The sequence below is a fragment of the Pseudomonas sp. Choline-02u-1 genome (genome assembly GCF_002836515.1).
Classification (GTDB): Bacteria; Pseudomonadota; Gammaproteobacteria; order Pseudomonadales; family Pseudomonadaceae; genus Aquipseudomonas.
Window position 1 is genome coordinate 227714 of the sequence record NZ_PJBC01000061.1, and the last position, 57013, is coordinate 284726.

The 57013-nt window shown below is 59.6% G+C and carries 50 protein-coding genes (2 of these 50 cut by a window edge); 26 read left to right on the plus strand and 24 right to left on the minus strand.

Annotated elements, in window-relative coordinates; all coding sequences use genetic code 11:
- The 5 genes from CXF97_RS18785 to CXF97_RS18805 form a co-directional block, all read left to right on the plus strand.
- A protein-coding gene (locus tag CXF97_RS18785) for an efflux RND transporter periplasmic adaptor subunit (protein ID WP_054916987.1) crosses the window boundary here: on the plus strand, positions 1-513 show its 3' end. Its footprint begins 969 nt before the window's first position; the window shows 513 of its 1482 coding nt (coding positions 970-1482); its start codon lies off the left edge, out of view; its stop codon occupies positions 511-513.
- The gene (locus CXF97_RS18790; RefSeq protein WP_062386182.1) at positions 510-3668 is read left to right on the plus strand and encodes an efflux RND transporter permease subunit; all 3159 of its coding nucleotides are present in this window, start codon (positions 510-512) and stop codon (positions 3666-3668) included. The genes CXF97_RS18785 and CXF97_RS18790 overlap by 4 nt, the downstream gene beginning before the upstream one ends.
- On the plus strand, positions 3665-4015 hold the full coding sequence (locus CXF97_RS18795; RefSeq protein WP_062386181.1) for a copper-binding protein: 351 nt from the start codon (positions 3665-3667) through the stop codon (positions 4013-4015). Before CXF97_RS18790 ends, CXF97_RS18795 begins: the two co-directional genes overlap by 4 nt.
- 157 nt (positions 4016-4172) lie before the next feature.
- Positions 4173-4718, plus strand: a complete 546-nt coding sequence (locus tag CXF97_RS18800; protein ID WP_062386180.1) for an arsinothricin resistance N-acetyltransferase ArsN1 family B — start codon at positions 4173-4175, stop codon at positions 4716-4718.
- A 120-nt stretch (positions 4719-4838) separates the two neighbouring features.
- Positions 4839-5231, plus strand: coding sequence for a hypothetical protein (locus CXF97_RS18805; protein WP_062386179.1), 393 nt, complete (start codon positions 4839-4841; stop codon positions 5229-5231).
- Positions 5232-5555: 324 nt separating this feature from the next.
- On the opposite strand, the gene CXF97_RS18810 is transcribed toward CXF97_RS18805, so the two are convergent.
- Together CXF97_RS18810 and CXF97_RS18815 are read right to left on the minus strand one after the other, a co-directional pair.
- Positions 5556-6662: a fimbrial protein gene (locus CXF97_RS18810; protein WP_101159752.1), complete on the minus strand. Its 1107-nt coding sequence runs from the start codon at positions 6660-6662 to the stop codon at positions 5556-5558.
- 15 nt (positions 6663-6677) lie between these two features.
- Positions 6678-6986, minus strand: coding sequence for a FimD/PapC C-terminal domain-containing protein (locus CXF97_RS18815; protein ID WP_157830914.1), 309 nt, complete (start codon positions 6984-6986; stop codon positions 6678-6680).
- 10 nt (positions 6987-6996) lie between these two features.
- Between CXF97_RS18815 and CXF97_RS18820 the strand changes: the two genes are divergently transcribed.
- From CXF97_RS18820 to CXF97_RS18830, 3 genes are all read left to right on the plus strand, one after another.
- Positions 6997-10635, plus strand: a complete 3639-nt coding sequence (locus CXF97_RS18820) for a transporter substrate-binding domain-containing protein (RefSeq protein ID WP_101159753.1) — start codon at positions 6997-6999, stop codon at positions 10633-10635.
- 99 nt (positions 10636-10734) lie between these two features.
- Entirely contained in the window at positions 10735-11661 is a 927-nt protein-coding gene (locus tag CXF97_RS18825) for a LysR family transcriptional regulator (RefSeq protein WP_101159754.1), read from the plus strand.
- Between the two features lie 104 nt (positions 11662-11765).
- Complete coding sequence (locus tag CXF97_RS18830) at positions 11766-12392, plus strand: glutathione S-transferase family protein (protein WP_101159755.1); 627 nt, start codon at positions 11766-11768, stop codon at positions 12390-12392.
- Positions 12393-12402: 10 nt separating this feature from the next.
- Here CXF97_RS18830 and CXF97_RS18835 read toward each other — a convergent pair whose 3' ends face one another.
- The 8 genes from CXF97_RS18835 to CXF97_RS18870 are packed head-to-tail and all read right to left on the minus strand — an operon-like array spanning position 12403 to position 21412.
- Positions 12403-13533 carry a glycosyltransferase family 4 protein gene (locus CXF97_RS18835; RefSeq protein WP_101159756.1) on the minus strand — a complete coding sequence of 377 codons (1131 nt, stop codon included), beginning with the start codon at positions 13531-13533 and terminating at the stop codon, positions 12403-12405.
- On the minus strand, positions 13534-14664 hold the full coding sequence (locus CXF97_RS18840; protein ID WP_101159757.1) for a glycosyltransferase family 1 protein: 1131 nt from the start codon (positions 14662-14664) through the stop codon (positions 13534-13536). It abuts the gene before it with no gap.
- Positions 14648-16024: a glycosyltransferase family 1 protein gene (locus tag CXF97_RS18845; RefSeq protein ID WP_101159758.1), complete on the minus strand. Its 1377-nt coding sequence runs from the start codon at positions 16022-16024 to the stop codon at positions 14648-14650. Before CXF97_RS18845 ends, CXF97_RS18840 begins: the two co-directional genes overlap by 17 nt.
- The gene (locus tag CXF97_RS18850; protein WP_101159759.1) at positions 16021-17286 is read right to left on the minus strand and encodes an ABC transporter ATP-binding protein; all 1266 of its coding nucleotides are present in this window, start codon (positions 17284-17286) and stop codon (positions 16021-16023) included. Before CXF97_RS18850 ends, CXF97_RS18845 begins: the two co-directional genes overlap by 4 nt.
- Positions 17286-18083: an ABC transporter permease gene (locus CXF97_RS18855; RefSeq protein WP_101159760.1), complete on the minus strand. Its 798-nt coding sequence runs from the start codon at positions 18081-18083 to the stop codon at positions 17286-17288. Before CXF97_RS18855 ends, CXF97_RS18850 begins: the two co-directional genes overlap by 1 nt.
- Positions 18084-19526: a mannose-1-phosphate guanylyltransferase/mannose-6-phosphate isomerase gene (locus CXF97_RS18860; protein WP_101159761.1), complete on the minus strand. Its 1443-nt coding sequence runs from the start codon at positions 19524-19526 to the stop codon at positions 18084-18086.
- 3 nt (positions 19527-19529) lie between these two features.
- The gene (gene gmd, locus CXF97_RS18865; RefSeq protein WP_101159762.1) at positions 19530-20501 is read right to left on the minus strand and encodes a GDP-mannose 4,6-dehydratase; all 972 of its coding nucleotides are present in this window, start codon (positions 20499-20501) and stop codon (positions 19530-19532) included.
- A complete protein-coding gene (locus tag CXF97_RS18870) occupies positions 20498-21412 on the minus strand; it encodes a GDP-mannose 4,6-dehydratase (protein ID WP_101159763.1) in 915 nt (304 codons plus the stop codon). The genes gmd and CXF97_RS18870 overlap by 4 nt, the downstream gene beginning before the upstream one ends.
- 401 nt (positions 21413-21813) lie before the next feature.
- On the opposite strand from CXF97_RS18870, the gene CXF97_RS18875 reads away from it, so the two are divergent.
- From CXF97_RS18875 to CXF97_RS18900, 6 genes are all read left to right on the plus strand, one after another.
- Entirely contained in the window at positions 21814-23409 is a 1596-nt protein-coding gene (locus CXF97_RS18875) for a glycosyltransferase (protein WP_101159764.1), read from the plus strand.
- Positions 23403-24707: a glycosyltransferase gene (locus tag CXF97_RS18880; protein WP_101159766.1), complete on the plus strand. Its 1305-nt coding sequence runs from the start codon at positions 23403-23405 to the stop codon at positions 24705-24707. The genes CXF97_RS18875 and CXF97_RS18880 overlap by 7 nt, the downstream gene beginning before the upstream one ends.
- Positions 24704-25579: a class I SAM-dependent methyltransferase gene (locus CXF97_RS18885; RefSeq protein WP_101159767.1), complete on the plus strand. Its 876-nt coding sequence runs from the start codon at positions 24704-24706 to the stop codon at positions 25577-25579. The genes CXF97_RS18880 and CXF97_RS18885 overlap by 4 nt, the downstream gene beginning before the upstream one ends.
- 100 nt (positions 25580-25679) lie before the next feature.
- Positions 25680-26519 (plus strand): class I SAM-dependent methyltransferase, encoded by an 840-nt coding sequence (locus tag CXF97_RS18890; protein WP_101159774.1) that lies wholly within the window; start codon positions 25680-25682, stop codon positions 26517-26519.
- Positions 26520-26654: 135 nt separating this feature from the next.
- Positions 26655-27839, plus strand: coding sequence for a DUF3142 domain-containing protein (locus tag CXF97_RS18895; protein WP_101159776.1), 1185 nt, complete (start codon positions 26655-26657; stop codon positions 27837-27839).
- A complete protein-coding gene (locus tag CXF97_RS18900; RefSeq protein WP_101159778.1) occupies positions 27826-29961 on the plus strand; it encodes a hypothetical protein in 2136 nt (711 codons plus the stop codon). The genes CXF97_RS18895 and CXF97_RS18900 overlap by 14 nt, the downstream gene beginning before the upstream one ends.
- On the opposite strand, the gene CXF97_RS18905 is transcribed toward CXF97_RS18900, so the two are convergent.
- Positions 29958-30587, minus strand: a complete 630-nt coding sequence (locus CXF97_RS18905) for a LysE family translocator (protein WP_101159780.1) — start codon at positions 30585-30587, stop codon at positions 29958-29960. The two genes, CXF97_RS18900 and CXF97_RS18905, sit on opposite strands and share 4 nt — an antisense overlap.
- A gap of 145 nt (positions 30588-30732) precedes the next feature.
- Between CXF97_RS18905 and CXF97_RS18910 the strand changes: the two genes are divergently transcribed.
- Positions 30733-31206, plus strand: a complete 474-nt coding sequence (locus CXF97_RS18910) for an Lrp/AsnC family transcriptional regulator (protein WP_101159782.1) — start codon at positions 30733-30735, stop codon at positions 31204-31206.
- Between the two features lie 100 nt (positions 31207-31306).
- On the opposite strand, the gene lpdA is transcribed toward CXF97_RS18910, so the two are convergent.
- The gene (gene lpdA / locus CXF97_RS18915) at positions 31307-32707 is read right to left on the minus strand and encodes a dihydrolipoyl dehydrogenase (protein WP_101159784.1); all 1401 of its coding nucleotides are present in this window, start codon (positions 32705-32707) and stop codon (positions 31307-31309) included.
- Positions 32708-32909: 202 nt separating this feature from the next.
- Between lpdA and hflK (CXF97_RS18920) the strand changes: the two genes are divergently transcribed.
- The 5 genes from hflK (CXF97_RS18920) (at position 32910) to cfaB (ending at position 40232) form a co-directional block, all read left to right on the plus strand.
- Positions 32910-34871, plus strand: a complete 1962-nt coding sequence (hflK, locus tag CXF97_RS18920; RefSeq protein WP_101159785.1) for a protease modulator HflK — start codon at positions 32910-32912, stop codon at positions 34869-34871.
- Positions 34868-35914, plus strand: a complete 1047-nt coding sequence (hflC, locus tag CXF97_RS18925) for a protease modulator HflC (protein WP_101159786.1) — start codon at positions 34868-34870, stop codon at positions 35912-35914. Before hflK (CXF97_RS18920) ends, hflC begins: the two co-directional genes overlap by 4 nt.
- Positions 35911-36960, plus strand: a complete 1050-nt coding sequence (gene hflK / locus CXF97_RS18930; RefSeq protein WP_101159791.1) for a protease modulator HflK — start codon at positions 35911-35913, stop codon at positions 36958-36960. The genes hflC and hflK (CXF97_RS18930) overlap by 4 nt, the downstream gene beginning before the upstream one ends.
- On the plus strand, positions 36957-38867 hold the full coding sequence (locus tag CXF97_RS18935) for a heavy metal translocating P-type ATPase (protein WP_101159792.1): 1911 nt from the start codon (positions 36957-36959) through the stop codon (positions 38865-38867). Before hflK (CXF97_RS18930) ends, CXF97_RS18935 begins: the two co-directional genes overlap by 4 nt.
- 177 nt (positions 38868-39044) lie before the next feature.
- Positions 39045-40232 carry a C17 cyclopropane fatty acid synthase CfaB gene (cfaB, locus tag CXF97_RS18940; protein ID WP_101159793.1) on the plus strand — a complete coding sequence of 396 codons (1188 nt, stop codon included), beginning with the start codon at positions 39045-39047 and terminating at the stop codon, positions 40230-40232.
- An 11-nt stretch (positions 40233-40243) separates the two neighbouring features.
- Here the strand turns inward: cfaB and cls are convergent, their stop codons facing one another.
- The gene (cls, locus tag CXF97_RS18945) at positions 40244-41683 is read right to left on the minus strand and encodes a cardiolipin synthase (RefSeq protein ID WP_101159794.1); all 1440 of its coding nucleotides are present in this window, start codon (positions 41681-41683) and stop codon (positions 40244-40246) included.
- A 131-nt stretch (positions 41684-41814) separates the two neighbouring features.
- On the opposite strand from cls, the gene CXF97_RS18950 reads away from it, so the two are divergent.
- Positions 41815-42333, plus strand: coding sequence for a DUF3617 domain-containing protein (locus CXF97_RS18950; protein WP_101159795.1), 519 nt, complete (start codon positions 41815-41817; stop codon positions 42331-42333).
- Positions 42334-42412: 79 nt separating this feature from the next.
- Here CXF97_RS18950 and CXF97_RS18955 read toward each other — a convergent pair whose 3' ends face one another.
- From CXF97_RS18955 to CXF97_RS18975, 5 genes are all read right to left on the minus strand, one after another.
- A complete protein-coding gene (locus CXF97_RS18955) occupies positions 42413-43288 on the minus strand; it encodes a metal ABC transporter substrate-binding protein (RefSeq protein WP_101159800.1) in 876 nt (291 codons plus the stop codon).
- A gap of 11 nt (positions 43289-43299) precedes the next feature.
- Complete coding sequence (locus CXF97_RS18960) at positions 43300-44169, minus strand: metal ABC transporter permease (RefSeq protein WP_101159801.1); 870 nt, start codon at positions 44167-44169, stop codon at positions 43300-43302.
- The gene (locus CXF97_RS18965) at positions 44169-44837 is read right to left on the minus strand and encodes a metal ABC transporter ATP-binding protein (RefSeq protein ID WP_101159804.1); all 669 of its coding nucleotides are present in this window, start codon (positions 44835-44837) and stop codon (positions 44169-44171) included. Before CXF97_RS18965 ends, CXF97_RS18960 begins: the two co-directional genes overlap by 1 nt.
- Positions 44834-45730 carry a GTP cyclohydrolase FolE2 gene (gene folE2 / locus CXF97_RS18970; protein ID WP_101159805.1) on the minus strand — a complete coding sequence of 299 codons (897 nt, stop codon included), beginning with the start codon at positions 45728-45730 and terminating at the stop codon, positions 44834-44836. The genes CXF97_RS18965 and folE2 overlap by 4 nt, the downstream gene beginning before the upstream one ends.
- An 83-nt stretch (positions 45731-45813) precedes the next feature.
- The gene (locus CXF97_RS18975; protein ID WP_101159806.1) at positions 45814-46191 is read right to left on the minus strand and encodes a glutamine synthetase; all 378 of its coding nucleotides are present in this window, start codon (positions 46189-46191) and stop codon (positions 45814-45816) included.
- A gap of 175 nt (positions 46192-46366) precedes the next feature.
- Here CXF97_RS18975 and zigA point away from each other — a divergent pair, with 175 nt between their 5' ends.
- Both zigA and CXF97_RS18985 read left to right on the plus strand, forming a co-directional pair.
- Positions 46367-47572, plus strand: a complete 1206-nt coding sequence (gene zigA / locus CXF97_RS18980; protein ID WP_101159807.1) for a zinc metallochaperone GTPase ZigA — start codon at positions 46367-46369, stop codon at positions 47570-47572.
- Complete coding sequence (locus tag CXF97_RS18985) at positions 47572-48222, plus strand: DUF1826 domain-containing protein (RefSeq protein WP_101159808.1); 651 nt, start codon at positions 47572-47574, stop codon at positions 48220-48222. Before zigA ends, CXF97_RS18985 begins: the two co-directional genes overlap by 1 nt.
- A 4-nt stretch (positions 48223-48226) precedes the next feature.
- Here CXF97_RS18985 and CXF97_RS18990 read toward each other — a convergent pair whose 3' ends face one another.
- Complete coding sequence (locus tag CXF97_RS18990; RefSeq protein WP_101159809.1) at positions 48227-48583, minus strand: NADH:ubiquinone oxidoreductase; 357 nt, start codon at positions 48581-48583, stop codon at positions 48227-48229.
- Positions 48584-48624: 41 nt separating this feature from the next.
- Between CXF97_RS18990 and CXF97_RS18995 the strand changes: the two genes are divergently transcribed.
- Complete coding sequence (locus CXF97_RS18995; RefSeq protein ID WP_101159811.1) at positions 48625-49584, plus strand: GTP-binding protein; 960 nt, start codon at positions 48625-48627, stop codon at positions 49582-49584.
- Positions 49585-49651: 67 nt separating this feature from the next.
- On the opposite strand, the gene CXF97_RS19000 is transcribed toward CXF97_RS18995, so the two are convergent.
- On the minus strand, positions 49652-50065 hold the full coding sequence (locus CXF97_RS19000) for a DUF3301 domain-containing protein (protein ID WP_101159812.1): 414 nt from the start codon (positions 50063-50065) through the stop codon (positions 49652-49654).
- A 117-nt stretch (positions 50066-50182) separates the two neighbouring features.
- Here CXF97_RS19000 and pdxY point away from each other — a divergent pair, with 117 nt between their 5' ends.
- The gene (gene pdxY / locus CXF97_RS19005) at positions 50183-51055 is read left to right on the plus strand and encodes a pyridoxal kinase PdxY (protein ID WP_101159821.1); all 873 of its coding nucleotides are present in this window, start codon (positions 50183-50185) and stop codon (positions 51053-51055) included.
- A 103-nt stretch (positions 51056-51158) separates the two neighbouring features.
- Here the strand turns inward: pdxY and CXF97_RS19010 are convergent, their stop codons facing one another.
- Positions 51159-51641: an acyl-CoA thioesterase gene (locus CXF97_RS19010; protein ID WP_016772447.1), complete on the minus strand. Its 483-nt coding sequence runs from the start codon at positions 51639-51641 to the stop codon at positions 51159-51161.
- A gap of 278 nt (positions 51642-51919) precedes the next feature.
- Between CXF97_RS19010 and CXF97_RS19015 the strand changes: the two genes are divergently transcribed.
- Complete coding sequence (locus CXF97_RS19015) at positions 51920-53683, plus strand: cation:proton antiporter (protein ID WP_101159826.1); 1764 nt, start codon at positions 51920-51922, stop codon at positions 53681-53683.
- Between the two features lie 22 nt (positions 53684-53705).
- On the opposite strand, the gene CXF97_RS19020 is transcribed toward CXF97_RS19015, so the two are convergent.
- The 3 genes from CXF97_RS19020 to uvrD all read right to left on the minus strand — a co-directional run.
- On the minus strand, positions 53706-54113 hold the full coding sequence (locus CXF97_RS19020) for an SMI1/KNR4 family protein (protein ID WP_003187120.1): 408 nt from the start codon (positions 54111-54113) through the stop codon (positions 53706-53708).
- 136 nt (positions 54114-54249) lie between these two features.
- Positions 54250-55125, minus strand: coding sequence for a Tim44 domain-containing protein (locus tag CXF97_RS19025; protein WP_101159827.1), 876 nt, complete (start codon positions 55123-55125; stop codon positions 54250-54252).
- Between the two features lie 300 nt (positions 55126-55425).
- A protein-coding gene (gene uvrD / locus CXF97_RS19030; protein ID WP_101159828.1) for a DNA helicase II crosses the window boundary here: on the minus strand, positions 55426-57013 show its 3' portion. 596 nt of this gene lie beyond the right edge of the window; 1588 of the gene's 2184 nt are visible here — the last part of the coding sequence; the start codon falls outside the window, past its right edge — the gene reads right to left on this strand; it ends in the stop codon at positions 55426-55428.

A 57013-nucleotide genomic window follows, 5' to 3' on the forward strand; every position in this document is an offset into this window, starting at 1 on the left:
TTGAGCAGCTCAACTGAGCAGGGTGTGGTGTGGGTGCCGAGCGAGGCCGTCATTCGCACCGGTCGACGTGCCTTGGTGATGCTAGCCGAAGATGCTGGCCGATATCGCCCCGTTGAAGTGCAGCTCGGGCAGGAAAGCAGTGGCAAGACAGTAATTGTTAAAGGTCTGGATGAAGGTCAGAAGGTAGTTACCTCGGGCCAATTTCTGCTCGATTCGGAGGCCAGTTTAAAGGGTATCGTGGCCAGTTCAGCAGACGTACCACCCCGTATCGCAGCAGCCTCAGGTCTGCATGAGGCGGACGGGCAGATCGTCGAAATCGACGATAAAGAAGTCACACTCGCCCACGGCCCCTTCAAGACACTGGGCATGCCGGGCATGACGATGACGTTTCCACTTGCCAATCCTACCCTGATTCAGGGTCTGAAAACGGGCGACAAGGTTCGGGTCGCGGTGAGCCAAACCGACGATGGATTGCGTGTCGAACGTCTAGATAAAACGGGAGGTCAGCCATGATCGCTGCCCTCATCCGTTGGTCTGTTGCCAACCGCTTTTTGGTGCTGTTGGCGACACTTTTCGTCACAGCTTGGGGCATCTGGTCAGTTCAGAACACACCAATCGATGCACTACCGGATCTCTCCGATGTACAGGTGATCATCCGTACCCCTTATCCGGGACAAGCACCGCAGATTGTCGAGAATCAGGTCACCTATCCGCTGGCCACCACCATGCTTTCAGTACCTGGAGCCAAGACCGTGCGCGGGTATTCCTTCTTCGGCGACAGCTTTGTTTACGTGCTGTTCGAAGATGGTACCGACTTGTACTGGGCTCGCTCTCGGGTGCTGGAGTATTTGAGTCAAATACAAAGCCGGTTGCCAGCCAGCGCAAAGCCCGCACTGGGGCCGGACGCAACGGGAGTGGGCTGGATCTATCAGTACGCACTGGTGGATCGCACTGGTGGGCACGATCTCGCGCAACTTCGTGCGCTTCAAGATTGGTTCCTGAAGTTTGAACTCAAGACGCTGCCCAATGTTGCGGAAGTGGCCACCGTGGGCGGCATGGTCAAGCAATACCAAGTACAGCTCGATCCGCTCAAGATGGCCAATCTCGGGATCACTCAGGCACAGGTGACTGAAGCCATCGGCAAGGCCAATCAGGAAACCGGTGGTGCTGTGCTGGAAATGGCCGAAACCGAGTTTATCGTGCGAGCTTCGGGTTATCTAAAGACGCTCAACGATTTTCGGACGATCCCGCTGAAGTTGGAATCAGGCGGTGTGCCTGTAAGCCTTGGCGATGTCGCCACGATTCAGCTTGGGCCGGAAATGAGACGAGGCATCACTGAACTTGACGGGGAAGGCGAGACCGTCGGTGGCGTAGTGATTTTGCGCAGCGGTAAGAATGCTCGCGAGACCATTACGGCGGTGAAGAGCAAACTGGATGAGTTGAAAAGCAGTCTCCCAGCAGGCGTAGAAATCGTAACAACCTACGATCGCAGCAAGCTGATCGACCGCGCAATAGACAACCTCAGTTACAAGCTGCTGGAAGAGTTCATCGTCGTTGCCCTGGTGTGCGGGATCTTCCTCTGGCACCTGCGCTCATCCTTGGTGGCAATCATTTCGCTACCTGTGGGGGTGTTGATTGCATTCATTGTCATGCGGTACCAGGGCATCAACGCCAACATCATGTCCTTGGGTGGGATCGCTATCGCTATCGGTGCCATGGTCGATGCCGCAGTGGTGATGATTGAAAATGCACACAAGAAAATAGAATTCTGGCACACCTCTCATCCTGGGCAGGAGTTGAAGGGTGAGCAGCATTGGCATGTGATGACCGATGCAGCGGCCGAGGTCGGCCCCGCGCTTTTCTTTTGTCTGTTGATCATCACGCTGTCGTTCATTCCGGTGTTCACATTGGAGGCTCAGGAAGGAAGATTGTTTGGCCCACTGGCGTTTACCAAGACCTACGCCATGGCGGCAGCGGCGGGATTGTCGGTGACGTTGGTGCCGGTGCTGATGGGTTATTGGATTCGGGGACGAATTCCGAGTGAGCAACATAACCCTTTAAACCGCTGGTTGATACGGATCTACCAACCCGCGTTGGACGCAGTTCTGCGCCGTCCGAAAACTACTCTGCTGGTGGCGCTGTTGGTATTTGTCAGTGCGCTATGGCCAATGTTTCGCTTGGGTGGGGAGTTCCTTCCACCACTGGACGAAGGGGATCTGCTCTACATGCCTTCAGCCCTGCCGGGGTTGTCGGTGCAGAAGGCTGCACAACTGCTGCAACAGACCGATCGCCTAATCAAAACAGTCCCTGAAGTTGAACACGTTTTCGGCAAGGCCGGTCGTGCTGAGACCGCTACTGATCCAGCGCCGTTGGAAATGTTTGAAACCACGATTCAGTTCAAACCGCATGAGCAATGGCGCCCAGGCATGACCCAGGAAAAATTGGTGGAGGAGCTGGACCGCGTGGTACGCGTGCCTGGCTTGACCAATATTTGGATACCCCCGATTCGCAACCGCATCGACATGCTGGCCACAGGGATCAAAAGTCCCATCGGGGTGAAAGTTGCCGGCACTAACCTGACGGAAATCGATTCGGTCACCCAGGCGGTTGAAAAGGCAGCCAAAAATGTGCCCGGTGTCAGCTCCGCGTTGGCCGAGCGCCTGACCGGTGGCCGCTACATCGATGTGGATATCGATCGTAATGCAGCCGCCCGCTACGGCATGAATATCGCTGATGTGCAGTCCATCGTGGCTGGTGCTATCGGAGGCGAAAATATCGGGGAGACCATTGAGGGGCTCGCACGTTTTCCGATCAGCGTCCGTTATCCGCGAGAGTGGCGTGACTCACCGGGAGCCTTGGAACAATTGCCCATTTACACATCGTCAGGCATCCAGATCACCCTCGGTACTGTGGCAAAAATAAAAATCACTGACGGTCCACCAATGCTCAAGAGCGAGAACGCGCGGCCTTCGGGCTGGGTATACATCGATGTGCGTGGTCGGGACATTGCCTCCGTGGTCGCCGATCTTCGTCAGGTCGTCAATCAACAGGTCAAGTTGCAGCCTGGTATGAGCCTGAGCTACTCGGGGCAGTTCGAGTTTCTCGAAAGAGCTAACGCACGACTAAAGCTGGTCGTACCGGCCACGCTATTGATCATCTTCGTGCTGCTTTACCTGACATTCGCTCGATTCGATGAGGCCCTGTTGATCATGGCCACACTCCCTTTTGCTCTCACCGGAGGGGCATGGTTCCTCTATTTGCTCGGTTTCAATCTGTCGGTGGCAACGGGGGTCGGCTTCATCGCACTGGCCGGGGTTTCTGCAGAGTTCGGCGTGATCATGCTGCTCTACCTGAAGAATGCTTGGGCTGAACGTGTGGGCCTTGGCGATAACTCTGAACATGCACTAGTGGCGTCGATTCGTGAAGGCGCTGTGCAGCGGGTGCGTCCCAAAGCTATGACTGTGGCTGTCATCATCGCGGGCCTGTTGCCCATACTGTTGGGCAGTGGTACCGGCAGCGAAGTGATGAGCCGAATTGCCGCGCCAATGGTCGGCGGCATGGTAACTGCGCCCTTGCTTTCCCTGTTTGTCATCCCGGCGGCCTATCGCTTAATGCGTCGTCGAAATCTACCTAGCAAACCCGTAACTCTGAAAGGAAATGTCGTATGAAACTGACCCTTATTACAGTTGCCAGCACTGCGGTTGTGCTCTCTTTCGCTGCCCATGCACAAGACACGTCAGCAATGAAAATGGACGGTATGGAAGGCATGGAAATGAAGCAGGAATCAAGGCAGATGGCTGTCGCCGATGCCGAGGGCACGATCAAGGCCATTGATCCTGCGAAGCATACCGTGACACTCGCTCACGGTGCCGTCCCAGCTGTTCAATGGCCGCCGATGACCATGGCCTTTTCCGTGTCGGATGACCAATTGGCAGGGTTGAAGGTAGGAGATCGTGTGTCATTCACCTTTCGGGTCGAAGGAGGTAAAGGAACGATTGTTTCCATAAAAAAATGAGTTACTAATGCTGTCGGTTACCTGCACGCATCGTCACGCTGGTAACCGCGCTGTTCCAAGCGAAGCTCACGGATCTAACGCGACATTCTAAAGGGCTGAAAACCCGGCAAGTGGCAGCCCTTCAAACACGATTCTTTACGGGGCAGCAAAGAAAGACATGAACTACAAAGTGAGGGTTGCGACATCTGATGACGCATCTGCCGTCCAGGCCATCTATGCGCCAATGGTTTTGGACACAGTCATCTCGTTCGAGTTGATACCACCGACGGTTGATGAGATGGCAGCACGAATAGCCGCAACAGTGCCGATATATCCCTTTCTGGTCGCAGAGGTAGAAGGCAAGGTCGTTGGATACGCTTACGCAGGTCAGCATCGAGCCAGGGAAGCTTATCGCTGGTCGGTAGACGTCACCGTCTATATCGACCCTGCGGTACACAGAAAAGGACTTGGTCGTGCGCTTTATCAGCGACTTCTACCGCTCCTCGAAAAACAGGGGTTTCATGCAGCCTATGCCGGCATTGCCTTACCTAACGCAGGAAGCATAGGTATCCATGAAGCGCTCGGATTTACCCACATCGGCACCTACCCCGAAGTTGGGTACAAGCACAGCCAGTGGCATAGCGTGGGCTACTGGCGCAAACCGCTTTGTGCGGTGACGCCACCTAAAGAAATCATCCCATTCATTGAGGTAGAGGGAGTGTAAAGGTCAAGGGTGAGATGACGTTGCTGCTATTCGTCGGCATTGAAACCGGGCGGTTCACTTGGAGCTATGCTGATTGATGATTCTCGTTCGAGTCGGTGTATTGATCGACTGGAGGAACGGATGAATTTGGATGATTTTATCTCAGTGCTTTCCGCAGGTGAGGAAATAGGCGGGTGCCAACTCGCCAATTCAGATGCTGTGGCACTCGCCAATCTGCATTTTCCTTTCCGTGCCTATTGTCTTGTTTCTGAATGGGCGATATTAGATCTCGACGTTACAACGTCTCAGCGGCAAGCGATCGCCGATAGAGAGCTAATCCCTGCTCTGGTTTACGCTTTAACCGTTATCCAAGACAGCAGAGGCCGCTTCCAACCTGGCGATTGGGTCAGAACAACGTTGGGGGTTTCCTTCACTCACGCGTGCTTATTTGAGACGAAAAATACGGTTTATGTGCTTATTGGCGCCGGCCGTAGGGTGAGCACAGACTTAAACATCGCATTGAGCTTGTGTTGAAGGCCTCAGCTTATGCGATCCCCCTTCATGACTGCTTACATTAACTGTTCGTGTCAAACTATGTTGTGAAAAGCCGGACCCTGTATTTGAAGCTCAGTCCATCTGTGTCAGTCTATATTGCTGTTGTCTCTACCCCGAGTCGTTGTACAGACCCCGATTTACGCGAGGTGCTGTGTCAAACTATGTTGTTGTTAACCAGCTGGGTCAGGCATCCGGTTTTCATCACGAACAAGCATTGGGACATCGCGCAGTAGATGTTCCGAAATGCAAAAAGCCCCTGATTTCAGGGGCTTTTGTTTTTCACGCTTGCGGGCAGCGGATCGGTTACTGGTAATCGATTGTGAACACCACAGCACCGTTGGCAGGTCCTGGGGTCATGGTGGCGGCCGTCTGGATGTAACGCGCTTTCAACGGAATAACGTAGCTGGCGCCTTCCGTCGTGGTTGTTACGACCCCGCTTGGGCGAAGCGTTGACAGAGGCACCGGCACCGGTACTGCGTCCCCCGTCCCTATCTGGATGCCGATACCTGTGGCGGCTGGCAAGAAACCGCTCGGTGAAGGAGTCAGGCCAATGATGCCCTGTACCGGGTCAATAACGCTGTCGACAGGATCAAGACGGAAACGCAGGATATTGGAGGCTCGTCCTTGTTCAGTAGGGGTGTCAGTAGAGCCATCAAAGATCGGGCTGGTGGGACTTCCGGGAAATGTCCCATGGAACGCAGGGCAATTATTCAGACTGATCTGAAAACTTTGCCACGGCGTACCGGTGCCCACTCCGGCAAACTCATTGACTGAACGGGTGCCCAGTGGAACGTTGACGTCGGGCGTTACACAGGTGCGCGAGACGACATTCATGCTGCCGATGAAATTCACGTTTTGTAGATTCAATGTGTTGGTTGGGCTGATCCAGTCCAGTTGCACGCTCGGTAAGGAAGCCCCCTGAATAGTGCCTGGCGATACATCTCCGGTTTTTATGAACAACAGATCAAAGCCCAGGGTCGGGTTTTGCGTACAAAACCCGGTCCCACCACCGCAGTTACCTGATGTCGCAGAGTCAGGCGCTGCCTGACCCTCCGACCAGATGTAAACCCCAATGCCTGGAACCCCGGACTCATAGACCTTACCGGCGTACTGACCTGACCAACTGGAGAGCGGCAGCGGTGTGGACGACAGCGTCCGACTGCGGGTACGGTCATAGACGCCTGGGTCACACGTAACTCTCGAAAGATTGGTGGAAGTCGTAAAGGTCTGTTTGAAGAGTGTCGTCCCCAATGGTACGTCTCTGCCGACGGTAATATTCGTACCGATCAGCGCGACTGTTCTGTTGACCGTATTGGTGCCGTCGATGAAGACGCAATCGGCCATGGCCGTGCCGGAAAGCATTGTGAAGGCCAGCCCGAGCAAGCCATTTATCTTAGTACGTGTACGCATGGTGGCCTCTTTTGATTAATGGCTGGCGCTTGGCTTGGCAGGCTCAGCTGCTGTCGCACAGATAGCGGAGGCCGACGCTGCTTGTTTCTGCGAGCGCAAGGTGTTCAACGGGATCACACAGTTTTCCCCGGCCTTTTCACCAAAACGGATAATCAATGCCTCCGCCGTTGGCTGAACCCGAGCGAACAACTGACCCCCCTGACCGACTACGCCCACCGGGTTGCCTTTGTCATCGCTGACTTCTGTGCCAAATGGCAGGGGACGACCGTCCGCCAGCGTTGCACGCACGAGTACCGATTCACCCTGGCGGGTTTCGAAGTTCAATTTGACCACTATGAACTTAAAAATTTGCCTGGCTGGTTGGTTTTTATGCGGCGTCTTCGCGGGCCTGCCTGTGTTGGCAGACCCGCATCCAGATAGTTTGCGAGTGCTCGGCCGATCGGACGTTGCTGAATACGCAGTCTCGCTGGATGAGGTTGACTGGCGCTGGCTACGCAGCAAAGGCAAGTTGTTACTCGGTGACAGCAGCCCGGATTATCCACCCTTCGCGATTACCAGTAACGGCGATGATTATGAAGGCCTGACCGCCGATTATGCGCAGTTGATCAGGCAACTGCTGCATATTGATATCGAGGTGCGGCGCTACGCCTCGCGCGATGATCTGCTGGGTGCTCTGAAAGCTGGCGAAGTCGATATGATTGGTACGGCAAACGGCTTTGAGGCGGCGGATCCTGAGCTGGCGATCTCGCTGCCATATGCGGATGATAATCCGAGCCTGGTCACGCGCTTTGACGAGCGTCCTGATTTATCGCCAGACCTGGCCGGCAAGCGAGTGGCAATGCTGTATCACTATCTTCCGCCACTGACGGTCAAGACCTTTTACCCAGAAGCCAAATTGCAGCTCTATCCTTCAACCCTGGCGGCCATCGGCGCGGTGGCGTTCGGTCAGGCCGACGTTTATCTGGGCGACACGCTCAGTTCCAACTATCTCATCAAAAAGAACTATCTGAACAATGTGCGGCTCAGCGATTTTTCTCAAATGGAGACGCAGCCTTTCAGTTTTGCGGTGCAGGGTGGCAACGCCCAGTTATTGCGTATTCTCAACGCGGCGTTGAAGACCGTCCCCACCGAGGAACGCATGAGAATTCAACACCGCTGGAGCGCTGGCGGGATCGCCATCCGAGGGCAGCACGCAGTGCATTTCAGCATTAAAGAACAGCAATGGCTGAATGCGCATCCGCGCGTCGTCGTCGCGATCAACGATAACTTCGTGCCCCTGACTTTTGTCGATGAGGGTGGCAACTTTCGTGGCATCAGCGCCGACGTGCTGGCCAAAATCAGCTTGCGCACCGGGTTGCAATTCGATATCCGGCGCGTCGATTCGGTCAGTCAAATGATTGATGAAGTCACCAGTGGCAGGGCGGACATGCTGGCAGCGTTCACGCCCAGCACCGAGCGCGAAGGTGAGCTGCGTTTTACCAGGCCTTATCTGATTAACCCGTTCGTGCTGGTCACCCGACGCGGCGGCGATGGTACCGCTTTGACGTTGGACAAGATGGCCGGAAAGCGCCTGGCGCTGATTACCGGCAACTTGATGCGCCAGTACCTCATCGAGCAGTTTCCTGCTGTGCAATTGGTTCCTGCGCGCAATGCGCATGAGGCTATGGACATGGTTGCCACAGGCAAGGTCGACGGCGCACTCAACTCGCTGGTCAGTGCGCGTTTCATGATCTCGCGCCAATACCGTGACACCTTGCAGATCATCAGCACGGTCGGGACTCAGCCTGCACCTCTCGCGCTAGCGACTGATCGTGGCGCACTGGAGCTGTACTCGATTCTCGACAAGGCCTTGTTGAGCATAAGCCCGGAAGAAATGGATGAACTGACCAACCGCTGGAGTAGCGAGTTGACGGTGAATGACAGCTACTGGCTGCGCAATGGCAGCATGATCATTCGTGGCTTCGTGATCGCAAGCGTGCTGCTGCTGATGGCATTGGGCTGGATTGCTTATCTGCGGCTGTTGATGCGCAAGCGCCGCCAAGCGGAACTGGCCCTCAATGATCAGGTGGAGTTCATGCGTGTGCTGATCGATGGCACGCCGCATCCTATTTATGTACGTGATCGCGAAGGTCGCCTGATGATCTGCAACAGCGGTTATCTCCAGGTGTTCGGCGTGGCGCGTGACGCGGTCATCGGTAAAACCGTGACTCAGGGCCTGTTGATTGATGCCGTTCAGGCGCAGGGGTATCAGGATGATTACCTGCAAGTCATGAAGGACGGTAAACCGAGCATTCAAGACCGCAGTCTGACGCTCCCTGACGGACGCAATCTGACGATCTATCACTGGATGCTGCCGTACCGGGGTAATGACGGAACCGTGAACGGCATGATTGCCGGGTGGATTGATGTCAGCGAACGACTTCACCTGTTGCAGGAGCTACAAATCGCCAAGGATGCGGCCGACGGCGCCAATCGTGCCAAGACCACATTCCTGGCGTCCATGAGTCACGAAATCCGTACGCCGATGAACGCCATCATTGGCATGCTGGAATTGGCCATGAAGAAAGCCGATCAAGGTCAGACTGATCGTTTCGCGATCGAGGTGGCCTCCGGAGCAGCGCGAGATCTGCTGGATCTTATAGGCGATATCCTCGACATCGCGCGGATTGAATCCGGGCGCCTTTCGCTGGCGCCGCAACGTGCCAATCTGCGCGAACTGGTGGAATCGGTGGTGCGTATCTTTGACGGCCTGGCGCGGCAGAAGCAATTGCGCCTTCAACTGGAAATGGACGCTTTAAGCAATGTCGATGTGCTGATTGATCCGATGCGCTTCAAACAGGTTCTGTCGAATCTGTTGAGCAATGCGATCAAATTCACTGAGGCCGGTCAGGTGCGATTGGAGGTGCATGTCGACTGCAGCGACGATGAGCGTCTGCGCCTTTGTTTGCGCATCAAGGACAGCGGCCGTGGGATCTCTGAGGACGACCAGGCCAAGTTGTTCAGCCCGTTCTCCCAGGCAGGCAACCATGGGCAGTCGGCTCGCAGTGGTTCCGGTCTGGGCTTGGTGATCAGTCGCACACTCTGCGAAATGATGGGCGGAAGCCTGACATTGTCGAGCCAGCTGGGGCAAGGGACGGAGATTGAAGTGCGGCTCAGCTTGCCGATCCTTGACCCGCTGGTTAGCGCACCGCTTGAAAACCTCGAGCCGCCGGAGGGCGGCCAGCACAGCCTGAACATCCTGGTAATCGACGACTATCCGGCGAACCGTTTGCTACTGTCGCAACAGCTGAGCTACCTCGGCCATCGGGTCACCGACGCCGAGGACGGCGCTCGCGGTCTGCGCGCCTGGCGCAATGGGGCATTCGATGTGGTTATCACCGATTGCAACATGCCCGTCATGAACGGCTACGACCTGGCCCAGGCGATTCGTGATGATGAGGCCGCCCGAGGCGCGCCACGTTGCCTCGTGTTGGGCTTCACTGCGAATGCCTTGCCCGAGGAAAAAACGCGTTGCACCTTGGCCGGCATGGACGATTGCCTGTTCAAACCGATCAGCCTGAGGGATTTGAGTCAACGCCTCATTGCCGTTGTGCGACAGCAGCGCTCAGCTGTGGAGCTCCCGAGCGGACCCTCCACTGGCCATGACATGGATCTGAGCGATCTTGAACAATTGACCCATGGCGATTCGACCTCGATCAAACTTCTATTGAACGACCTGGCCACGAGCAACGACGAAGACAGGGTCAAATTGCTGCGCTTGTTCACCGCGCATGATCTTCAGGGACTGTCCGATCTGGCACACCGGGTCAAGGGGGGCGCGCGCATTGTCAAAGTGCAATCATTGATCCACGCGTGTGAGGCGCTGGAAATTGCCAGCGAGGGCACCGATACACATGCCCTGACCGAAGCCGTGGACATGCTGCATCAGGCGATGGATAGACTGTCCGAGGTATTGAATGAACATCTGGCGTAACGGATTATCACAGCTCGGCTGGTGACAATATTGTGTTCGGCATCAGCTCCCGCAATCGCAGCCTTGGCTGCGATTGTCGTATCCACCCCGAGGAATCCCATGGATCGTTTCCAGGAAATGCAGATCTTCGTTGTCGTTGCCCAGGAGCAGGGATTCTCGGCGGCGTCGCGGCGTCTGGGTTTATCGGCGGCGAGTGTCACGCGGGCGGTGGCGGCCCTGGAGCAGCATATCGGTACGCAGTTGCTGGTGCGCACCACGCGCACCGTGCATCTGACCGAAGCAGGTCAGCGGTATTGTGACGACTGCCGGCGGATTCTCGCCGAAGTGCAGGAGGCCGAAGATTCGGCGGCCGGCAGCCATGCCTTGCCGCGCGGGCAGTTGACGATTACTGCGCCGGTGTTGTTCGGTGATCTGTTCGTTACGCCGGTGATGGCCGATTACCTCTGTCGCTATCCGGATGTGTCGATCAATGCGCTGTTGCTGGACCGGGTCGTCAACATGGTCGAGGAGGGCATTGATGTCGCGGTGCGCATCGGTGAGCTGCCGGACAGCAATCAGCATGCGATTCGCGTCGGTGAAGTGCGGCGGGTCATTTGTGCCTCGCCGACGTTTCTGGCTGCACATGGCCGCCCGGAGCATCCGCAGGCCTTGGCCGCGCTGCCAGTGGTGGCGACATCGGCGATCGGTCAGCAACGCAACTGGCCGTTTCTCGACGGCGGTGAAGCGCTCAGCGTGCGCACCGAACCGCGTCTGACCGTCACGGCCAATCAGTCGGCGATTACCGCCGCGCGCAAAGGCCTGGGCCTGACGCGAGTGCTGTCCTATCAAGTGGCTGACAAAGTCGCGGCGGGCGAGCTGGAAATCGTCCTCGCCGAGTTTGAATTAGCGCCGTTGCCGATCCATGTGGTGTATCAGGGCGGGCGCAAGGCGCCGGCGCGAATCCGCAGTTTCGTCGACTTCGCCGTGAAGGCTCTGCGTGAGCACCCGGCCTTGAGCGCTGCGGCGTTATTGCACGAGATGAAATAATCGATTGCAGCGGCTGGTTATTCTGTTGTTCCAGCAACCCATAGATGATGACTCCATCGGCGCGCTCATCCCCGTAGCGACGTCACTTTCCAGCGGAGTCGACCATGCAAGCGATCAAACTCTACAACTTCCCACGTTCCGGCCACGCCCACCGCGTCGAGTTGATGCTGTCGCTGCTGCAACTGCCGACCGAGCTGATCTTCGTCGACCTGGCCAAGGGCGAGCACAAGCAGCCGCAGTACCTGGCGATCAACAGCTTCGGCCAAGTGCCGGCGATTGATGACAACGGCGTGGTGCTGGCCGATTCCAACGCGATTCTGGTGTATCTGGCGCAGAAATATGGCAACGGTCGCTGGCTACCAACCGACCCGGTGGGCGCGGCGCATGTGCAGCGCTGGTTGTCGGCAGCGGCGGGACCGATTGCGTTTGGCCCAGCAGCGGCACGCCTGATCACCGTGTTTGGCGCGCAACTGAATGCCGAGGAAGTCATTGGCCGTGCGCATAACCTGCTCAAGGTCATGGAGCTGGAGTTGGGCAAAACGGCGTATCTGGCGGGCGAGGAGCCAAGCATCGCTGACGTGTCTGCCTACAGTTACATTGCGCATGCACCGGAGGGCAATGTCTCGCTGGATGACTATGCCAACGTTCGCGCCTGGCTGGCGCGGATCGAAGCCTTGCCCGGTTTTGTCGCGATGCCGCGTACCGTCGCGGGTTTGCAGAAAACCGCGTGATTTCCTGCACTCAAGCGTAGGACAGAGCCTTTTCAGCCAGCAGTTCCTGATACAGCTCTGTCCACTTGCGGCCCATCTCATCGGCGGTGAACAACTGCCGGTAACGCGCTTCGGCTTTGACACCCATTTCGGCGGCACGCGCAGGGTTTTCCCATAGCGTACGCATGGCTTCACGAAAGGCCTGTGGATTGCTCGGAGGTACCACCAGCCCGGTTTCGTTGTGAATATTGATGAAACTGGTGCCGGTACCGATTTCGCTGGAGATCATCGGTTTGCCGTACATCGCGCCTTCGAGCAACGAAATCCCAAAGGCCTCCGAACGCAGGTGCGAAGGGAAGACGATGGCGTAGCTCAATTGCAGCAACGCGACCTTGTCCTCGTCACTCAGTCGTCCAAGGAAATGGATATTGCGCAGGCCCAGCTCAGCGGCCTGTGCATGCAGTTCCTGCTCCAGCGGCCCGGCACCGACGATCACCACGGGATAATCGACGTCTTTGAGTGCATCGAGCAGGATGTGCAGCCCCTTGTAATAACGCATCACCCCGACGAAAAGAAAAAACTTATCTCCAAGCTGTTGGCGCCAGCGGTTCATCCGTTCGCTATCGGGCTGTGGATAACCTGCCTTGTTCAAACCGTAAGGAATAACCCGTGTCTTGTGTTGAAACTGCTGCAGTACATCGCTGGTGTGCAGATAGTTGGGCGAGGCGGCGACGATACGGTCCGCGTTGGCGAGGAAGCGATTCATCAGCGGCCGATAGAGCTTGAGCAAATGCTTCTGGCGAATGATGTCCGAGTGATAGGTGACCACGCTCGGCTTGTTCACGGCGCTGGCGAAATGCACCAGGTCCATGAACGGCCACGGGAAGTGATAGTTGATCACGTCGGCCTCGGCGGCCAGCTCGCGGAACTGCTTGAACACACTCCATGAAAACCCGGTCGAGGCAAACTGGATATCCAGCTTCGCCCGATACACCTGGTGTTGACCGAGTTGCACCACCGGCGGGGTCGGGTCTGCACTGAGGGTCAGCACCTGTGCATCGATGCCGTGCTGGGCACCGCTCTCGCACAACTGGAAGATGACTTGTTCGATGCCGCCGACCGAATCGGGCAGGTATGTCTTGAAGAAATGAAGAACGCGCATTCAACCTCCCATGGCCTGGCGGTAGGCACCGGCCGTAGCCTGTGCACAACGCTTCCAGGTAAAAAGCCTCGCCTGCTGCAATCCTGCTTCGCGGCAGGCCTGCCAATGCGGCGAGTCGTCAATCAAGCGGCTCATTGCGTCACGCAGGCCCTCGGCATCGTCCGCTTCAATATAGTTGCCAGCCGCGCCGGCCACTTCCGGCATCGCCGAAGAGCGAGTCGTCACCACCGGCGTGCCACTGGCCATGGCTTCCAGCACCGGCAAGCCAAAACCCTCATACAGCGATGGAAATATCAGCGCCCGGGCGCCGGCCAGCAGTTGCGCCAATTGCTCATCGGGCAGATAGCCGAGCAGACACACATGGCCGCTGGCCAACGCCTGGCGCAATGGTTCGTTGAACTGCTCGCGCTGCCAGCCGGCCATGCCCGCGATCAACAAGGGAAATCGCTGGCGTACGGCGTCGGGTAGCAGGGCGTGGGCCTGCAATGCCAGGCTCAGGTTCTTGCGCGGCTCAAGGGTGCCGACGCAGAGGAAATATTCCCGTGTCTGAACGGCGTGGGCCTTGAGCACACTGTCGATTTCCTCGGTTTGCCGAGGACGGAAACGTTCGGCCACGCCTAGCGGCGCCACCACAAATCGCTGCGCAGGAAGATTGAAAAAAGCCTGGGCCTCGTCAGCGATGGCCTGTGAGTCGGTCAGAATGATTCGCGCCTGTGCCACGCCTGCGGCCAGACGGCGTTCGATTTCCCTCAGCCGTGCCGGCGGCTGGGTTTGCGGGAAATGCAGGTGCGTCAGGTCATGCAGGGTGATCACGGTCGGGCCGTCGAAGGCCAGCGGCCACAGGCTCGGTTCGTGATAGAGGTCGATCCCTTGCGCGCGCCCCTGATCGAAGCGTTTCTGCTCCAGCCAGCGCCGTGCCTGATAAGCCCCGGGTATCTGCCGCAACAATGGCGTCATGCGCGAATAGCCGGGCATGGCAGCATCCGGCACAACGCAACTCCAGCCCCAGCCGTGAAACAGGCTTATGTCCACATCCGATTCGCCACGCAAGGCGTTGACCAGCTCGGCGACGTAATGGCCGATGCCGGTGCGCGGTGCTTGCAGGATGCGAGCGTTAAGAGCAATGCGCATGCTGATGTTCCGGAGCCGGCAGCGAAGCATTGAGGTTGCGCACAATACGCTCGACCAGTTGCGCGCTCGCCTCACGCCAGCTCAGCCAGCGCCAGTGTTCAAGGCTCAGCGGTGCCGGAAAAGCGCCGGAGCGCTCCATTCCGATCACCAGGTCAGTCAGCGACTGCGGATTGGTCAAATCGAAGTAGGCCATGTACTCACCACCAATTTCGCGGAACACCGGAATGTCGGAGGCCATTGCCGGTAACCCTCGTTGCATGGCTTCTACCAGTGGCAGACCGAAGCCTTCGACATGGGACGGAAACACCAGCGCCGTAGCGTGGGAGTAGGCGTATTCGAGGCTTTTGTCGGACAGTGTGTTGTACATGAACAAACGCCGGTTCAGTTCGGGGTGTTGGCGGATGCGATCGATCAGTGCCTCACACTTCCAGCCAATCTTGCCGACTATGCACAACCGGGCTGGCGAGCCGACGGACCAGGCGCGTTCGAACGCATCAAGCAAATAGGCGTGGTTCTTGCGCGGCTCGATGGTGCTGACCATCAGAAACACTGGTTCAGGGGTTATGAACAGCTGCAGCAAGCCGCGGTCGACTTCCGCCTCGGCTTCGCTCAGGTCCAGCTCGGAGCCCAGATGGAAGTAATCGAACCAGCGTTGGTCGACCTGATGCGAGCCGATGCGGCGCTGCATTTCCTCATGCACCTGATCGCGGATCGTCGCCGAGATCGCTACATAGCCATCGGCCGTGCGCGCGATCCAGTCAAACCAGTCGTTGAACACCTTGACCAGACCGGCATCGCAAAACTGTGGATGGGTCAGCGGGATCAAATCGTAGATAACCGAAACGATACCCACCCCGTCACGCTTGAGTTGTTCGGCGAGGGGGAAAAAGTTCGCGTGCCACGATGAGTCCAGCAGCACCAGTTGATCACCCGCCCGGTGGGCCAGCGGCACGCAGCGCTCAGGAATGTGTTTGCCCCGCAGCGCGCGTTCAAACAGGCGCATCGGCAGACTGAAACAGCCAAACGCGGTTAGCCTGCAGCCGATATACAGCACCCGTCGGGTGAAATGCGAGCGGTTGAACGGCCAGCGCCGTTCCAGTGCGCGGTGACGTAACCAGAAGGCGTTGGCCCACTCCTCGAGTTTCACCCTTACGCCGATCATGTCGAGCTTGAGCGACTTGATTGGCGCCAGGCTTTTTACCTGGTAGAGAGCACCCTCGATCATCACTACCGGGATGCATTCAATGCTTTCATCGGCGCTCGGCAGTTGCTGGATGACGTTGCGCACTACGCGTTGAATGCCCGAATTGGCGGCAGGGTGCTCGAAAACATAGGTGCATTCCACCAACAAGCGGGTCATGGCAAGCTCTCCGTGTCGGTCAACTGGGCGAGGGGCGCGCTGCTGCGGGTAATGTCGGTCTGCGCCTGCAACCAGGAGCAGCCGACGAAGTCTTCCTGGCGATTGTTGATCACGTGGAAAATCAAACCGTAGTCGCGCCACTCGAAGTTGCGGTCCAGATGCGAGTCCAGCCGGGACAGACTCAAGGCGACCGAGTAGCTGCCCTTGCCCAGTCGCATGTCAAAGGCGAAACGGAAAGTTATTCGCTCGCCCGCGCTGAGGTCGGTCACCGCTTTGTCCAGACGATGGGTATTGATGCCGTAAATCGCTTGTCCCAGGCGATCCTTGATCATGAAGCCAAGAATAAGCCGCTCGATGTCCTGGCGGATTTCAGTCTGTACTTCCAAGACCACCGGCTGACCGACCTCAGCGACCTCAAGGCTGCGGCCCTGTGCGTCGAGCAGGCGAACGTTGAGAATGCCCGCTTCGCCGGTGCCGGAAATCGTCTGCACCTGGCCATTGGCAAGCATCTCTTGCCGTACGATCTGGCCCTCACGCTGGGCGAGCATGGCGTTGTAGTAGTCCATGACTTCTTCGGGTTTGCCACGCATGGCCAGGCGGCCATTCTCCAGGAGGATGGCGCTGTCGCAGATTGACTGAATGGCTGAGCGGTCATGGGAAACGATCAGCAGGGTGGTGCCCGCCTTGCGGAAGCTGCGGATGCGCTCGAAGCTCTTGTGCTGGAAATAGGCGTCGCCGACCGACAGCGCCTCGTCGACGATCAGGATATCCGGGCGGCGCGAGGTAGCGACGCTGAATGCCAGGCGCATCTGCATGCCGCTGGAATACGTACGCACCGGATGATCGATGGCCTCGCCGATCTCGGCAAAGCCTTCGATTTGCGGCATCAGCGCGTCGATCTCTTCGACCTGCATTCCCAGCAGTTGCCCGGCCATGACGGCGTTCTGGCGACCGGTAAAGTCCGGGTGAAAACCCATGCCCAATTCCAGCAGCGCGGCCACCCGGCCCTGCAGATGGATGTGTCCGCAAGTCGGTTGGGTAGTGCCGGTGATCATCTTGAGCAAGGTGCTTTTGCCCGCGCCGTTGACGCCGACGATACCCACGGCTTCACCGGGCTGGATTTCGAAGTCGACATCACGCAGCACCCAATGCAAGTCATGCCGAGCGCGGGAGAACGGCACCAGCCATTCGAGCAAGCGGCTCCAGCGGTTCGGGTATTGCTTGTAGGCTTTGGCCAGGCCGGTGACGCGTATGTGTCCCATCAGAGTTCGTCCACCATTTCACCGACTCGCTGGCGGAACAGGCGTAGCGCCATGGCGCAGAGCAACAGTCCGATGATCAGTAACGGCAGCAGGGCAGGCCAGTGCGGCCATTGATTGTAGAGGAAGACGTTCTGATAGCTGGTCATCAGCGCGGTCATCGGGTTGAAACTGATGATGTGCTGAATGCCCGGTGGCAGGATCGACAATGGATAAACGATGGGCGTGAGCCAGAACCAGAACTGCAGGCAGATACCGAACATTTGCCCGACATCGCGAAAGAAAACATTGAGCATGCCCAGCAACATCCCCAGTCCGGCGGCGAAAATCACCTGCACGACCAGCAGCGGTATCAGCGCCAGCAGGGCCATGCCGGGCAGGCGGCCGCTGACCAGAAGGAAGCCGAAGAACAGGCCGAGAATGATTGCAAAGTTGATCCCGGCGTTGAGCAGAGTGATTACCGGCAAGCAGATGCGCGGGAAACTGAGTTTCTTCAGCAGGTTGGCATTTTCCAGAAACATGGTCTGGCTGCGTGTGGTGATTTCCGCGAACAGACCCCAGGTCAGCAAACCGGCGCACAGGTAGACGCTATAAGCCAGACCATCCTCCACGCCCGGCAGGCGAGCGCGCATGATCTGCGAAAAAATTACCGTATAGACAACGATCATCGACAGCGGGTTGAGCACCGTCCACAGCGCGCCGAACAGCGAGTTGCGATATCGCGACTGGAACTCGCGTTTGACGCTGCCGAGGATGAATCCCCGGTAGCTGCGCATTGAGCGGTACAAAGAAAGCAGCATTCAGACCGTCCTGCCGTATTGATCTTCGAAGCGAACGATATCGTCCTCGCCCAGGTACTCGCCGCTCTGCACTTCGATGATCACCAGATCGATCACCCCGGGATTTTCCAGGCGATGGCGGTGACCGGCAGCAATGAATGTCGATTCGTTCTTGGCGACCAGCGTGGTGCCGGAACCGTTGTTGGTGACCTTGGCCATGCCTTCGACCACCACCCAGTGCTCGTTGCGGTGATGGTGCATCTGCAGCGACAGCTTGCCACCGGGTTTGACCACAATGCGCTTGATCTTGAAACGCGGGCCTTCTTCCAGAACGGTGTAGGTGCCCCACGGTCGGCTCACCGTGCGATGCAGGCGATAGGCCTCGTGGGACTTGTCCTTGAGCTGTTTCGCCACGCGGCGGACATCCTGAGCGCGGTCGGCATGCGCGACTAATACGGCGTCGGCGGTGTCGACAATGATCAGGTTATCCACCCCCACGGTCGCTACCAGCCGGCCTTCGCTATGCACGAAGTTGTGGTGGCTGTCGATGAAGATGGCTTCGCCGCTGGCGCGGTTGTTGTCGGCGTCGGCGGGAATCAGCGCTGCGACCGCGTTCCACGAACCGATGTCGCTCCAGTCGAAACCGGCGGGCACCACAACGACTTTTTCCGAGCGCTCCATCAGCGCGTAGTCGATGGAGATGTCGGTGATTTCGGCAAACAGCGTCGGCGACAACTCCTGTTGCAGGCAGCCAACCGTTTCGACCGGTGCGCTGGCAGCCATGCAGGCGCGGGTCTGTTCCAGCAACTCGGGGGCGTGCAGTTGCAGCTCGGCGAGGAGGGTCGCGGTGGTGAAGCAGAACATCCCCGAATTCCACAGGAAGTTGCCGCTTTCCAGGTAATGCGTGGCGGTTTGCAGGTCGGGTTTCTCGACAAAGCGCTGCACCTTGGCCGCGCCTCTGGCATCCAGCGGCGCACCGGTTTCGATGTAGCCGAAGCCGGTTTCCGGGGCGGTCGGAACCACGCCGAAGGTCACCAGATAACCATCCTTCGCCAGATTGACTGCGTGCTCGACCGCACTTTTCAGGGCGTCCTGATTGACGATCAGATGATCCGCCGGCATCACCACCATGATTGCGTCGTCGCCATGCAGTGCCTGCAACGACAGCGCTGCTGCCGCGATCGCCGGTGCGGTATTGCGCCCGCTCGGCTCAAGCAAAAAGTGCCCGCGATGGCGTGACACCCGGGCTGCGCAGTAGTGGTCCTTGCTCTGGAAGTAGTACTCGCGATTGGTCACCGTGACGATGTCGCCCCAGCCATCGAGCAACGCTGCCGCGCGCTGGTAGGTCTTGGCCAGCAACGACTGGCCATCGGGCAGGGTCATGAACGGCTTGGGGTGGCCCTCGCGGGACACCGGCCACAAACGGGTGCCGGCACCGCCGGACAGAATCACGGGGATGAGCATGGCCTACTCCTTGGCAACGCGTTTCATGTCCGCATCCATCATCATGCGGATCAGGCTGTCCAGGTCGGTTTTCGGTTTCCAGCCCAGCACGCGCTGGGCCTTGGCCGGGTTGCCGAGCAACACTTCGACTTCGGCCGGGCGAAAGAACGCGGGGTCGATCTTCACGTAATCACGGTAGTTGAGGCCGACGTGATCGAAGGCGATGCGGCACATTTCGCGCACCGTGGTGGTTACGCCCGTGGCGACCACGAAGTCGTCCGGTTTGTCCTGTTGCAGCATCAGCCACATGGCTTCGACGTAATCGCCGGCAAACCCCCAGTCACGTTTGGCGTCAATGTTGCCCAGGGCCAGCTCCTGCTGTTTGCCCTGCTTGATGCGTGCGGCGGCATCAGTGACCTTGCGGGTGACGAACTCGATGCCGCGCAGCGGTGATTCATGGTTGAAGAGGATGCCGCTGCTGGCGTGCAGGTTGAAGCTTTCACGGTAGTTGACGGTGATCCAGTGGCCGTAGAGCTTGGCCACGCCGTAAGGGCTGCGCGGGTAGAACGGCGTGTTCTCGTCCTGCTGTTCAGCCTGGATCAGACCGAACATTTCGCTGGTCGAGGCCTGATAGAAACGCGTGTGCGGGCTGAACTGGCGGATCGCTTCGAGCAGGTGCGTCACGCCCAGTCCATCGACGATGCCGGTGGTGACCGGTTGATCCCACGAAGCGGCGACAAAACTCTGTGCGGCGAGGTTATAGACTTCATCCGGTGCCGATTTGATTACCGCACGCTGCACCGAGCAGGCATCGGCCATGTCGCCGTCCAGATAGACGATATCGGCTTCGATACCCATCTCGCGCAGGCGCCAGCGTGAATCGCTGCTGCGTCGGGCGACGAGGCCATGAACCTTGTAACCCTTGTCCAGCAGCAGTTTGGCCAGATAGGCGCCGTCCTGGCCCGTGATCCCGGTAATCAGTGCACTCTTTGTCATTCTTGGCGTACTCGCATCTCCCAGTCGGACAGGATCGCCCGCAGGGATTGTTGTGTGGTGGTGGCGGGCGCCCATCCTGTGGCGTTGGCCAGTTTGGCGTGGCTGCCGCAGACGCGCCGCTGGTCGGCGCGACGCATGCGCGCCGGATCCTGCACCAGCTCTACGTCGACTTCGGCCAGATCGGCCAATTGTTCGATCAGGCTGCGAATGCTTTGCTCGCGGCCCGAGCAGATGTTGTAGACCTGCCCCGGTGTGCCGTTTTCCAGCAGTGCGAAGTAGGCGCCAATTACGTCGCTGACATCGAGAAAATCCCGTGTCACGTCGATATCGCCGACTTGCAGTTGCGGCGCTTGCAAGCCCTGTTTGATGCGGCAGATCTGCCGGGCAGCGCTGGCGATGACGAAGCTGTCTTTCTGCGCGGTGCCGATGTGATTGAACGGACGCGCAACCAGCACCGGCCAGCTTTCGCTCAGGCCCCATTGCAAGCTGAGGAACTCTGCCGAGAGTTTGCTCACTGCATACGGATTGCGCGGCAGCGGCGGTTGCTGCTCGGTGATTGGCAAATCCTGTTCGCCGACCTGGCCATAGACGTCGCCGGAGCTGACATACAGGAAAGTGCCGGCAAAGCCGCGAGCCTTGAGCGCCTGCAACAGGTTTAGTGTGCCGAAGAGATTGATGTCGAGGGTGCGGGCCGGGTCACGAAAGGCTTCCGGCACGAAGGTCTGGCCGGCCAGATGAATGACCGCATCGGGCAATTCCGGCCAGAGATCGGTGAGGCTGTCGGCGTCTGTGAGGTCGTAGGACGAAACGGCAGGCAGCAGCGCCCACGACGAACCCGGCGCAGCCAGACGAGACTGAATGTGTTGTCCCACGAAGCCGTTGAGGCCCGTGACGAACAGACGTTTTTTCAAACAGCGACCCCTTGGTCATGACTTGCGCCGCTTTTCCACAGGCTTTAAGGAGAGGTCTGTCAGACCGCAGGAAAAGCCTGAAAAACTATGGGCGAAGTCCGTTGTTGTAGTTATTTGCGCTCAATCTGGGCCAATTGCACGGCAATTTCAACAGGGCAAACCGTGACTGGTCAGTTCTCGTCAGCGTAGCCGGATTTATTCTTGGCGGGCGGTTCCCGGAGCCGCAATGGATGTGTTTAGAATGGCGCTCGTCGCCCTCCCAGGGTTTGCCCGGGGGCATCGCGCAGCGGGGGACGCCGACCACTAAAACAAGAACGAAGACGTGTCTGGGGAGACTGACCCATCAGTGCCCGGCCGTCATAGCATGAAGTAGCCGGGATGGCGCTTCATCGTGGGATGCCATGAATTTCATTCTCTATTCGGACGTCAACGACAGCTCCATCAGTGCCAGCCTTGGGCGCCCGGAATACAGCTATTACTTCGTGCTCAAAGCTTACCGTCCAGTGCTGGAAGGCCTTGGCCAGGTGCATGTAGTGGCGTCGCCTGATGCGGTTGATCCGTTGTATCTGCGATTGCGTCAGGCCGATCAGGAATGCCTGTTTCTTTCCTTTGCCCCGCCTCACAAGACCCCAACGGGGCTGCAATGCCCGATGGTCTGCGTGATCGCTTGGGAGTATGACTCGATTCCCAGCGAGTTCGCTGCCGGCGATGAACGCCAGGACTGGCGTCAGATGCTCGCGCGCCATGGCCGGGTGATTACCTTGTCGTCTCATACCGCGCAGGCGATCCGCCGCAGCCTCGGTGAAGATTTCCCCGTACTGGTTTTGCCAACGCCGCTGTGGGAGCGCTTTGCGCAAGTTCGACAGGATTATCCCAGTGTGCCGGTCAACCCCGGCAGCACCTTGCAAATCAAGGGGTGCATCATCGACAGCCGCACCTTGGGATTGTCCGCCGACGGCCTTATCGCGCCGATTCACAGCGAGCAGGAACTGGAAACCCGTGGTCTCGCTCAAGCGCCCGAACTGACCGTCCACCGACGGGCATTGATCACCAGACACTATTTGCGTGAATGCTACCGGGCCCTGAAGAGCCCTTCCGAGCACCGTCCTCTGTTTCTGCTCAAGCACAACCTGTTGCAGTGGTATCGCGAAGCGCTCAGCGATCTGTTGCCCGCTACCGTTCGGCACAAGCTCGCCGGCTGGCGTGCATCCTCACGCGATGTGCTGCCGGTAACGGTCTCGCAGGCACTGGACCAGGCCGACCACCCGCAGGCGTCACTGCCTCACACGGACGCACAGGTCCAGATCGACGTCAGCGGCGTTGTGTACGTCAGCGTGTTCAATCCGCAGGACGGGCGCAAGAACTGGCATCACCTGATCACTGCGTTCTGCTGGGCCATGCGTGATGTCGAGGACGCCACCCTCGTGCTGAAAATCACGCAGAACGACTTGTCGAGCTACTACGTCCACCTGATTACCTTGCTGTCGCAACTGTCGCCATTCGCCTGTCGAGTGATAGTCATGCACGGATACCTGGAAGATGACGAATTCGCCCGTCTCTATGGCGCCGCCAGCTTCTACGTCAATGCGTCGCGCTGCGAAGGTTTGTGCCTGCCATTAATGGAGTTCATGTCTTGCGCCCGGCCAGTGATTGCCCCCGACCACACCGCGATGGGCGATTACATCGACGAACGTGTCGGCTTCGTCGTCAAGTCGAGTCGCGAGCCGACCATCTGGCCCGAGGACGTGCGCATTCTTTATCGCACCTTGCGCCACCGCCCCGATTGGGGATCGTTGAAAACCGCCTACGAGAACAGTTACATCATGGCCAAGAACCATCCGCAGGCTTACCAGGCCATGGCAGCGGCGGCCAGTGAGCGCATGCGCGAATACTGCGGATTCGGTCCTGTACAGAAGCGCGTGGCGACATTTTTCGGGCTCGCGACGACCAGCGCAAACGTCCCCCTGTCGGTCAAGACCGGAGCGGGCTCATGCTGATCATCATTCATTCGGAAACCAACAAGAGCAATATTGAGCAGAACCTCGGACGGCCCGAGTACAGCTATTATTTCGTGCTGAAGGAGTTCCGCCCTGTACTGGAACGAATCGGTCAGGTGATCGAGGTCAGCCAGCCCGACGAACTGGTCGACCGTTTGTACTTTGACTGTTTGAGCCGCGGCGAGGCGTGCATTTTTCTGTCCTTTTCCCCGCCGCACCGTACTCCCATTCATTACGCCTGCCCGACCATCCCGGTTTTCGCCTGGGAGTTCAGTACCATCCCCACTGAAAGCTGGCAGGGTGAACCCCGCCATGACTGGCGCGTGGTCCTGCAGGCCTGTGGTCGGGCGATTACCCATTCGACATTCACAGTCAAAGCGGTCAGCGAGGTCATGGGAGATGACTATCCGGTGTGTGCGATTCCCGCCCCGGTGTGGGACCGTTTCGCCGAGCGCGGTGAGCACTTGCTCAGGCATCCGGTCGTAGATGGCGTAACGCTCAACCTGCGCGGGCTGCTGATCGACAGTCGCAAGGCGGACCTGCGTGCCTACGGCCCACCGGCACTGCGCGAAGGTGCGCCAATACCCCTTGATGGACCGGCCGCAGATTGCCAGTTGCACCTGGAGGGCGTGGTCTACACCTCAGTGTTCAACCCTTACGACGGTCGCAAGAACTGGCAGGACATGATCAGCGCGTTCTGTGCCTCATTTCGCGAGATCAGTGATGCGACCCTGGTTCTGAAACTGACGCACCACGACATCGCCAACGCGCTGACCGACATGCTGCACCACCTGTACAAGAACCAGTCCTATAAATGCCGGATCGTGCTGATCCACGGCTATCTTGCCGATGCCGATTACGAAGCGCTGGTGCAGGCCACCAGTTACGTGGTCAACAGTTCGTACGGCGAGGGTCAGTGCTTGCCACTGATGGAATTCATGTCGTGCGGCAAGCCAGCCATTGCGCCCGTGAACACGGCGATGGCCGATTACGTGAGCCGCGACAACGCGTTCCTGGTCGACTTCACCGAGGAGCTGACGGCCTGGCCGCATGACCCGCGCGCGGCCTACCGCACCTTGCGTTACATGACTGACTGGGATTCGTTGTGTGCCGCCTACCGCGACAGCTACGAGGTGGCAAAAAACGACCCACCGCGTTATGCGGCCATGTCCGTTGCGGCGGTTCAGAGCCTGCAACGCTTCTGCAGCCAGGCCAGCACCGAGCAGCGGTTACGTGCCTTCCTCGAGTTGCCGCTGCCAGCTGCCGGCCCGCAGCCTGCGCAGGTCACGCTCGCATGATCGGGCGTCTGCTCGCTCGCTGGCTGCCCTCGCGTGCGGCATTGCCGCCGGCGCAGCCACCTGTACCCGTATCGCCCCGTGACGTCGGTCTGCATGACGCAGTACTCGACGGCTGGTTCCGGAACGACAGCGGCGAACTGCTTCAGGGGTTTGCGATAACGGCAGACGATACCGTGCTCGACGTCGGTTGCGGCGAGGGCGTGGCCACATTGTTTGCCGTGCGTCAGGGCGCTTCGGTGATTTTCACCGACAGCGAACACGATAAGGTGCGAAACCTCGCGCGTGAAGTCCATGCGCAAAGTACAAATGCCAGCCTCGGACTGGTCAGCAACAGCCTGCCCTTACCGCTGGCCGACGGCTGTGCCAGCAAGGTCGTGTGCATGGAAGTGCTGGAACACATCGCCGAGCCCGAGCCCTTCATGGCCGAGCTGGTACGCATGGGACGGCCCGGTGCGCAGTACCTGCTCAGCGTACCGGCACCGGTCGGCGAGCACCTGCAGAAGGGCATCGCGCCGGCCAGCTACTATCAATCGCCCAACCACGTGCAGATTTTCACCCCTGAGCGCTTCGCCGCACTGGTGGAAGAGGCCGGTCTGGTGATCGAGCATCGTCGGGCCAGCGGTTTCTTCTGGGTGATGGGCATGATCTTTTTCTGGGCGGGCGAACGCGCTGCGGGACGTGATCCGGCTGGCGCGGTGCGAGATCGCATCCAGGCTCCATTCATGCCTTTGATGGAGAGCTGGGCGAAAACCTGGCAGGACTTGCTCAACCAGCCCGGCGGACTGGCGATCAAACAGATCCTCGACAGCTTTCTGCCCAAGAGCCAAGTAATCATCGCTCGCAAGCCAGTGCAGGAGGTAGACGTGCCATGAACGGCAGACTGATCTTTGAACCTGTGCGCAACCGCCGTGCCTCGCTGATGCAGGGCCTCGGTGCGTCACGATCCGCTATTCCTGTCCCTGGAGCCACTTCATGCTCAGCCTGTTGAAAAAACTCAGGGCTGCGACGCCAGCCCCGGCGCTGTCGCAGCCCGTTGCAGCGGTCGCCAGCAAGGTCGATCCATACATGCTCGGCCTGTACGATGCCAAGCTCAGTGGCTGGTTCAATCAGCAGACCAATGAGCTGTTCAAAGGCTTCGCTGTGTCAGCGGATGACACGCTGCTCGACGTAGGCTGCGGCGATGGTGGCAACGTGCATTTCTGCGGCATGCGCGGGGCGAAGATCATCATCGCCGATATCGATGCAGGCAAGGTCGACGCCACCCGGCAGCGTCTGAGCGATACGCCGGCGCGAGAGGTGGAATGTCACGTCACTGACTGCAACCCGCTGCCGATTGCCGACGCCACGGCGACACGTGTGGTATCCACCGAAGTCATCGAGCACGTCGACGATCCGGCGCAGTTTCTTGCTGAGCTGGTGCGCGTGGGCAAACCGGGCGCGATGTATTTGCTGAGTGTCCCGCATCCGAGTTCCGAGGAGTTGCAGAAAGACATCGCCGCGCCAGAGTATTTTCAGAAGCCCAATCACATACGCATCATCAGCGAAGAGCAATTCAAGGCAATGGTCACCGAGGCCGGGCTGGAGATTGTCAGTCACACCCAGTACGGCTTTTACTGGTCGATGTGGATGCTGCTGTTTTGGGAAGCGAAGGTTGATTTCAGCAATCCGGATCATCCGCTGCTCGATCACTGGGCCGAGACCTGGCAAGCGGTGCTGGATTCCCCGCGCGGAGCGCAGATCAAACAGGCGCTGGATGCGGTGGTGGCCAAGAGTCAGGTAATCATCGCGCGCAAACCTGCGGCATCCGTGTAGACGCTGCGGCACGCTGCGATCTTTTGATCTTGATTCTTGAAGCCATGTCCAAAGATCGCAGCCTCGTTTCACTCGACAGCTCCTACAAGGTTTTTGTGTAACCTTGCGGCCTGTGGTCTCGGGGATTTTCAAGGTATGCGGTTTATTGTGGGTCTGTTTCTCGGCATGTTGCTTGCGGGGTGCGAGCAACACGCCGCGCCAGCCCTCGACCAGCAACTCTACGTCTGGCAACGTCAATGGACGCCGGCGCATGAAGCGGCATTGCGCGACAGCCACGACGACTTCTCGACACTGCGCGTGCTGGCGTTGCAAGGTTTTGCGGGGGCGCGGTGGAGCAGGGCGCGGGTTGATCCGGCGTTGTTGACAACCGATGGCCGCCCGTTGATCGCAGTGATTCGCCTCGATGGCCAGATGCCGTCGCTGGACCAGGAGCAGGTCACCGCGCAGATTCTGCAAGTCATCGCCGATTGGCAGGCGCAGGGCCTTACGCTGAACGGTATCGAAATCGATCACGATGCCGGTAACGCACGGCTGACCGGATACGCTGGATTCCTCAAACATTTGCGTGCGGCCTTGCCGCCATCGTTGCCTTTGAGCATCACAGCGCTGCCGGCCTGGCTCGATAGCGCGCAGTTGCCAGCGCTGTTGCAAAGCGTCGACAGCAGCGTGCTGCAAGTTCACGCCGTGAGTGATCCGCGACTGGGTCTGTTCGATCACGAGCAGGCGTTGAAGTGGGCCAAGGCCTGGGCACGTGTCAGTGCCAAACCGTTCTATCTGGCGCTGCCGGCCTACGGCGTTGCGCTGTTGGAAAATGACGGCGGCGCGCCCGTGGTGGAAAGCGAAGTGCAACTTGAGCGCGGCGGTCAGCGCCGGGAATTGCTCGCCGATCCGCTGCAACTCAGCCAGCTGGCCAAGGCTTTGCGCGAAGCTCCGCCCGAGCATCTCGCCGGGCTGATCTGGTTTCGCCTGCCGCTGGCCAATGATCGTCGCGCCTGGAGCCTGACTACGTTGCGCGCCGTGGCACGCGGCGATGTGCTGAACAGCCGATTGGGTCTGTCATTCAAAGAACTGGGCGGACTTTATGACGTTCAGCTCGAAAACCGCGGCAATCTCGACAGCCCCTGGCCCGCGCGAATCACGCTAAAGGCGCAGGGTTGCGCCGGCGCCGATGCGCTCGCCGGTTACTCGTTGCAACAAAGTGCCAATCTGCTTACCTTCTCCCGCCTGCGTGACGGCCGCTTGCCGGCTGGCGGGCAGCGCGCTATCGGTTGGGCGCGTTGTGCACATATTGATCAAGGAGGTTCGCATGTTGACCCGTAACTGGCCCCGCCATCTGCTTTGCCTGAGCCTCAGCCTGCCGCTGGGTTCGGCGCTGGCCTGCGGCCCGGACTTCCCCATGCGCTTGCTCGACAATCGCGCGCAGACCCTGGCCGATCTGCCCGAAGGCAGTTTCAGTTTCGAAATCAGCCGTTTGGGTAAAACCATTGCCGGGCTGAAAAATGTCACCGCCGCGACCCATAATCCCAATGATTACGCCGAAGACAACGCATCCGAGCTGGCGCGCGAACAGGCTGAGCAGCTTGGCCTGAGCACCGAGCAATACGCCGTGGTCAAGCGCCTGCGCGGGCTCAGCGATGCACGTCAGGCCGAGGAGCAGGGCGCCAGTCTGCCGGCGGAAATCCGTTTGTACGTCGCCGGCGCCGTGGCCTTCGCCAGCGGTGATCATCAATTGGCCACGGAGTATTTCAACAAGGTGCTGGGGCTGCCGGCAGAGCAGCGTCCGTTGCGCAGCACGTGGGCGGCGTATTCTCTGGGGCGCATCGCCTTTGCCATGAGCAACCAGGCGCACGACCGCAGCGCAGCGCTGGAGCAGGCACGCGATGCCTTCCGCCAGGCTCGGCAGTTGAGCATCGACGGCTTCAGCGATCCGCTGGAACTGGGCGTTGCCAGTCTCGGTGAAGAGGCACGCGCGTTGCGCAGCGCGGGCGACTGGAGCGCCGCCATCGAACTCTACGAAGCCCAGAACCTGCATGGCTCGGCGGTCGGTTACACGTCGCTCAAGCAACTGATGAACGAGCTGGCCGAGTTGCCCGAGGCTCAGCTGGCGAAACTGCTGCAGCAGCCAGCGGTGCAGCAACTGGTCACGGCGTGGCTGGTCAGCCGTCAGGGCTGGTCATTCGGCGAACAGCCGGCAAACGAAAAAAAGCTGGTAACGCTGTTGCAGAACAACACCCGTGGCAGCCACGACAATGCCGATCGACTGGCGGCGATGAGTTATCAGCAGGGCGACTACGCGTCTGCCAAGGCCTTTCTGGTAAACGCCGGGGACGGCGGGCTGGCCTGGTGGCTGCGGGCAAAACTGGCGGTGCGTGAGGGCGACATAACTGCCGCCGCCGCAGCGTACGCCAAAGCCGCCCAAGCCTTCCCGCAGAACGAGGACTGGGGTTATCGCCGCACACCGGACTGGGCGTTTGAAACGCTGCAGCCCAAATGCCGGGTCGAGGGCGAAAGCGCGATCCTGGCGCTGCAGCGCGGCGAATACCTTCAGGCTTTCGTGCAGTTGTATCGCAGTAACAGCATCTACTGGCTTGATGCCGCCACCGTTGCCGAACGGGTGCTGACGGTCGAGGAGCTCAAGCAGTACGTCGATGAGAATGTGCCGGCGCCGCCGCCGTTGACTCAACAGGAGCGCGATAACTACGTGCCGCTGTCGGTGGCCGCCAACCTGCGCAATCTGCTCGGTCGGCGGTTGCTGCGTGAAGGGCGTTACGAAGAAGCGATCGCTTATTTCGCCAGTGACGATTTGCAACACAAGGCCCGGCTCTATGGCGAGCAACGGCTAAAGGCCGATGCTGCGTGGTGGCCGAGCAAACGCGCCAGTGCGTTGTACAACGCCGCATGGACGGCGCGGGAGTGGGGCATGGACATCCTCGGTTATGAGATGGCGCCTGACTACGCCACATTCGGCGGCAACTACACGCTGGAGAGCACGAAGCTGGATGTCGGCCCGCTGATTTCTGCGGCGCAAGTGCAGCGCCAGCAGGCGAGCGCCGCGCAACCGGACCAGCGCTATCACTATCGTTTTGTTGCTACGTCATTGGCCAGCCGCGCGGCCGATAACCTGCCGCACACCAGTCAAGCGTTTGCCGCGGTGTTGTGCAACGCCGCCGGCTGGAACAGCAGCCTTGAAGACCAGAGTGCGCTGTATCAGCGCTACGTCAAGGAAGGTCCTTATGTGCCGTGGGCACAAGACTTCGGTAATCAGTGCCCGTACCCGGACTTCGAAAATGCCGACAAGCGCTACGTCACCCAGGTGACCGATGCCGTCCGTGCGACGCTGCGACCGTACAAGTGGCCGGTGCAGATCGGCGCGGTGCTGCTGGTCGCTGCTGCTGCGCTACTGCTGATCACCCGTCGTCAGCGCAAGGTGCGCAAAGGCTAGGCCTGTTGAATGAAGCTCAGGCGTACGGCGAAGCCAATCAACAGGCTGCCGAACAGCCATTGCTGAACGCGCTGGGCCGTTGGACTGTGTTGCAGCCAACGGCCCAATGCCGCACCGGTCAGGGCGACAGCACTGTCGAACAGCAGGCCGACGCTGACCAGCACCAAGCCAAGTAGAGCGAACTGGCCCAGCACCGGCGTGCCATGACTGACGATGAATTGCGGCAGCAACACTGAGCAGAACAGCAAGGCCTTGGGGTTGAGCAGGTTGGTCAGCAGGCCGCGACGGATCGCCTGCCGCCATTGATCTTCGCTAGGTAGCTGTTCTTGCGTTTGCAGGTTCGGTACGAGCGGGCTGCGAAAACATTGAATGCCGATCCACAGCAGGTACGCCGCGCCCGCGATGCGCACCACGTCAAACATCCACGGTGCCGTTTTGAACAGCGCCGCCAGCCCCAATGCCGCCAATGCCACGTGGCAGGCGCGGGCGATCGCCAGGCCCAACGCGGTGGCCAATGCCGCGCCGCGACCCTGCCGCGCACCGGTCTGCAACAGCAGGATCATGTCTGGCCCCGGCAAAAGAAGCACCACAGCCAGCGTCAGGATAAACAGCCAGAGACTTGCCACGTCACGCCCTCGTTCGTTGTTGATGTGTGGGCGCCAGTCTAGAGCGAGAGGGCGGGGCAGGTGCTTGCGTAGTCGGCTTCAAAACATGGCGGGTTTGGCATAACCTGCTGGTTTTCTGAGTTGTACCTATCGGGATCTGCCAAAGATGAAACTCGACACTTACGACCGCAAGATTCTCGCCGCGCTGCAACGCAACGGCCGCGTGAGCAATGTCGAGCTGGCGGAAGAAATCGGCCTGTCCGCCTCACCGTGTTTGCGGCGGGTGCGCATGCTGGAAGAGGCAGGGGTGATTCGCGGCTATCAGGCCAATCTGGATCGTGATGAAGTCGGGTTGGGGCTGACGGTGTTTGTCGGCGTCAAAGTCGAGCGGCACAACGAAGAGCGGGCCGAGGCTTTTTATGCCGCCGTCACTGCATTGCCCGAGGTTGTCTCAGCGTTTCTGGTGTCCGGGGAGTCGGATTTCCTGTTGCAGATAGTCGTGCCTGACCTGCGAGCGTATGACCGCTTTGTCAGTGGACACCTGCTCAAACTCCCGGGGGTGAGCGATATTCGCAGCAACTTTGCCATTCATACGGTGAAAGCGCCGGGTGCGTTGCCGTTAGGGCATCTGCCGCTGTAGACCGGGTAGCGCCATTGGCGAGCAGGCTCGCTCCCACAGGGGTAACGCATTCCAAAGTGGGAGCGAGCCTGCTCGCGGAGGCGGCGGCAAGGTTTGAAAGCTACATTTGCGTCGCCATCCCCTCGACATTCATCGCCGCTTGGCGCAAGGCTTCCGAACGCGTCGGATGCGGATGGCAGGTCAGTGCGATGTCCTCGGCCGACGCGCTGAACTCCATCGCCACACAAAACTCGCCGATCATCTCGCTCACGCTCGGCCCGACCAGATGCACGCCGAGCACTTCATCGGTGCGCTCGTCGGCAAGGACTTTGGCAAAGCCTTCGGTTTCGTGATTGATCTTCGCCCGGCTGTTGGCCGTGAAGGGAAACTTGCCAACCTTGTAGGCACGGCCCTCGGCCTTGAGTTGTTCTTCGGTCTGGCCGACGCTGGCCAGTTCCGGTTGGGTGTAGATGACGTTGGGGATCAGCGCGTAATTGACCTCGCCCGCCTTGCCGTGGATCTGCTCGACGCAGGCCATGGCCTCGTCTTCAGCCTTGTGCGCGAGCATCGGCCCGGAGGTGACGTCGCCGATCACCCAGACTCCGGCGGCTTCGGTGCGATGTTGTTTGTTGGCGAGCATGCCGCGTTTGTCGGTACTCAGGCCGACGTTCTCCAGCCCCAGGCCTTGGGTGTACGGCCGGCGCCCGATGGCCACCAGCACATAATCGGCTTCGATCAGCTCAGCCGTGCCGCCAGCGGCAGGCTCGACACTCAGCTGCACGCCTGTAGCAGAATGGGTGGCGCTGGTGACCTTTGAGCTCAACTTGAAGGCGATGCCCTGTTTGCTCAGCGCGCGCTGCAAGGTCTTGCCGGCCTCGGCATCGACACCGGGGCAGATGCGGTCAAGGAATTCGACCACGGTGACCTGCGCGCCGAGTCGCCGCCATACCGAACCCAGCTCCAGGCCGATCACCCCGGCACCAATGACCACGAGATGTTTGGGCACTTCACTGAGCGACAGCGCGCCAGTGGAATCGAGGATGCGCTGGTTGTCGATCTCGACGCCAGGCAGGGGAGTGGGCTCGGAGCCGGTGGCAATAATGATGTCCCTGGCGTTGAGCTCGGTCTTGCTGCCCTGGCCGTCGGTCACCGTCACTTTGCCCGGGCCGTCGATGTGGCCCCAGCCCTTGATCCAGTCGACTTTGTTCTTGCGAAACAGGAACTCGATGCCCTTGGTCAGGCCGGCGACGCTTTCGTCTTTCTGTTTCATCATCTGCGCAAGGTTCAGCGTCGGTTTGACCTCGATGCCGAGGTTGGCGAACTCCGGACCCACCGCAGCGGCGTACAGCTCTGAGGCGTGCAGCAAGGCTTTGGACGGCATGCAACCGACGTTCAGGCAGGTGCCGCCCAGCGTTGAACGCCCCTCAACGCAAGCGGCCTTGAGCCCGAGCTGACCGGCGCGGATCGCTGCGTTATAACCGCCGGGGCCACCGCCCAGAATCACCACGTCATAGTTGCTCATGCGCTTGCTCCAGGTTGCTCGATGGGAATAGCCAAGATTAGTTGCGATAAAAATTATGCGCGTAATATGAGCGTTGCCGGACATTTCGGTCAAGGCTTCAGGCAAACGACAGCTGCGGCGTTTTTGAATAAGCGCAGTTGTGTACGAATATTTCACAGTTTCCGTTATATCGTAACGCTACGACCAATTTAGCCGGGGTGATATGCAAGTCGATCTTGAGTTGGACGCCACGCCAGTGACCGGGCTGGCGCGGTTTCAGCAGGCAGCCGCGCAGGGGCGCAAGTTGCGCCGGCTGGCTTATGGTCTCGGCGCATTGGCCGGGCTGGGCTGGATGCTGGCGTTTTTCGTCGGCCTGTTTGCGCCGCAATCGCTGTGGTTGCCGTTGTTGATCAACCAGAGTGCAGCGTTGCTGGTGCTGGTCGCCGGAGCGCAATCGGCGTGGTGGGTGGCGCAATGGCGCGCGCGGGTCATGCATCCGCCAGTTTCGCCGCCGGCAATGGTGGAGGCGGGCGTTGCAGGCGATGGCTGGTATGAAAGGTTGCTGGAGCGCTTGAGTCAGCGCAGCCGGCATCTGCTTGGACAAATCGGCGCGCCAACGTTATGGCTCGGCGGCTGGGCGTTACTGGTTCTGCTCAGTACAGAGCAGGTCTGGAATCTCACTTTACCTTCGGCGGCGTTGGGTCTTTCGGCGAACCTCGGTGCGGCATTGGCGTTGTTACTGGCGTTTGCCGTGCTGGTGGTAGAGCGGCAACTGGCGCAGGAGCCGTCGGCGCAATGGCCGGAAGCGGTGGCACTGGCGCAACTGTCCCGGGTGGTAATCATCACCCTTTTGATCAGCGCATTGTGTCTGCTGTTTGCCAGCGAAACCGCAGTCTGGCCAGTGCGCGTTGCGGTATTCAGCGCAATCCTGCCGATGTCGGTGGCCATGGAACTGCTGTTGCGCGCCGTCCTGTCAGTCTTCAGCCCGCGCCGTGAACAACTTGAGCCGACCCTGCTGGCGCGCAGTGTCATCGCCGACATGCTGCGCTGGCCGCCACAGCCGTGGCTGGCGTTGCAACACGAAATGCACAATCGGTTCGGCATCGATCTGCGCCAAGTCTGGGCCTTCAGTTATATGCGCCGGGCCTTGTTGCCGGTGTTGGCGGTGGTCGCCCTGAGCGGTTGGCTGCTGACCGGCATCCATGAAATTCCCCTGCAAGGTCGCGGGATCTACGAGCGCTTCGGTAAACCGGAACAGGTATTCGGCCCTGGTTTGCATGCCGGTTTGCCTTGGCCATTGGGGCGGGTGATCTCCGTTGAAAACGGCGTGGTCCATGAACTGGCGACCAGTGTCGGCGACAAGCCAATCGCCGTGCAGTCCGACTCCGCTGAAGGCCCGGCGCCGCTGACCGCCAACCGGTTGTGGGATGCCAGCCACGTCAATGACAAATCCCAGGTCATCGCCAGCAGCCGCGGCGCGCAACAGGGCCTGCAAATCGTCAACATGGACGTGCGCTTTGTTTATCGCATCGGTTTGAACGACGAGGCGGCACTCGCCGCGACTTACAACAGCGCCGATGTCCCGACCCTGATTCGCAGCACCGCCAGCCGCATTCTGGTTCACGATTTCGCCTCGCGTACCCTCGACGGTTTGCTGGGCGATGACAGGGCAGGGCTGGCCGAAAAAATCGGCCGCGCGGTGCAAAGCGATCTGAACCACCTGAACAGTGGCGTGGAAATTCTCGCCACAGTGGTGGAAGCGATTCATCCGCCGGCGGGCGCGGCGAATGCCTATCACAGTTTGCAAGCGGCGCAGATCGGCGCGCAGGCGTTGATCGCTCGCGAGCGCGGGGCGGCTGCGCAGGCCATTAACGAGGCGCAGTTGCAGGCGAGCACGGCGCGGGATCAGGCAACGGCCAATGCGCGGGAGATCAATGCCGCTGCACAAACGGCCGACCTGAAATTCGGCGCCGAACAAAAGGCGTTCGCCAATGCAGGCCAGGCCTTCGTGCTGGAGCAATATCTCAGCCAGCTCAGTCGGGGCCTGAGTAAAGCCAGGTTGCTGATACTCGACCATCGACTCGGCGGCAGCGCAAATGCGCCAACCATCGATCTGCGCACTTTCACTTTGCCGACTGATCCGTCCTCCCCACGCACCACCGTTCAGCCAGGAGCTACCCATTGAGCCAGTCGCCTGTTCATGATGTTCACGACCACAGCGGCCACGACCACGACCACGGCCACGGCGGGCATCACCATCATCATGGCCATCATCACCACGGCAATCCGCAAGAGGCCGGACCATTTCCGTGGCGCCGTATGGGCTGGGCCGCGTTGCTGGTGGCGTTTGCCGTGGCCGCCGCGAGTCTGGTGCAAGTGCGCTCCGGTGAAGCCACAGTCATCACCCGTTTCGGAAATCCGTCCCGGGTCTTGCTTCATCCGGGTTTGAACTGGCGGTGGCCTGCACCATTCGAAGCGGCGATCCCGGTGGATTTGCGTCTGCGGACAACCTCCAGCGGTTTGCAGGATGTCGGCACCCGCGACGGTTTGCGCATTATTGTTCAGGCTTACGTGGGGTGGCAGGTAGAGGGTGATCCTGAACACGTGCAGCGCTTCATGCGCGCCGTGCAGAACCAGCCGGACGAAGCGGCGCGGCAGATCCGCACCTTCGTCGGCTCGGCCCTGGAGACTACGGCCAGCAGTTTCGACTTGGCCAATCTGGTCAACACCGATGCCAGCCAAGTGCACATCACCGATTTTGAAGCGCAGTTACGTCAGCAGATTGATCAACAGTTGCTCGCCACTTATGGCGTGCGCGTGGTACAGGTCGGCATCGAGCGGCTGACTTTGCCTTCGGTCACACTCAGCGCCACGGTCGACCGCATGCGCGCCGAACGCGAAACTATCGCCACTGAGCGCACAGCCATCGGCAAACGCGAAGCGGCGCAAATTCGTTCCGCCGCCGAGCGCGATGCGCGCATCGTTCAGGCCGATGCAACAGTTAAAGCTGCTGACATCGAAGCGCAATCTCGGGTCGAAGCGGCGCAGATTTACGGTCGCGCCTACACCAGCTCGCCGCAGCTTTACAACCTGCTGCGCTCGCTCGATACCCTGGGAACCATTGTCAGGCCGGACACTAAACTGATTCTGCGCACCGATGCCGCACCGTTCCGCGTATTGGTCGATGGCCCGCCGACTTTCGACAACAAGGCCGGATTGCAGCCATGACAGACGAAGTTCCACGTGGAACACATTCGTTGAACGGTCCTTGGATTCAGGCTGGGCGCCTGGCGTTTATCGCCCTGTATGCGATCACCGTGTTGGCGGCGCTGGCATGGGCGTTTTCGAATGTCCGGCAGATTGATCCGCAAAACCGCGCAGTAGTGCTGCACTTCGGCGCGCTGGATCGGGTTCAGAATGCCGGACTGTTATGGGCATGGCCGCAGCCCTTTGAACAGGTGATCCTGTTGCCGGCGGCGGACCGGGTGATCGAGCGTCGGGTGGAAAATCTGTTGCGCAGCGACGAGGCGCTGAAGGCTGACCGTGTGGCCTCTTTTGCTACGCCATTGAACGATGCTCTCGCTGGGTCGGGTTATTTACTGACCGGGGACGCCGGCGTAGTGCAACTGGACGTACGCGTTTTTTACCAAGTTTCCGACCCCTACGAATTCGTGTTGCAGGGCGAACATGTGCTGCCGGCACTCGATCGGTTGGTGACGCGCAGTGCCGTGGCGCTGACCGCTGCGCGTGATCTCGACACCATTCTCGTCGCTCGCCCGGAACTGATCGGCGCCGACAATCGGGCGGCCGAGCGCCGTGAGCGGTTGCGCGGTGATCTGGTGCGAGGTATCAACGCGCGTCTCGCCGAATTGAAGGCGAGCGGGCAGGGCATCGGTATCAGAGTGTCGCGGGTCGACGTGCAATCGAGTCTGCCGGAGCCAGCGGTCAGTGCTTTCAATGCCGTTCTGACGGCCAGTCAGCAGGCGGATAAGGCCGTGGCCAACGCGCGGACCGAGGCGGAAAAGCTCACGCAATCTGCCACTGAACAGGCTGACCGCACGCTGCAAGTGGCGCACGCGCAGGCGGGCGAACGCCTTGCGAAAGCCACGGCCGATACCGCCACCGTCTTGAGTCTGGGCAAATCCGTGGACTCGCAAATGCTCCTGCGTCTGTATCGCGAACGCATGCCGAAAATTCTTGGTCAGGCCGGGTCGGTCACCACTATTGACCCGAAAGACGATTCTCGATTGATCATTCAAGGAGCCAGTCAATGACGGCGACTTCTGCTGCTCCTGGTCTGTTGTCCTCAGCCGAACAACGTCGCGCCGCACGCCAATTGACCTTGGCGATGCTCGCGCTCGGGCTGCTGGGTCTGGGTTTGCTCTGGCGCTGGATGCTCCCGCAGCAAATCGGGGTCAGCCAATTGCTGCTCGGGTTCGCCTCGTTGCTGGTAGCGGTTCCAGTGATGCGTTCGGCGTGGTACAGCCTGCGTTATCCCAGCCTGCACGGCATCACCGACCAGTTGATCGCGTTGGCCATGCTCGGTGCGTGGGCGACCGGCGATCTGCTCACCGCAGCGTTGTTGCCGATCATCATGATCTTCGGCCATGTGCTCGAAGAGCGCAGTGTCATCGGCTCCCAGGAAGCGATTCATGCCCTTGGCCAATTGACACGAAGCCATGCGCGCAAGCTGCAAGCAGACGGTTCGATCATCGAGGTGGATAACAGCGCGTTAAGCGCTGGGGATATTGTCGAAGTGCGCGCCGGCGATCGGGTGCCGGCGGATGGCCAAGTGTTGTTCGGACAGGCGAGCCTCGACACTTCGTCGATTACTGGTGAATCGGTGCCGGTGGACGCTGAAGTCGGCACACTGGTGTTCGGTGGGGCCATCAACCTCGACGGAGTGCTGCGCATTGAAGTCACCCGCACCGGCGACGAATCCACGTTGGGCAAAGTCATCGCCCTGATGCAAAACGCCGAGCGCTCGAAACCGCCGATCACGCGATTGCTCGAACGTTACGCCGGTAGTTATATGGTGCTGGTGTTGCTGCTGGCAGCGGTGACCTGGTTCGTGACCAACGACGCCCAGGCAATGCTCGCGGTATTGGTGGCGGCGTGTCCGTGTGCTTTGGTGCTGTCGGCGCCGGCCACGGCAATTGCCGGCGTAGCCGTGGCTGCTCGCCATGGGATTCTGATTCGCAGCTCGGCGTTCCTTGAAGAGCTCGCCGATCTGACCTCACTGGTGGTCGACAAGACCGGCACGCTGACTTACGGCACGTTGCGTTTGCAGTCCATCGACAGCCTCGAAGCTGACGCTGCCCAAGTGCGAGCGCTGGCCGCCAGTCTCGGCGCGGCCAGCAGTCATCCGGTCAGCCGCGCACTCTCGGTGCTGGTCGCTCAGCAAGCCTATTGGCCGTTGAGCGATATCCATGAACGCCAGGGCCTTGGTGTCGTAGCAGTAACAGAGAAGGGCGAAGCTGTGCTCGGCCGTCCCGAACTGTTCGCGCAACTGGGCGTCTCCACGACCGCCGTGCCTGATCACGATGGCCCAATCGCCGGCCTGGCTTTGAACGGCAAATTCCTCGCCTGGCTGTTGCTCGCCGACAGCGTTAAACCCGAAGCGCGCTTTGCCTTGAGCCAATTGCGCGAACTGGGGCTGGGCCGACAATTGCTACTGACGGGTGATCGGCAGAGTGTGGCCCGAACCCTGGCGCAAGAGGTCGGGCTGAGCGACGTCCAGGCGCAAGCGCTGCCGCAAGACAAGCTCAATCGAGTACTCAGGGAAATCGACCACGGCTTTCGCCCGATGGTGGTTGGCGACGGCATCAACGATTCCCTCGCACTCAAGGCCGGCGTGGTTGGCGTAGCGATGGGCGCAGGCGGCGCCGACATTGCCCTGGCGTCGGCGGACATCGTTTTGATTGGCAGCGATTTGCGTCGCCTCGCTACCTGCGTGCGCTTGAGCCGTCGCTGCCGGCGCACCTTGCAGGTCAATGTGATCATTGGTCTCGGCTGGACGCTCGCCATCGTGGTCTTCGCCGCTTTCGGTTGGCTCGGCGCGGCCGGGGCGATGATCGCGGCGTTGCTGCACAACCTGAGCACCCTGTTGGTGCTGGGCAACGCGGGACGTTTGCTGCGCTTTCAGGAGCCCTTGCTCAAGCTCGACCCCCAAGAAAAATGAAAGAAAATTCATCGAACCGCAGGCTGCGCAGGCAGTCATCTACCGTAAGGCGCGGATTATCGGCTGTTCAGCCGAGGCGCCGGTGATGGTAGACAGGGCGGATCGAATCGATAGCCTGCTATTTTTCCAGGTTGGTCTACCCTCAGATCAGACGTCTGAAACAAGGGGGGATTTTCCATGCTCGCGCAACTTCCACCGGCCTTGCAGAACCTGCAGCTACCGCTTCGCCTGCGACTCTGGGACGGCCATGAGTTCAACCTGGGCCCCGCGCCCAGTGTCACCATCGTGGTCAAGGACCCGCAGATGGTCACTCAGTTTACCCACCCAAGCCTGGATGCGCTGGGTGCGGCGTTCGTCGAGGGCAAGCTGGAACTGGAGGGCTCGATCAGCGAAGTCATCCGGGTCTGCGACGAGTTGAGCAGTGCGTTGCTCGATGAAGACGAAGCCAGTCAGCCGGTGCGTGCGCATCACGACAAGGACACCGACGCCAAAGCCATTTCCTACCACTACGACTTGTCGAATGCGTTCTACCAGCTCTGGCTGGACAGCGACATGGTGTATTCCTGTGCGTATTTCGAGACCGGCAGCGAAACGCTCGAACAGGCGCAGCAAGCCAAATTCCGCCATTTGTGCCGCAAGCTGCGCTTGCAGCCGGGCGAGTATCTGCTGGATGTCGGCTGTGGTTGGGGCGGTCTGGCGCGATTTGCGGCGCGCGAGTTCGGTGTCAAAGTGTTCGGCATCACCTTGAGTAAAGAGCAGTTGGCGCTGGCGCAGGAGCGGGTCCAAGCCGAGGGTCTGGAAGACCAGATCGAATTGCAGTTGCTCGACTATCGCGATTTACCGCAAGACGGTCGTTTCGACAAAGTGGTCAGCGTCGGCATGTTCGAACACGTCGGCCACGCCAATCTCGCCGAGTACTGCACCACCCTGTTCGGAGCAGTGAAGGAAGGCGGGCTGGTGATGAACCACGGCATCACCGCCAAGCACACGGACGGCCGTCCGGTGGGGCGCGGCGCTGGGGATTTCATCGAGAAGTACGTATTCCCCAACGGTGAATTGCCGCATCTGGCGATGATCTCTGCCGAGATCAGTGAAGCGGGTCTGGAGATCGTCGATGTAGAGAGCTTGCGCCTGCACTATGCGCGAACGCTCGATCACTGGAGCGAGCGCCTGGAGGACAACCTCGAAGCGGCAGCGAAACTGGTTCCGGAGCAAGCGCTGCGTATCTGGCGCCTGTATCTGGCCGGCTGCGCCTACGCCTTCGCCCGGGGCTGGATCAACCTGCATCAGATTCTCGCCGTGAAAGCGCACCCGGATGGCAGTCATGAACTGCCGTGGACCCGCGACGACATCTACAACCCCTGATACCCGAGGGTTCAGAGAATCGGCGAAATCAGCCGGGCGATCCGCATGCCGACCTGTTGCAGGCGGTGGATTTCCCGGCTTTCTTCTTTGGCCACCTCGTCGGCCTGGGCGAAATCATCGTTGAGCATGTGTTCCACAGCGGCGGCGAACGCAGTGTCGACGGTGAGCAACATCACTTCGAAATTGAGGCGGAACGAGCGGTTATCCAGGTTGGCACTGCCAATGGCGCTGATCTCGCTGTCGATCAACACCACTTTCTGATGCAGAAAACCCGGGCGGTAACGGAACACCCGCACCCCTGCACGCACCGCTTCAAAGGCATACAGGCTGGACGCGGCATAGACGATGCGGTGATCGGGCCGCGACGGCAACAGCAGCCTTACGTCGACACCGCGCAACACCGCCAGCCTCAATGCCGCGAACACCGCTTCGTCCGGGACGAAGTAAGGGCTGGTGATCCACACTCGTTGCGTCGCCGCGTGAATGGCTTCGACGAAAAACAGCGAGCAGGTTTCGTAGGCGTCGGCCGGACCGCTGGCGAGCAGTTGGCAAAGCACGCCATCGGCCGGGTACTCGTCTGGCAGGATCAACGGCGGCAGAGTGCGTGCGGCCCAGAACCAGTCTTCGGCAAATGACTCCTGCATGCAGGCAACCACGGGCCCGCGAACCTTTACATGAGTGTCGCGCCATGGCGCCAGAGGCGGTTTCTCCCCCATGTATTCGTCGCCGACGTTGTGACCGCCGACAAAGCCGACCACGCCGTCGACCACGACGATTTTACGGTGGTTACGGAAGTTGACTTGAAAGCGGTTAAGCCAGCCGCTGCGCGTGGCAAAGGCTTTGACCTCGACGCCAGCTTCTCGCAGCGCTTGGACGTACTGATGGGGCAGGGCATGGCTGCCGATGCGGTCGTAGAGCAAGTGTATGGACACACCTTCGGCGGCTTTCTTCAGCAGCAGGTCACGCAGGCGCTGGCCGAGCCGATCGTCATGAATGATGAAGAACTGCACAAGTACCGCTTCTTTTGCTTGTTCGATGGCGGTGAAGATTGCGTCGAAGGTCGCAGCGCCGTTCACCAGCAGCTGCACCTCGTTGTTTGCCAGACACGGCATGCGCCCCAGTTTCGGCATTGCCCGCAGTGAGGCATAGGCGTTCGACGCGCGGGCGGCCAGGGCTTCCTCCACCCATGGGCGCCAGTTCAGTTCGGAAATGGCCAAGCGCATCTGTTCGTTGGCCTGGCGCCGGGCCTTAATGTAACCATCGAAGGTGCTGCGACCAAAGACCAGATACGGAATAAGCGTGAGGTAGGGAATGAAGATCAGCGACAATGCCCAGGCGATTGATCCCTGCGCGGTGCGCACGGTGAGCACCGCATGAATCGCAGCGATCGAACCGAGAGTGTGTAGCAGAGCAATCAAATAACCGAAAATGTGCGGTCCGAAATAATCCATGGGGCAGCCTTGCTCCGCGAGATGCAATGCTTAACAGACCATGTTCTGCTGCGAATGTCTCTATTTAATCGGTGCATGAACCGACGCAATCGGCCGGCGTCTAACGGCCACAACTGATCAGGAGTTTCTCGATGAACGTTCGTCTGCTGGGTTTGGCGCTGGGCCTGGGTTTGGCATTGCCGGTGGTTGCGCAGGCGCAGATGCTGCAGCCGGGGTTGTGGGAAATGTCTTCGAGCAATCTGAAGGTCGATGATCAGGCCATGGATGTGCAATCGATCCTTGGCCAGATTCAGGGCCAGATCACCCCGCAGCAGCGCGCTGCGCTGGAGAAAAACGGCATCAACATCGGCGGTAAAGGCATCCGCGCCTGTTTGACGCCGCAGCAGGTGGCTACCAACGATATCCCGCTGGCCGATCCGCAATCGGGCTGCAAGCAGCAGATCACCGAGCGCACCGGCAACCAATGGAAATTCCGCTTCAGTTGCCCGAAAGCCCAAGGCACCGGTGTAGCGACATTCCTCAGTGACCGCGAATTCACCACCGTCGCCAACGGCACCTTCAATGCTATCGGCATCAACCAGAAAGGCAGCCTGGAAACCCGGGCCGTATGGCTGGGTCAGGATTGCGGCAGCGTAAAACCTCGCGCATGAACCCCTCGCGCTCCCCAGCTGGAACCCATTGCAACTGTGGGAGCGAGCCTGCTCGCGAATCAACAGAACAGCGCACAACTCATGGCTGACTTAACGCCTTGTACAGCGTGTTCAGGTTGTATTCGAACAACCCGGTAAAGGTGCTCGCCGGGCCACTCGCCGCCAATGCATCCGAGTACAGCGTGCCGCCGATGTGCGCGCCGCTTTCATCGGCGATCTGCTTGAGCAGCCGTGCATCCTTGATGTTTTCCATGAACACTGCTTTGACGTTGGCCTGGCGAATCTGTGTGATCAGCGCAGCCACTTCGGCGGCCGATGGCTCGCGTTCGGTGGACAAACCCTGTGGCGCGATGAAGTCGATGCCGTAGGCCTGACCGAGGTAGCCGAATGCATCGTGGCTGGTAACGATCTTGCGGTTGCCCGGCGGCAGCGCTCCGAGTTTGCTTTTGGCTTCGGCGAGCAGGGCGTAGATCTGTTTGAGATAGGTTTGGCTGTTGCGCGCATAGTCAGCCTCGTTGGCCGGGTCAGCGGCGATCAGTGCCTTTGTGATATTGGCGACGTACAACTCGGCGTTCGCGAGGTTGTGCCAGGCGTGTGGATCCGGAACCGTTTCGCCATCCTCATCGAGCGAACGTGGAATCACTCCGCGACTGGCACTGATCACCGTCGCTTTGCTGTCGGTGCTGGTCACCAGGCGATCCAGCCAAGGCTCGAAACCGAGGCCGTTCTTGATGATCACTTTGGCTTTGAGTAACGCCTTGGCATCGTCCGGTGTCGGCTCGTAGGTGTGCGCATCGGCATCTGCGCCGACCATGTTGGTGATCCGAACGTGCTCGCCGCCGACCCGATGAACCATGTCGGCAAGAATGCTGAAGCTGGTGACCACCGGCAGTTTTTCGGCGGCCGACAATGACATCGACAGCATCAGGCTGAACAGCACGAGTAGAGCGCGCATCGGGAAACACCTCATTGGGATGTGAGTAAAGGCGGGCGGCGCAGCAGACCGTGGACCGGTCCTAACACCACCGACAGCAGATAGCCGACCCCCGCGACCAGCACGATGGCCGGGCCGCTGGGCAGCGAGTAGTAAAACGACAGCAGCAAGCCGAGCCACACTGACAGGCAGGCCATCACGGCAGCGACGGCAATCAGTGTCGGCAGACGACGACTCCAGAATCTCGACGCGGCAGCCGGAAGCATCATCAATCCCACCACCATCAGCGCGCCGATGGCCTGAAAACCGATCACCAAATTCAGTACGACGAGGGTAAGAAACACACCGTGGGCCAGAGGCCCGAGACGGCTGACTGTGCGCAAGAACAGTGGATCCAGTGTGTCCAGCAGAAGTGGTTTGTAGATCGCCGCCATCGCCATGAGGCTGACAGCCGAGACCCACAGCATGCCGGTCAGCGTCGGCCCGTCTACCGCCAACGCTGAGCCGAACAGCAAATGCAGAAGGTCGAGGCGTTTGCCGGCAATGCCGAGAATCAGCACGCCGCTGGCGAGTGAAATCGGATAGATCGCGGCGAGGCTGGCGTCCTCTCGCAAACCCGTGCGCCGGGTGATCCAGGCTGCAAGTCCGGCCATGCTGAGGCCGGCGCCGAGGCCTCCGAGCGTCAGGGCAGGAAGACTCAGACCGGCAAACCAGAATCCCAGCGCTGCACCAGGGAGAATGCCGTGCGCGACAGCGTCGCCGATCAAACTCATACGCCTGAGAATCAGAAACACGCCCAAGGGCGCCGTGCTGCACGCCAGCACTAGGCCGCCGATCAAGGCGCGGCGCATGAATACGAATTCGCTGAACGGCTGCCAGAAATGGCTGACGGTGGCGAGCATCAGGCGACCTGCATGTGCGGTGTAGGCCGAATCAGTTCTCGGCTGGTTGCGTACACCCAGTGGCCGTTTTTGATCAGCAGCGTATGCGGAACATGTTCTCGCACCGCCGCCAAGTCATGGCAGACCATGACCAGTGTCCGGCCCTCGGCGTGCCAGTGGTGAATGTGCTGCCAGAGCAATTGCTGGCCGATTTCGTCGAGTGCGCCGTGCGGTTCGTCCAGCAACAGCACCGGGGCATCAGCGAGGCTCAGTCGCGCGAGCAGGGCGCGTTGGAGCTCACCGCCCGACAGGGCCATCAACGGACGCTGTTCGAGTCCACTCAAATGCCAGTCTTCCAACGCGTTTTTCAGTCGCTGCGTGCGCAGTTGTGTCGACAGCCGACGGCCCCAGAAACCTGCGGCGATGAGCTCTTGGAGGTTGATTGGAAACTGGCGATCCAAATGCTGCTGTTGCGGCAGAAAGGAAATGCCGCTTTGCCGTGGAACAGCCATTTCCACTTTACCGGCTAAAGGCTTTTGCAGACCGGCGATGACTTTCAGCAGGCTGCTTTTGCCACAGCCGTTGGCGCCGATGATAGCGGTCAGGCTGGCACTTTCGAACTCAAGATTCAGGGGGGTCGTCAGCGGTTGGCCGGGTGCGCCCCAGACCAGCGATTGGCAGCGGATCATGGCTGCTCCCGTTGCCAGCTGCTCTCTGCAACGGCGTCATGGGCGTGGAGGCTCTCGGCGTGGATTACGCGAATATGGAATTGGCTGATGCCGGGCGTGCGTTGGAGGGCCAGGTTGAGACGGCGCGCGGCGTCTTCGCAGAACATCAAGTTTTGCCCATTGGCGAGAGCGAAGGCTTGCTCGTCGGGTCGCTTTACTGCGGTCTGTACTGCGGTGCCCAGTGCTGCTTCGGCGTCATTGATGATCGCTGTCAGCGGTAACTCGGCGATGAAATGGTCGAGATGCAGGTGCAGTTGCGCATAGCTGCGCTGGCTATGCGGTGTCGCTACGATTCCTTTGGTTGAGCCGAGCCATGCCAACACGTCTGCGTGTTGCAAAGACCTGTTGGCGAAATCATCGACGAATTGCTGCTGAATCAATTGCCTCGCCAAGGCTGCGGAACAGGGGCATGTCGAGGAATAAGGGACCTCGATTTTTAGTTCCACGTGGAACATCTGCTGTTTCAGGCTCGCTGAAATGGACGCCGGATAGGATTTCCAGCCGGATAGGGGGCTGACTAACGCCGGTCGTTTCAGCAATAAGTCGGTGTGAATGTTCAGATATGCGCAGGCGGATAGACCTTCGTGACTTATCAGAAAACCCTTGAGTACCTGATGCAGCAGAGCGGGAGAAAGGCTTCGCTGTTCGAGGGCTTCGAGTGCCACGTATAAACGAGACATGTGAATCCCACGCGCTTCGCCATCATCGAGACTCACGCCAGCGTCTACTTTGGCGCTGAGGCGTTGGCCTGCAAGCAATACCGGCAGGGCGATTCCATGCATTCCCACCCAATCGAGAGGCAATGCCTGGCGTGCAAATTGAGCGGCGATATCCGGAAGTGTAAGAGCATTCATAGTTGAGACCGTCGTATTGATCTCATTTAACGTTACATTATAACAATCCATTCAGCGACGCTTTTTTCATGAAGAGGTTTTCACTAGCAGCTCGTCATCCGGCTGCAAGTGAACCTCGCGCTGCTCCCTCCGGAGCTGGAGAAACGGTTGATGGTCGTCCAACCGACACGACGCGTGTAGCCAACCCAAGCCTCGCCGTCGGAGGCGATGCCGGTAAAAAAGGTCAATTGACCGAACCGACTATTGGTTTGCGCCCAGTAGCGATGGCCATTCTTTTCGAACCCCTTCAGATACAGCGTGGCACCGACCTTATGGACGCTATAGGCATTGCCGTCGGCGTCCACGCACGCGAGCAGGTTGGCGCTGCGTGTGCAGTGCGCAGGCCCCTGAATCTGCGCTTGAGCCTGGCTCGCAAGCGTCAAACCGTAACTCAGTAGCAGATATTTCAGCGCATTGTTCATTGCGGTTTACCAAGAACGGTGGTGGGGCGAATCGCTTAATTCTTGCGAGTCGAGGGGGTAGTGCGGCTTGATAGTTATACTATAACATTGTTTTGGCCCCAGCCTGAGCTGCCGATTACAAACCTGCGTTCAGCACATGAAGCGCGAGTCGGCCGCTACTAACGAGGATTATCCAATGTCAGCCAGATTGCCCGTCACCGTACTTTCAGGATTTCTTGGAGCCGGGAAAAGTACGCTTTTAAATTACGTACTACGTAATCGCGATGGCTTGCGCGTCGCGGTGATCGTCAACGATATGAGCGAAATCAATATTGATGGTAGCGAAGTCCAGCGTGATGTCAGCCTGAACCGTGCTGAGGAAAAGCTCATCGAGATGAGCAATGGCTGTATCTGCTGTACGTTACGAGAAGACTTGCTGGAAGAGGTCAGCAAGCTCGCCCGGGAGGGCCGTTTCGACTACTTGCTGATCGAATCCACCGGCATTTCCGAACCGCTTCCGGTTGCCGAAACCTTCACCTTCCGTGACGAACACGGGCAGAGCCTTGCCGACACTGCGCGCCTCGACACCATGGTCACGGTCGTCGACGGGGTGAACTTCCTGCGTGATTTCCAGGCTGCCGAAAGCCTCGCTTCTCGCGGCGAAATCCTCGGCGAGGAAGATGAGCGTTCCATCACCGATCTGTTGATCGAACAGATCGAATTCGCCGACGTCCTGCTGATCAGCAAAATTGACCTGATCAGCCAGCACGAGCGTGAAGAACTCAGCGCCATCCTCAAGCGCCTGAATGCCCGCGCTGAAATCATTCCGATGGTGATGGGCGAAGTGCCGTTGGAGAAAATCCTCAACAGTGGGCGTTTCGATTTCGCAAAAGCCGCACAAGCGCCCGGATGGCTACGGGAATTGCGCGGTGAGCATCTCCCTGAAACACAAGAGTACGGCATCGCCTCGACGGCCTATCGAGCGCGCCGGCCATTCAACCCGCAACGCTTTTTCAACTTCATCGACCGGCCTTGGCTGAACGGAAAGCTGCTGCGCTCCAAAGGCTTCTTCTGGCTCGCCAGCAAACCCACTGACGCCGGTAGCTGGTCACAGGCCGGCGGCCTGATGCGCCATGGTTTTGCCGGTCGCTGGTGGCGTTTCGTTCCGAAGGATCAATGGCCGGAGGACCAGGAAAACGTCCAGGCGATCATGGGAAACTGGACGCCGAGCGTAGGAGATTGCCGCCAAGAACTGGTTTTCATCGGCCAGAACATCGACTTCCTGCAACTCACAGCCGAGCTGGACGCATGCCTGCTGACCGATGAAGAAATGGCAATGGGTTCAGAAGGCTGGCGCTTGCTGCCTGATCCATTTGGCCCTTGGCACGAAGAGGCTGCCTGATGCTCGCACTCAAGCCCCACCATCAACGAACCCGCCATCAACATCGGGGCCTGACGCCCGAAACATTGATGCGAATCCTTGACGAAGAAAGCAATCTCGCCGTCTGGCAACGCCAGCTACCGCTGCACATCGTCGACTTTGCGCAATGTGTGCTGTCGCTCAACGAGCCCCTGGCCGAGTCGCTTTGCCTGGAATTACCTGACGAGGACGCCGAACCGGATCTCGCCGGACTGGCTTCAGGGCTGCGTGATCTGGAAGGTTTCGAAGGTTTCATGAGCGACCTCAAATGGCTGATCAGTGCCTTCGCCTGTCTGCTCGGCGCGCGGCGGATCGGCGTGCGTCTGCGTGTGCTGGACAAGGCCATGTGTCCGCGCTTCCACATCGATCACGTGCCCGTGCGCCTGATCACTACCTATGCTGGTGTTGGCAGCCAATGGCTAGAAGAAGGGGCGATGGATCGTACGCAACTTGGGCAGGCCAGTGCCGAACCGCAGGATGCACGGTTGATTCACCAGCTCGGCAGTGGCGACGTCGCGCTGCTCAAAGGCGAAAAGTGGCACGGCAATGAAGGCTTCGGCCTGATCCATCGTTCGCCGCAGCCGGCACCCGGTGAGCGGCGCCTGCTGCTGACCCTCGATTGGCTTGGCTGACAATTCAGGGCTTGCGCCAGTCACCGCGGCTCTGACCTTCGCAATACGGTTTGAGATAGGCCGCGTCAGTGGCCACGCCGTAATAGTGGATATCCTGGCGATAGGGCATATTGGCGACTTGCGCGTTGCTGCACACGCCGAAAGCCCCGCTCGGGCACTGCTCGACGTATTGCACTTCGACCTTCTGTCCGGCCAGCGTCGGTTGGCAGAAGCCGTCATTGAATAATTTCTGCGGTATCGTCCGGTTCTGCTGACAGACTTTGACGTCGAGTCGTTCGCCCTGTGTGTGCACCACGCAGGCTTGAGCCCATGCTTCGCTCGACAGCAGCGTCAACAGCAACGACCATCCCCAGCTGCGCATCTTCGATCTCCTCAATAACCGTCTGCGGAAAAATGCCCGCCATGTTGCAGAACATTCCGACCCACGTCATCGCCGGCCCGTTGGGCGCTGGCAAGACCAGCCTGATTCGCCAGTTGCTGGCGCAACGTCCGGCGGCCGAACGCTGGGCAGTGTTGATCAACGAGTTCGGCCAGATCGGTCTGGACGCCGCGCTGCTGACTCGCGATGCCGATGGTATCGCACTGGGTGAGGTGGCCGGGGGCTGCCTGTGTTGCGTCAACGGTGCGCCGTTCCAGATTGGCCTTGGCCGATTGCTGCGCCAGGCCAGGCCGGATCGACTGTTTATAGAGCCGTCGGGGCTTGGCCATCCGGCGCAGTTGCTCCAGCAATTGAATGAGGCGCCGTGGCTGGGCGTGCTCGCGGTTCAGCCGTGCGTGCTGGTTCTGGATGCGCAGGCGTTGCATGCCGGTAAAGCCTTGCCGGACGCCCAGCAGCAAGCGTTGGCCGGCGCCGGGTTGTTGCTGTTGAACAAGGCTGAAAATCTTCGGAAAACGGCTCGAGACAGAATCGCCAGCCAGTTGCCGTCCGTCAGGCTGATCTGGACGCAGCAAGCCCGGCTACCTCTGAGCGAACTGCCGGGGCTGACCGTAAAAGCGAACGAAGGCGTGGATAATCTGCCGCTGCCCAAGGGAGTGGCACCGTTGCCAGCGGTCTGGAGCGATCCGAGTGTGCCGATTTGCCTGAGTCAGAGGCAGGACGTAGGCTGGAGCATCGGTTGGCGCTGGCATCCTGGGCAGGTATTTGATCAAGAACGCATCGCCGATTGGCTGGCCGCTCTCGAATGGAAGCGGGCCAAACTGGTTATCCATAGCGCGAATGGCTGGGTTTCGGCTAATGCGCTGGAGAACGCCGAGCTGGAATGGCAAGTCAGTGAATGGCGCAGAGATTCGCGGATCGAGCTGATTTTGAGTGCAGAAGTTGAAGGGCTTCAGGAGGGGCTGGCCGCTTGCCGGAAGCTTTAGAAGCAAAAGATCGCAGCCTTCGGCAGCGCCTGCAGTACCCGCATAGAGACTCGGATTTTGAGATCTCTCACGGCTTCCACTTGGTATGTTCCTGTCGCCACTGGCTCAGCTCAATGACCTCCGCCCGTGGCTTGTGCACTTCGACCACCGGCGGCGTGTCGTCGAACGGTGCCGGGTAGGGAGCCAGTTCAATCTGCGCACTGTGCGCGCCGAACTGGGTAACGGTACCGTTGTGGCGGCTTTCGCCGGTCACGGTGAACTCGAAGTTGTAGACCCGCGCCAGGCGTCGGCGGCCGTTGGCATCCTTGACCAAGCCGATTTTTTTCAGCGCGACGTTACCGTCCAGCAGCTCGACGCCAACATTGGTGCAATGCTGTTTGACCCGTTCCAGCGCACGCTCGCGCAGGCCGTGGTTGTGCCAAAGCCAGGCACCGGCGGCGGCGAACAGCATCAGCACCAAGATGTTTTCCAGGGTCAGCATCTACATCGAACTCCAAAAGATGGCGTCAGCTTAACTGCCTCGCCGGTCTGTCGTACAGGCTGTGTTTCGTCGCATACTGCGCGGCTTGAATTTCAATCGTTTTACGGAATGACCCGAATGAAACGTACGCCCCATCTGCTCGCCATCCAGTCCCACGTGGTGTTTGGCCACGCCGGCAACAGCGCTGCGGTTTTTCCGATGCAGCGCGTCGGGGTCAACGTCTGGCCGCTCAACACCGTGCAGTTTTCCAACCACACCCAGTATGGTCAGTGGGCCGGTGAAGTGCTGGCGCCGCAGCAGATTCCCGCGCTGATCGAAGGCATCGCCGCGATTGGCGAACTGGGCAATTGCGATGCTGTGCTGTCCGGCTACCTCGGCAGCGCCGCGCAGGGCCGGGAGATTCTCAGCGGTGTGGCGCGGATCAAAGCGGTCAATCCGAAGATGCTGTATCTGTGTGATCCGGTCATGGGCCATCCGGAGAAGGGCTGCAGCGTGCCCACCGAGGTCAGCGATTTCCTGCTCAATGAGGCCGCAGCCGTGGCGGACATCATGTGCCCGAATCAGCTGGAGCTGGACAGCTTTTCCGGGCGCAAGCCGCAATCGCTGTTCGATTGCCTGGCGATGGCGCGGGCGCTGCTGGCGCGCGGGCCGAAGGCAGTGCTGGTCAAGCATCTGGATTACCCGGGCAAACCGGCGGATGGCTTCGAGATGTTATTGGTGACGGCCGAGGGCAGTTGGCATTTGCGCCGTCCACTGCTGGCGTTTCCGCGTCAGCCGGTGGGCGTCGGTGACCTGACCTCCGGCCTGTTTCTGGCGCGGTTGCTGCTGGGCGACAGCCTGCTGGCCGCGTTCGAATTCACCGCAGCGGCGGTGCATGAGGTGTTGCTGGAAACCCAGGCGTGCGCCAGCTATGAGCTGCAACTGGTGCGGGCGCAGGATCGGATCGCGCATCCGCGGGTGAAATTCGAGGCTACAGCGATCAGTCTGTAATCTCGCCGTTGTTCAATAAAGATCGCAGCCTTCGGCAGCTCCTACATGGGTTTGCACTCCATAGTTCAGGTTGCCGAAGGCTGCGATCTTTTGCTTTTTAATCTCAGGCGTCGCCCTTGATCTCCTGATACCGCTTCTCCAGCTCCTGACGAATCTGTCGTCGCTGCTGCGCCTGCATGAAACGACGCTTGTCTTCGCTGTTCTGCGGTTGCAGCGGCGGCACGGCGGCCGGCTTGCGCTGGTCATCCACCGCGACCATGGTGAAGAAACAGCTGTTGGTGTGGCGCACCGAACGTTCGCGGATGTTTTCGGTGACCACTTTGATGCCGACTTCCATCGACGTGTTGCCGGTGTAGTTGACCGACGCGAGGAAGGTCACCAGTTCGCCGACATGGATGGGCTCACGGAAAATCACCTGATCCACCGACAGGGTCACCACGTAGCGGCCGGCATAACGGCTGGCGCAGGCGTAGGCCACTTCGTCGAGGTATTTGAGCAGCGTGCCGCCGTGGACATTGCCAGAGAAATTGGCCATGTCGGGGGTCATCAGTACCGTCATCGACAGCTGGGCGTTTCCGGGTTCCATAACGTTCTCACGGGTCAAGGCGGATGGCTGAAAGCACCTCTGCGGGTGCCTGGTCGCTTTTCGAAAGCACCGTTATCGGGACGCCGGGCGCAGGCTCGCCGTCACGCCGGGTTCGATCTGTTTCCTTATATTGCACCGCCTTTCAGAAAGAAATCGCGGTGTTAACCTGCAAAAGCCCTGTCTAAGGGCAATTCCTACATCAAAAGCGGATTTTTACCTTGCCTGCGCAGACGCTTCTGACGTCTGTCCGCGGCCTCGTCATTCAAGGAGCCCACACCATGCATGCCATCAGCTTCATTCAGGATCTGGCAGTGATCATGTTGGTCGCAGGTGTGGTGACCGTGCTCTTTCACCGTTTCAAGCAGCCGGTGGTACTCGGCTACATCGTTGCCGGGTTCATCATCGGCCCGCATACGCCACCGTTCGGCCTGATCCACGACGAAGAAACCATCAAGACCCTCGCCGAGCTGGGGGTGATCTTCCTGATGTTCTGCCTCGGCCTGGAATTCAGCCTGCGCAAGCTGTTCAAGGTAGGGGCGACGGCGTTCATTGCTGCGTTTCTTGAAATCATCCTGATGATCTGGATCGGTTACGAAATCGGCCGCTGGTTCGACTGGAACACCATGGATTCGCTGTTTCTCGGCGCGATTCTGGCGATTTCCTCAACCACTATCATCGTCAAAGCCTTGAACGATCTGAAGATGAAGAACGAGCGCTTCGCGCAGCTGATCTTCGGCGTACTGATTGTCGAGGACATCCTCGGCATCGGCATCATTGCGCTGCTGTCGAGCATCGCCGTCAGTGGCACGGTGAGTTCGGGGGAAGTGTTTTCCACGGTCGGCAAGTTGTCGCTGTTCATGATCGTCGCGCTGGTCATCGGCATTCTGTTGGTGCCGCGTCTGCTGGCCTATGTGGCCAGATTCGAAAGCAACGAGATGTTGCTGATCACCGTGCTGGGCCTGTGTTTCGGCTTCTGCCTGCTGGTAGTCAAACTTGAATACAGCATGGTCCTTGGCGCTTTCCTCATCGGCGCAATCATGGCCGAGTCGCGGCAACTTCTGAAGATCGAACGGTTGGTCGAACCGGTGCGTGATCTGTTCAGCGCGATCTTCTTCGTCGCCATCGGGCTGATGCTCGACCCGATGATCCTGCTCGAATACGCCTGGCCGATCGCAGTGATTACCGTGGCCGTGGTGCTCGGCAAGATGCTGTCCTGCGGCCTTGGTGCGTTTATCGCCGGCAATGACGGACGTACCTCGCTGCGAGTGGGTATGGGCCTGTCACAGATCGGCGAATTCTCCTTCATCATCGCTGCGCTGGGTATGACCTTGCAGGTGACCAGCAACTTCCTCTATCCGGTCGCGGTGGCCGTGTCGGTAATCACCACGCTGTTGACGCCGTACTTGATCCGAGCCGCGGATCCGCTGTCGATCAAGCTTTCGGCCGCAGTGCCCAAGCGTCTTGGTCGGGTGCTCGGCATGTATGGCGAATGGCTGCGCAGCATTCAGCCGCAAGGCGAGGGCGCGATGCTGGCGTCGATGATCCGGCGGATTCTGTTGCAGGTCGGGGTCAATCTGGCGCTGGTGATTGCGATCTTCTTTGCCGGCGCCTATTTCGCCGAGCGCATGTCGTTATGGCTGCAGGACTGGATCGGCGATCCGAGTTGGCAGAAGGCATTGATCTGGGGTGGGGCGCTGCTGGTCTCGCTGCCGTTCCTGATTGCGGCCTATCGCAAGCTCAAGGCGTTGTCGATGCTGCTGGCAGAGATGGGCGTCAAGCCGGAAATGGCCGGGCGTCACACGCAGCGAGTGCGCCGGGTGATCGCCGAAGTGATCCCGATTCTCTCGCTGCTGGTGATTTTCCTGCTGCTGGCAGCCTTGTCGGCCAGTATCCTGCCGACCAACAAGCTGCTGATGCTGATTGCTGTTGTCGCGGCCGCCGTAGCGGCGTTGCTCTGGCGCTGGTTCATCCGCGTGCACACGCGCATGCAGGTAGCGCTGCTGGAAACCCTCGACAATCACAAGGAATCGTCGGGGCACTAACCGCCCTGGGGCCTCTGGCGGATCAGCTTTCCAGCCAGACGTCCCGCGCCCAGTGCCACACCGATTCCCAGGTTTCTTCAGCAATCAATTCTTCTTCGGCCTGCCAAAGCACGACGGTGCCGTCTTCTTCGACACAGTAATAGTCATCGCCGTCCTGACAGATCGGAATCAAGCTGCGATCAACCCCTGCATCCCATGCATTGGCGGCGACATCAGGCAAGTAGGTGTGCGATTGCGGATCGGTGACGGTCACGGGTTCAAGGCTGCCATAGACCACATCGCTAACAGTCAGCAAAAATTCTCTGAAGACAAATGGAATGTCGATGAACAGTTGTTCTTCGATTTCCACCAGCAGGTCTTCGTCAGGCAATTCCAATGGAACCGGCACGGGTTCATTGGCTTCGCGCAGTTGTTCGATGATTTCTTCCACGTCCGGGATCCTCTTGCTTGAATGGCGCGGTTTATATGGGCCGGTTTATACAGTAGCTCGCTATAGATGCAACCGTGAAATGAAAAACCCCGGCCGAAGCCGGGGTTCTGTTACCGCAAGTGAAGCGCAGCAGGGATCAGCCGTTCTGGCGGATACCGGCGACCAGCCAAGGCTGGTTGTCGCCCTGTGGACGCTCCATGTTCCAGCTTTCGCTGAACACTTCGCCCTGATCGAAACGCGAGGTTTTCGACACGCCGGTGAAGGTCAGAGTGGCGATGGTCTTGTCGGCGCGATCATCGACGCCGTCCAGCTGCACTTGCAGGTTGTCGATGTAGGTCGACTGGAAGCCGTCGCCCAGGTCCGCACGCTCACGTTTGAGGAAATCAAGCATTTGCGGGGTCACGAACTCGGCGATCTTGTCCATTTCGTTGGCGTCCCAGTGCTGCTGCAGCGACTGGAAGTGGCTGCGTGCGGCTTCAAGGAAGCGCTCTTCGTTGAACCAGGCCGGAGCGTTGATCACCGGGCGGGCAGCAGCCGGAGCAGCCGAGCCACCGAAGATCGAGCCCATGGCCGCAGGCTTCTGTTCGAACACTTCACGCTGCATCGGCGCGCCGGCCGGAGCAAATTGCTCCTGCTGCTTGCGACGACGGGCGGCGATGAAGCGGAAGATCACGAACGCGATCAGGGCCATGATCAGGATGTCGAAGATCTGCATGCCCTGGAAGCCGTCGCCCATGAACATCGACGCGAGCAGGCCACCAGCGGCGATGCCCGCCAGTGGGCCGAGCCAGCGCGAAGCACCGCCGGCCTTGGCCGCAGCGCCAGCGGCACCGGCAGCGCCAGCGGTCGCTGCTGCACCGCCCACGCCTGGAGAAGAAGGAGCCATCTGGCTGGTCTGGTGCGTCGGCGCAGCGCCGGCGCTTTTGCCACCACCAAAGCGCTTGGCGTTGGCGTCGAGGCTCATCGTCAGGCCGATGCACAACGCCATGGCGATGCTAAGAAAACGTTTCATAAAGGGTATTCCCGTTTTGTGGAGACACGCGCGCCATGTTGCACAGCTGAAGTGTTACTGGCTAGCGAGAGAGTGTTTCGGGCTTTTGCCTGACAGGTCGCGTTCAGCTTGGCGAGGCAATCAGCCGATGTACTTTTGTCTGTAGGAAAAGGCGATAGGTTCAGAGGGATTGTGCTCGGTTCGCCGAACAACCTGTGGGAGCGAGGCTGCTCGCGAAGGCGTCGTGTCAGACAAATGAATGCCTGATGACGCACCGCTTTCGCGAGCAGGCTCGCTCCCACAGGGGTTCAGTGCAGCTCGTCAGATGGCTTCCAGCTTGGCATACCCGAGCATCAGCCACTTGCTGCCTTCGCTGAAATTCACCTGCACCCGGGCCTGAGCGCCGGAACCTTCGAAGTTGAGGATCACCCCTTCGCCGAAGATCGAGTGACGGACAGCCTGACCAAGCACAAAACCGGTTTCCGGAATCTCGCTGCCGCTGAACAGATTGCTGCCGCTCATCGACTGGTTGCCGCCGAACGGTCGGCTGACGCTGTTGGACAGACGCACTTCCTGAATCAGGCCTTTCGGCACTTCACGTACGAAACGCGACACCTTGTTGTAGGTTTCGCTGCCGTACAGGCGCCGGGTTTCCGCGTAGGTCATGACCAGATTCTGCATCGCCCGGGTGATACCGACGTAAGCCAGACGCCGTTCTTCTTCCAGACGCCCCGGTTCTTCCAGGCTCATTTTGTGCGGGAACAGGCCTTCTTCCATGCCCACCAGGAACACGTAAGGGAATTCCAGACCTTTGGCGCTGTGCAGGGTCATCAGCTGAACGCTGTCTTCATGCTCGTCGGCCTGAGTGTCGCCGGCCTCCAGCGATGCGTGGCCGAGGAATGCCGCCAGTGGCGTCAGCTCTTCGTCCTCTTCGGTGTTTTCGAAGTTGCGCGCGGCGCTGACCAGTTCCTCAAGGTTTTCCACCCGGGCCTGACCTTTTTCGCCTTTTTCCGCTTCGTGGTACGCGATCAGGCCGGACTGCTCGATGACGGTCTGGGTCATCAGGTGCAGCGGCATTTCGGCGCACTTGGCGGCAAGGTTTTCGATCAGCTCGATAAACGCACCCAGTGCGCTGGCCGCGCGGCCAGTCAGGCCTTTGTTGGCAACCAGTTGGCGCATCGCTTCCCACATCGATACATCGCTGTGCCGGGCGTGCTCGCGAATCGCTTCGACAGTTTTCTCACCGATGCCGCGCGCCGGCACGTTGATCACCCGTTCCAGCGCCGCATCGTTGCCGCGACCTTCAAGCAAGCGCAGGTAGGCCATGGCGTTTTTGATTTCCGCGCGCTCGAAGAAGCGCTGCCCGCCATAGATGCGGTAAGGGATGCGCTCGCGCAGCAGGGCTTCTTCGAGCACCCGCGACTGGGCGTTGGAGCGGTACAGAATCGCGACATCGCTACGGGCCAGACCGGTTTTCAGCGCGCTTTCAATGGTTTCGACCACGTAGCGCGCTTCGTCGTGCTCGTTGAAAGCGGCATACAGGTTGATCGCTTCGCCGTCGCCGCCGTCGGTCCACAGCTCTTTGCCCAGACGCCCGGTGTTATTGGCGATGAGCGCGTTGGCGGCTTTGAGGATGCCGGCGGTGGAGCGGTAGTTCTGCTCCAGACGAATCGTCTCGGAATCCGGAAAGTCCGAAGAATACTGATGGATGTTCTCGATCTTCGCGCCACGCCAGCCGTAAATCGACTGATCGTCATCGCCGACCACCATCAGGCTGTCGCCGCCCTTGCCCAGCAGGCGCAACCAGGCGTACTGCACGGCGTTGGTGTCCTGGAACTCGTCGACCAGAATATGGCGGAAGCGCTTTTGGTAGTGCGCCAGCAGGCCCGGGTGGTCGCGCCACAGGTCG

What these genes read in the sequence shown, in the direction of transcription:
- CXF97_RS18790 (WP_062386182.1), top strand. Translation starts at nt 510, where the DNA reads ATGATCGCTGCCCTCATCCGTTGGTCTGTTGCCAACCGCTTTTTGGTG.
- CXF97_RS18795 (WP_062386181.1), top strand. Translation starts at nt 3,665, where the DNA reads ATGAAACTGACCCTTATTACAGTTGCCAGCACTGCGGTTGTGCTCTCT.
- CXF97_RS18800 (WP_062386180.1), top strand. Translation starts at nt 4,173, where the DNA reads ATGAACTACAAAGTGAGGGTTGCGACATCTGATGACGCATCTGCCGTC.
- CXF97_RS18805 (WP_062386179.1), top strand. Translation starts at nt 4,839, where the DNA reads ATGAATTTGGATGATTTTATCTCAGTGCTTTCCGCAGGTGAGGAAATA.
- CXF97_RS18810 (WP_101159752.1), bottom strand. Translation starts at nt 6,662, where the DNA reads ATGCGTACACGTACTAAGATAAATGGCTTGCTCGGGCTGGCCTTCACA.
- CXF97_RS18820 (WP_101159753.1), top strand. Translation starts at nt 6,997, where the DNA reads ATGAACTTAAAAATTTGCCTGGCTGGTTGGTTTTTATGCGGCGTCTTC.
- CXF97_RS18825 (WP_101159754.1), top strand. Translation starts at nt 10,735, where the DNA reads ATGGATCGTTTCCAGGAAATGCAGATCTTCGTTGTCGTTGCCCAGGAG.
- CXF97_RS18830 (WP_101159755.1), top strand. Translation starts at nt 11,766, where the DNA reads ATGCAAGCGATCAAACTCTACAACTTCCCACGTTCCGGCCACGCCCAC.
- CXF97_RS18835 (WP_101159756.1), bottom strand. Translation starts at nt 13,533, where the DNA reads ATGCGCGTTCTTCATTTCTTCAAGACATACCTGCCCGATTCGGTCGGC.
- CXF97_RS18840 (WP_101159757.1), bottom strand. Translation starts at nt 14,664, where the DNA reads ATGCGCATTGCTCTTAACGCTCGCATCCTGCAAGCACCGCGCACCGGC.
- CXF97_RS18845 (WP_101159758.1), bottom strand. Translation starts at nt 16,024, where the DNA reads ATGACCCGCTTGTTGGTGGAATGCACCTATGTTTTCGAGCACCCTGCC.
- CXF97_RS18850 (WP_101159759.1), bottom strand. Translation starts at nt 17,286, where the DNA reads ATGGGACACATACGCGTCACCGGCCTGGCCAAAGCCTACAAGCAATAC.
- CXF97_RS18855 (WP_101159760.1), bottom strand. Translation starts at nt 18,083, where the DNA reads ATGCTGCTTTCTTTGTACCGCTCAATGCGCAGCTACCGGGGATTCATC.
- CXF97_RS18860 (WP_101159761.1), bottom strand. Translation starts at nt 19,526, where the DNA reads ATGCTCATCCCCGTGATTCTGTCCGGCGGTGCCGGCACCCGTTTGTGG.
- gmd (WP_101159762.1), bottom strand. Translation starts at nt 20,501, where the DNA reads ATGACAAAGAGTGCACTGATTACCGGGATCACGGGCCAGGACGGCGCC.
- CXF97_RS18875 (WP_101159764.1), top strand. Translation starts at nt 21,814, where the DNA reads ATGAATTTCATTCTCTATTCGGACGTCAACGACAGCTCCATCAGTGCC.
- CXF97_RS18880 (WP_101159766.1), top strand. Translation starts at nt 23,403, where the DNA reads ATGCTGATCATCATTCATTCGGAAACCAACAAGAGCAATATTGAGCAG.
- CXF97_RS18885 (WP_101159767.1), top strand. Translation starts at nt 24,704, where the DNA reads ATGATCGGGCGTCTGCTCGCTCGCTGGCTGCCCTCGCGTGCGGCATTG.
- CXF97_RS18890 (WP_101159774.1), top strand. Translation starts at nt 25,680, where the DNA reads ATGCTCAGCCTGTTGAAAAAACTCAGGGCTGCGACGCCAGCCCCGGCG.
- CXF97_RS18895 (WP_101159776.1), top strand. Translation starts at nt 26,655, where the DNA reads ATGCGGTTTATTGTGGGTCTGTTTCTCGGCATGTTGCTTGCGGGGTGC.
- CXF97_RS18900 (WP_101159778.1), top strand. Translation starts at nt 27,826, where the DNA reads ATGTTGACCCGTAACTGGCCCCGCCATCTGCTTTGCCTGAGCCTCAGC.
- CXF97_RS18910 (WP_101159782.1), top strand. Translation starts at nt 30,733, where the DNA reads ATGAAACTCGACACTTACGACCGCAAGATTCTCGCCGCGCTGCAACGC.
- lpdA (WP_101159784.1), bottom strand. Translation starts at nt 32,707, where the DNA reads ATGAGCAACTATGACGTGGTGATTCTGGGCGGTGGCCCCGGCGGTTAT.
- hflK (WP_101159785.1), top strand. Translation starts at nt 32,910, where the DNA reads ATGCAAGTCGATCTTGAGTTGGACGCCACGCCAGTGACCGGGCTGGCG.
- hflK (WP_101159791.1), top strand. Translation starts at nt 35,911, where the DNA reads ATGACAGACGAAGTTCCACGTGGAACACATTCGTTGAACGGTCCTTGG.
- CXF97_RS18935 (WP_101159792.1), top strand. Translation starts at nt 36,957, where the DNA reads ATGACGGCGACTTCTGCTGCTCCTGGTCTGTTGTCCTCAGCCGAACAA.
- cfaB (WP_101159793.1), top strand. Translation starts at nt 39,045, where the DNA reads ATGCTCGCGCAACTTCCACCGGCCTTGCAGAACCTGCAGCTACCGCTT.
- cls (WP_101159794.1), bottom strand. Translation starts at nt 41,683, where the DNA reads ATGGATTATTTCGGACCGCACATTTTCGGTTATTTGATTGCTCTGCTA.
- CXF97_RS18950 (WP_101159795.1), top strand. Translation starts at nt 41,815, where the DNA reads ATGAACGTTCGTCTGCTGGGTTTGGCGCTGGGCCTGGGTTTGGCATTG.
- CXF97_RS18955 (WP_101159800.1), bottom strand. Translation starts at nt 43,288, where the DNA reads ATGCGCGCTCTACTCGTGCTGTTCAGCCTGATGCTGTCGATGTCATTG.
- CXF97_RS18960 (WP_101159801.1), bottom strand. Translation starts at nt 44,169, where the DNA reads ATGCTCGCCACCGTCAGCCATTTCTGGCAGCCGTTCAGCGAATTCGTA.
- CXF97_RS18965 (WP_101159804.1), bottom strand. Translation starts at nt 44,837, where the DNA reads ATGATCCGCTGCCAATCGCTGGTCTGGGGCGCACCCGGCCAACCGCTG.
- folE2 (WP_101159805.1), bottom strand. Translation starts at nt 45,730, where the DNA reads ATGAATGCTCTTACACTTCCGGATATCGCCGCTCAATTTGCACGCCAG.
- CXF97_RS18975 (WP_101159806.1), bottom strand. Translation starts at nt 46,191, where the DNA reads ATGAACAATGCGCTGAAATATCTGCTACTGAGTTACGGTTTGACGCTT.
- zigA (WP_101159807.1), top strand. Translation starts at nt 46,367, where the DNA reads ATGTCAGCCAGATTGCCCGTCACCGTACTTTCAGGATTTCTTGGAGCC.
- CXF97_RS18985 (WP_101159808.1), top strand. Translation starts at nt 47,572, where the DNA reads ATGCTCGCACTCAAGCCCCACCATCAACGAACCCGCCATCAACATCGG.
- CXF97_RS18990 (WP_101159809.1), bottom strand. Translation starts at nt 48,583, where the DNA reads ATGCGCAGCTGGGGATGGTCGTTGCTGTTGACGCTGCTGTCGAGCGAA.
- CXF97_RS18995 (WP_101159811.1), top strand. Translation starts at nt 48,625, where the DNA reads ATGTTGCAGAACATTCCGACCCACGTCATCGCCGGCCCGTTGGGCGCT.
- CXF97_RS19000 (WP_101159812.1), bottom strand. Translation starts at nt 50,065, where the DNA reads ATGCTGACCCTGGAAAACATCTTGGTGCTGATGCTGTTCGCCGCCGCC.
- pdxY (WP_101159821.1), top strand. Translation starts at nt 50,183, where the DNA reads ATGAAACGTACGCCCCATCTGCTCGCCATCCAGTCCCACGTGGTGTTT.
- CXF97_RS19010 (WP_016772447.1), bottom strand. Translation starts at nt 51,641, where the DNA reads ATGGAACCCGGAAACGCCCAGCTGTCGATGACGGTACTGATGACCCCC.
- CXF97_RS19015 (WP_101159826.1), top strand. Translation starts at nt 51,920, where the DNA reads ATGCATGCCATCAGCTTCATTCAGGATCTGGCAGTGATCATGTTGGTC.
- CXF97_RS19025 (WP_101159827.1), bottom strand. Translation starts at nt 55,125, where the DNA reads ATGAAACGTTTTCTTAGCATCGCCATGGCGTTGTGCATCGGCCTGACG.